The following is a 57,671-nucleotide window of genomic DNA, read 5'->3' as shown; positions in this document are numbered from 1 at the left end:
CATGCTGACCTATGTGTACCATTACCGCAACGAGATCTTGCTGATAGACACGAACCTGAACCTGGTGAAGAAAATAAAGACCATAGACCCGATTGATTCGGCCCGCTTTAAGGTAGACCAGCTGCGTGCTGAAAAGTCTTTCACTTTTGCCTCGCCAACCTTGATGGTGAATGCAAACTGTTCAAACCAGGGCAAATATTTGTTTGTGCAATCTAAACTGATGGGTAAGGACGAGGATCTGACCTTGTTCAGGAAAAGTGCGGCAATTGATGCGTATGATCTGGAGAAACAGGTTTACTGTTATTCCTTTTACCTGCCCAAATATAAGGATGTACCCATAAGCAGTTTTAAGGTATTGGGAAACAGCTTGTATGCAGTGGCAGGGCAATACCTGACCAGGTATGCGCTGGAATTGCCGGAGTAATTATTATGGTCGATTTCCCGGAAGGGGCTGTGGGATAGTTCTTTGATTTACGATTTGGTGCAAAATTTTGAATATTGCATCAGTATTATGTGATAATAAATTAATTAAATTTCTTTTTGATTAATCAATCTCTTTTGTTTAGCTTTGCTTTAGCAGGGTGCAGATAATAGGATTTTTAAACTTAAATAACGAAATTTGATGAAATACCAATTGATTATGCCATCGTCTATAGATCATTTAAGGAATGCTATAATTGATAAGCTCATGGCTATCTCTGATAAAGACTATTTAACTGCATTAAATAAGCTTATAGAAACTGCAGCGGCAAAAAATTCGGCTGATAATTCAGACAAAGAAGAACTGCCAAAACATGTAGTTGAGGGGATTAAAAGAGGACAGGTTCAGCTAAAAAAAGGACTTGGCAAAACTTCGGAGGAAGTATTTAAAAAATACAGAAGTCGGTAATGCAGGTAATTTGGGCTCCTGAAGCAGAGGAGACGTTTGATGCAATTTATATGCATATCTTAAACAATTGGGGTACTCAATCTGCTGCCAGTTTTATAAGAAAAACTAAAAAATTATTAAGGTCTGTTTCCTTAATGCCCCATATGTTTCCTGAAACAAAATTTCCGAATATAAGAAAGGCTGTAATTGTGCCACAATCAAGCTTGTTTTATGAAGTACATCAGGAGCACATAGGGCTGTTGTTTTTCTGGGATAACAGACAGGAACCTCTGTTGTGAGTTGCTTTTGTAATCTGCAAAAGCGAAGGTGCCGGATTGATCGGGCCTTCAATTGAAATTAACGTTTAAACATAATGGGCAATAATGAATTGTTGCTTAGCATTTACAAGATGAAAGACCGGCAGGCTTGCCTGGTTTTTAAAAGTACGGGCAAACCCTGTAAGCTCTTTAACTTAATAGAAGTACTGCACTTTGCAGGCGAAATGAAACTGTTGAGCGCAGCCATGGATACCGGAGCCGCACAAAACTATGCTTATACTTTACGGAGTGCCGATGGCCTGGAACGCAGGTTAATCTGTTGTTTTGTACAGGAGGTGGTAAAACTGGAGCTCTGGTTTAAAGCGCAGCTGAAGTTTAGCTGGCAGGGCACGGCAAAGGAGTTCCGGGCAGCAGTAGATAGGATGCTAGCGAAACTGCCGCACTTCTTTTAAAAAAACTGGCACGATGCCGGGCTGATGATATCGTTGCTAACCACAGCTAAAAAAGGTTGCAAACGTCAATGAACCCATTAAAAAATAGAAATTATGGGAATTCAAATTTGGGGAGCCTTTGGTGGTTTCCAGAAAAAAACCGGTGCGCTGGTAGGGCATTATGTCAATGGGCAGAACGTGATTACAGCTATCCCCCACCCTTCACAAAATCCGCCTACAATTCCGCAGCTGAATGCAAGGGCCAAGTTTAAAACGGTAATCGACTTTCAGCGGCGGTTGACCCCGCTGATCAGGATCGGTTACCAGAATGCGCATAAGGAGAAGCAGACTGCGTTTAATGCAGCTTTTGTGGACAATTATGCTAAAGCAGTAACGGGTGTAGCACCAAACTATACCATAGACTATGAAAAGTTTGCCTACAGCAAAGGGCAGCTGAGTAAGGCTTACGATGCAGAGATCCTTACTGCTGTTGCCGCCACCATTCAGTACAGCTGGCTGGCTACTTTGGCTACCGGAATTGGAGGGCCAACGGACATGGCTACACTGGTGGTATACAATCCATCGAAAGACCAGTTTGTGGTATTGACCAATGCAGCGGCCCGGTCGGCACTGACCTACAGTTTGCTGGTACCAGGGGATTTTAGCGGTGATGATGTGCACTGCTGGATATCGTTTGTAGCAGCCAATGGTAAAATGGCAAGTGATTCCTTTTATGTAGGGGAGTTTACGGTTGTGTAATTTTTGAGGGTGCCTGCGGGCACCCTTTTTAAAAAAAACGTTATGGGAATAATCAGACAAGGAATATTTGGTGGTTTTGAAGGCAGAACCGGGCCATTGGTTGGCCGTAAAGTGAAAGGCAAAAGTATAATAGCTGCATTTCCGCGTAAGCATACAAAACCAAGAACAGCAGCGCAAATAGATCAGCGGCTGAAGTTTGACCTGGTGATTGGGTTTTTGAAATGGTTAAAGTGCTTAATAGCTATAGGTTTTAAAGACCCTGATGGTAAAAAGAACAGCTTTAATACAGCAGTGAAGTACAATTTTAAACGCATTATTACGGGGACTTCGCCAAATTATAGTATAGATTACAGTAAGCTGGTTTTTAGTAGAGGTAGCCTGGCCGGGCCAAATAGCCCTTCGGTTAGTTTGGAAACCAATACTTTGATCATTAACTGGCAGCCTGATGTGCAGCAACGGTTTAACCAGCATACGGACAGGGCCAGCTTTTTGGTGTATTGCCCTGGAAAAATTGAGATTATAATACATACAGGCAGTACTGAAAGATCGGCTTTGGGCTACAGAATAGCCATACCGCAGAATTTTGAAGGTAATGAAATGTATGTGTTTATGAGTTTTAGCAGTGCAAATGGAAAAGTAGTAAGTGACAGTAAATTTTTAGGAACAATTTAAAAATAACAGCATGGCAATTTTAAAAAATGGAATAGCAGGTAATTACAGTGGTAAAATAGGAAACCTTGTATTTTACGAAATTAATGGCAAACAGGTGGTACGTACTCTTGGTAAAACTGCCAAGCCAGCAACTGAGGCACAATTGAATTGCAGACAGCAAATTGCTGTAATAAATGGCTTTTTAAAGCGGATTACGGAATTTGTGAATATTGGTTTTAAAATAAAAGCCCAAGGGACAAACAAAGGGGCTTATAATATGGCGGTTTCTTATAACAAGAAACAGGCATTAAAGGGGCTTTACCCCAATATCGAAATGGATTATCCATCGGTATTGCTTACTCAGGGTAGTCTTACAGGTGTCATAAGCCCAGCGGTTGAACAGCTACCGGAAGGCTTGAAATTTACCTGGATCTGCCCTACTGAATTTGCCTGGCCCTTTGAAAATGACCAGGTGATGATGCTGGCCTATTTCCCCAATTTAAAAGAGGCCGTATTTAATTTATATGGTGCAAAAAGATCAGCCTGTGAAGATGTGCTGCAGCTACGGCCTGGTTTGCTTACCGAATATATGGAGGTTTATATCTCTTTTATAGCGGAAGACAGAAACAATATTGCGGATAGCACTTATCTGGGCAGTTTTAACCAGTAAAGGTTAGCAGTTAACCTGACAGCAAGAGAGATTTTGCACACATAGTTATTTTCCGGAGATCAGATCGTGGTTTATAAAAGCACCGGCTTTTGTTCCGGCAGCGACAGCGGATGCGACAGAGCGCATGCCTGTGGTATTGTCGCCTGCAGCATATATGCCCGGTACGGAGGTTCTTTGGAATTCATCTATTTGGATATATCCTTGTTCATTAATTTCACACCCGAGATGCTCAGGAATCAGGCAGTGTTGTTCGAATAGGAGTTTTGCATAGATAGCATCGAGCTGAAAGGTGCTTCCATCATTAAATCTCACGGACTGAATATAACCCTTGAGATGCTGGAACTTTCTGATCTTCTTTTCTACTATAAATATGTTCTTAAGTGCAAGCTGATCTGCCTGTGCTGCTGTAATGGTGGATGGGCCATTGGTGAAAATAGTTAGCTGGTCTGTCCAGTTGTGGAGCAGATGACTGAATTCAAAGGCGATGTCGCCATTGGCTAGTAAACCCGTTTTTTGCCCTTTATATTCGTACCCATGACAATATGGGCAATGTATAGCTGAGATTCCCCAGCAATCATCAAAGGATTCGATATTTGGCATCAGATCTTTTACTCCAGTTGCAAACAGCACTTTTTTTGCGGTAAGATCTTGATGGCCGGAGGTGGATACGAGAAACTGTTCTTTCTCTCTTTTTACTGCTGTAACCTGTGCATCCATGAACTGTGTTGTTGGGTATTGCAGGACTTGTTCCTTTCCAATTTCTGCAATAGCAGCGGGTGTTTTTCCATCTTGTGTAAGGAAATTGTGAGAATGAGGGGTATGGCGGTTGCAGGGCTTTCCACTGTCAATAACCAATACTTTTCTGATGGCTCTGCCGAGGGAGAGGGCCGCGGATAAACCGGCATAACTACCTCCGATGATGATGACGTCAAAGTTTTTAGTGATCATATGTATAAATTTTAATGTCTCATAAATGAGACATGATTGTGCAAATTTTTTTATATCCCGATTCCTTTGCTGAAGGAATACCAGGCAAATTTTTTGACGCTGTTTCGGGCAATTGAGCCTGCAGATTCTGCCTGAACTGCTGCATTGATCACGCTGCTAAAAAGGGTTAATATCCATTCTACAGTGAGATGTCTGCTGATCTGTCCGTTTTCCTGCAGCAGAAATATGATGTTTTTATAGTTCTCATACATGGCATCGTATTCGGCACAGGCTTCATTTTCAGTGTTATGGTGATGCTCGTGCCTGCTGTGGATTTTATTAAAAAAGGAATACTTTGCACCACAGTTTATTCCGGCATGCAGCATGTTTTCCAGCTGCACTAAAGGCACGGTGGAGCTGTTCATTGCCTCTGCCATCGATTTTCTGCATTTAAATTGCATATCTCTTTCGCAAAGCATGACCAGATCATTTCTGTCTTTAAAATAACGGTGTAATGTTCTTCGGGTGATCGCAGCTTTTTCCGCTACTTTTTCAAGAGGAGCAGAAAAGTCTTCGTTAAAGATCGCTATAGCTGCGTCTATGATTTTCTGTTGCGTATCTGTAGGATTCATTATGGCTGCAATATACGACATATTTCTCAAATGTGAGACATTCGATATTTCACACCGATTATGGTATCCAGCTGCCGTTCAACTTGACTTAACAAGCATTTAGCTTTCCCAGAGGTCGCCCATCGAATTTTCCGTTAAAAAATCAATAGTCGAAATATCTTTGGCAATACAAATTATTTAACTATTTATCTCATATTTTAAATTATTCTCAGATGAAACACAATGTTAATACTGTATTTTTTTACATGATAACAATGGCTGTTACCATACTTTACATATCCTGTACCCCTTCGGATGCAAATGGCATTAAACAGTCTGCTTCTTTTACAGGCAAATCATGGAAACTGCATAGTCTCTCTGTGGCACCAGCAATAGATTGGGATGTAGATGGAAAAAAGGAAACGGATATTTTGGCTAAGATGGAAGATTGTGAAAAAGACGATCTGCTGTTGTTGCGAAATGACAATACCATTGTGCGCAATGCCGGGAAACTGAAATGCGACCAGGACGATGAGCAGGAGAAGGAGACCGGGAGCTGGTCCTATGACAAAGCCAGTAAAAAACTAACAATAAAAGAAGATAACGATGCCCAGGTACTTAATGTTGTTGAATCCAGTGGCAACCGCTTCGTGGTAACGTATACCTGGAAAGCGACCAATGGCACCTCGCACCTAATGACCGCAGTATATAATTAAACAATAAAACTCTTAATAACAGGGAGGTAGCTCCTGCCTATATTAAATTCGAGCCCATTATCTAATACTAAGTAGGTTTTTCCAATATCCCGGTACAACTCCTGTACATAGTCTAAATTGATAATGACAGATCGGTGAATTCTTACAAATTTAGCCGGATCAAATTTTTGAGCAATCACACTTATTCCAAACGAACTTAAAAAAGACGTTTCTTCAGTATATATCCTGGTGTAATCGCCATCGGCTTTAAGGTACATGATATCATGAACAGAAATGTTTTTAAAGCGTTTTTGATGCTCTACCATGATCCGTTCAGGATAGCTATGCGGACTGGAAAATGTGCCCATGGCGAGTTGGGGAAGAGCGGCAGGTTTGCTCTTCAGGCGAGCCATGGTCTGATCAAAACGCTCCTTTGTATAGGGTTTCAGCAGGTAATCGATCACGTTGATTTCAAAAGCCCTGATCGCATATTTGTCAAATGCGGTAGTAAATATCACGTCGGGCACGTGGTCAATTCTTTGCAAAACTTCGAAGCCGTTGGCCCCGGGCATTTGGATGTCGAGAAATATCAGGTCCGGTTCCAGCATATTGATAAACTTAACCGCTTCGATACCATTAGAACATTCGCCGGCAACAAAAAAATCAGCATATGGTTCTAAATACTGTTTAACTAATACTCTGCCGTGATCTTCATCATCTATCACCAAAACAGATTTCCTTGACATCTACCTTTGTTTTATGGATTTAAAATTATTAAGGCTAAGATACAACAGAATGATATAAATTAATAATCACTAAAATTGTATAATGAAACATCATCAGCCAATACAACGTTCTGAACGTACCACTACACGAGAGATTGCGCTGTTCATCTTCGTTTTGCTGGTCATGAGCATTTTGTATGGAACACCCCGGTTGTTTTCACAAGGGTTTAGCGCTGCTTTTCTTTTGGAAACAGGTGTAGATTGCCTGATGATGACTATTGCATGTCTTCCGATTTGGTGGCTGCACTTTCGTAAGCTGGTCCATCTGCCAATGAAAACGAGGTTTGCCCTGCATATCCTTACAGCTTTTCTTTATTATGGCATTTGGGCTGGCCTGTATTACTTATATAATCCTATGGTCGGATTACCAACAATGAACCGAAACCAGTTTTTCCAGAATATCGGTCCTAATTTGCTTTTTTATATTCAGGTTTTCAGCTCCTTACATATTGATTTGTTTTTTCGTGAACGTGAGGCGCAGCAACTTCGTGAACAGGAACTCAGGGAGCTGGCATTCAAAGGAGAAATCAATGCGTTAAAAGCACAAATCCAGCCCCATTTTCTATTTAATACCCTCAATAGCATCAGCGCATCTCTGCCTGGCGAGCAGGAACATAGCCGGGTGCTCATTGCCCGGCTGGCAGATACCTTTCGTTATGCGCTCCAGTCCACACAGCAGGACCTGGTTCCCTTGTCACAGGAATTGGACTTTATGCATACCTATCTTTCCTTAGAGCAAGGTAGATTTGGAAAAAGGCTGGCTTTTTCGATCGAAGGCACCGAAGGAACAGCTGAGATTTTAATTCCTCCAATGCTACTTCAGCCTTTTGTTGAAAATGCGATTAAACATGGCATTGAGCCATCAATAGAAGGGGGAAGCGTAATCATCAGCTGCATTCGGGAAAGTAAGAAAGTCGGGATCTATATTGAAAACACCGGAAGCCCGTATGTGGGAAACCCGGAGGATCTGTTTCTGGGTAAGGGTGTGGGTGTAAAGAATACCGCCAAAAGGCTGGAAAATCAATTTGCGGAGAAACTACAGGTTTCCATAAACGATAAAGGCGGACTGAGGATTCACTTTTGCATTCCAGGTTAGCAGAATTGCCCTGTTGGTTGTTAAAAGAGATTAGACTGGCTTTTTACACTTTTTATCGCCTGTTATTGCATTTGACAGAAAAAAAAACTGCCCGATGTTTTGCTGATATACATTTGCCAGCATGAAAAAAACAATTTTATATGGCAATATGGTGTTGCTTTTGCTGGTAGTAGCTGCTTTTACCTCATGCAGCAAGAAAAAAGAACTGCCCATTGAAGAAGAAGAACTTAATTTTACCAATATTGGTAGTGTTAGCAATTTGCCGGGTTTTGGTAAGAGTGATGATATGCCAGAAGGCATTCCATTTGAACTACCAAAAGGATTAAGGTTTGTATCAAGACCTGATCATCCATTTGACCCTGATTTAAGTAAACTACATGGCAACATGAATACTTTTTATGTTGGTAATGCTTAATGTTGCACCTAGTAGGATTCAAAATGGGATGTTAATGGGTAGGGTAAGAATTAATGTGCCACCTAATGGAAGAGGACCTGGTGGTAAAAAGGACACTATAACTGTATATTTAGGTGTTGCATGCATGAATTCTTCTAAAGGTTTACCCTGGGAGGATAATCAAGAACCAGATACCCGTAATTATGTTATTGGAAAGGGTACTCATATCCCGTATGTAGTTACCAGCAATGCCGAAGTTTTAAAGTTTTTGTCATTATTAGAGGATAAACCCCACTTAAATCTTACAAGGCATCAAAATCCTTTGGATGTTTATGACCCTGATTATGTAGAACCCGAATGGATGAAACCCTACAACACCATACAAACCATGTTCTGGAAAATAACTGATGGTAACGGTCTGGAAGAAGCAGATATCAGGGAACTCCTAAAGGCTATTGAAAATAAAAAGACGTAACGCTCCGATAAACCTGGCCTCCGTTTTATAACTACGTAAACATCACTACCAGGGATGGCTCTTTCAGAATTGCCATATGACAGTCACAGATGCCTCCTTAGTTTAGAATTTCAATGGTATTATTCTTATTTTTGGCGATTATATAAGAATAAGGGGGATGATAAATGCCAGTTAAGATTCCGAATAATTTGCCAGCGATTGAGCTTTTAAAGAAGGAAAATATATTTGTTATGAGTGATCTGAGAGCAGATACTCAGGATATTCGCCCAATGCGTGTGCTTATCCTTAACCTGATGCCTCTTAAAATATCTGCTGAAACAGATTTTGTACGTTTATTATCCAACAATCCTTTACAGGTTGAAGTTGAATTTTTAAGACTCGATTCCCACACTTCTAAAAATATATCTGAAGAACATCTGGAAATGTTTTATAAAGGTTTTGGCGAAATAAAGGGAAACTTTTATGATGGTTTGATCATTACCGGCGCTCCTGTAGAAATGCTGGAGTTTGAGGAAGTAAGCTATTGGAATGAGATCACTCAAATCTTTGACTGGGCCAGAAAACACGTTACCTCAACGCTCTATATTTGCTGGGCGGCTCAGGCTGCGCTCTATCATTTTTATGGGGTAGAAAAAAAGCCATTAAAGGAAAAATTATCCGGGGTTTTCAAGCATACTGCCAATGAAAAGGGGCATTCCCTGTTAAGAGGCTTTGACGACGAGTTCTTTATTCCTCATAGCAGACATACCACAATATTGAAATCGGATTTGACTGATAAGGAAGATCTTCGTATCCTGTCAGAATCTTCGGATGCAGGGGTAGCCATTGTATTTTCCCGGGGCGGGCGTGAATTTTATCTTACTGGTCACTCAGAATACGCTCCCCTAACCCTTCATGAGGAATATGTAAGAGACCGGAATAAAGGTCTTGATGTACCTGTACCGAAAAACTATTACCGGGATAATGATCCAGAGAATGCGCCATTGGTATGTTGGACAAGCCATGCGAATTTACTCTTCAATAATTGGCTCAACTACTTTGTTTACCAGGAAACACCTTATAATCTGGAGGACGTGGGTAAATTGGGAGAGATTGTTCAAAATAGTTAGCTATCTTATCAAACACTTGATGATTTCTATGGCTAAATAATATCTGGTCTTTGATCTCTGACATGCAGGAACGACCACCACAAATAATTTTACTTAATTATTTAACAGACTTATTTATATTTATTTAAGATTAAGGAAAGCAAGATAGTTTCCTTTTCTCCAAACACCTGTATTCATCTTAAGTCTCTTTATATGAACAATATCTTAAGCACGCCTAAAAAAGAGACCGAATATCAAAGTTATATGGTTTATGCTTTGACCCTCGTCTGGTTTTTGACAACGGCAATAGTCACTATTATAGAGCTGTTTTATTTTCCAGACCTGTGGTACCGTTGGCTACTGTTGATAGGAGTTATGTTTTTTATTGCTGCTTTTAATCTTAGCCTAAACTATTTCCGGCGTAGCCGAGAGGCCAGCTGGTCGTTTACCATCATGTTGTGGCTGTACATTACCATTCACTGTTACACGGCAGGTGGGATTTTTGCACCCGGTATTCTATCGCAAACAAGTGTTATACTCACTGCCGGATTTTTACTGGGTCGCAGGGGCGGGTTGGCCATCGGTTTATCGACCATCGTTGCAGACTTTGGGTTAGCTTATCTAGAAATAAAAGGCCTTTTACCAATTGCTGCAGTTGAACATGACCCTATCAGCCGCTGGTTTAGCGCTATTATCCCTTTTGGTACCATCCTGGTATTGCAATATTATGCGGTCAATCACATGCGCAACAGTTTAATAAGCTTACAAAAGGAAATTATAAGGCGTAAAGATGCGGAAATTATTAAAGACAAAACGGTCTATGACCTTGGTGGGCGGGAAAAGGAACTCAAAGATTATAAGTATGCGTTAGATATTTCTTCCATTGTAAGTATTACAGATGTGGATGGCCACTTTACCTTTGTAAACGAGAATTTCTGTAAGATCAGTAAATACGGCGCCGCTGAATTATTGGGCCAGTCTCATAGCCTGCTATGGTCGGGTGAGCATCCTGCAGAGTATTTCGAAGGGCTCGTATCTGCTATGCAGGAAGGAAAGTCTTATAGAGGCGAATTTTGCAATAAGGCCAAGGACGGCTCTTTCTATTGGGTGGATACTACTATTGTTCCGTTTTTGAATGAAGAAGGAAAAGTCTATCAGTATATGTCCATCAACCGTGACATTACACGAAAGAAGAATGCTCTGGAGCAAATACGGGCCAGCGAGGAACGCTATAAGGCTATAATTGCCGTTTCAAATACTGGCGCGTGGGAATATAATGTTGATACCAACCAAGTATGGTACAGCGCACAATATTTCGCTATGCTCGGAATAGAGAAGCCTGACGGTGTTTGGGAAGACACTGAAGGCAAGTCATGGGTTGACCGCCTCCACCCTGATGACCGCGAACGTGCAGTTGAAATTTTCGATAAATTTTTATTGGAGGGAACCACAGAATTATATGAGAGCTTTTTCCGGATGCGGCATAAAAATGGAGATTGGGTTTGGATCTGGTCGCGAGCCAGGAGGCTGCATGATAAGGATGGCAACATCACCAATATTAGCCTGGGTACCCACACTGATATTTCAGAGCGTGTAAAAGCAGAGGAAAAGATAATGGAAAGTGAACGACTGATTAAAAAAATCACCAGCCAGGTTCCTGGGAATACCTATATGTTTGAAATAGAAGAAAGCGGCAAACCAAATATACTTTTCGTTAACCGCGGTAATGAGGATTTTAATTACACCACCAGTCTGGAAGATATTTCGCGCGATGGGAACAAAGTACTGGAAGTTTGGCATGAAAGCGACCGGGCCCTTCTTCATGAAAAGATGAAAGAGGCTTACCAGTCGGAAGCCCCAATAAGCTTTCAATACCGGATTGTCGTCAATGATAGAATACGGTGGCGCTGGCTGCAGGCCGTTCCCGAAAAAAACGAGCAGGGTAAGGTCGTCTGGTACGGCGCAACCCGAGACATTACAACCCTGGTCGACTACATCGCTTCGTCTGAACAGATCCTGTTCGATATCTCTCATGTCTTGCGTAGACCGATTTCCTCCATGTTGGGCATTACTTCAATCATCAACGAAGGCGATCTTGATCATGAGGAATTATTGTATTTCGCCCGTCAATTGCATCCAGTCGCTAAAGAACTGGATAAGTTTATGATAGAATTAAACCGGGTGTACGAACAGAAACGACAAATTAATTCGCTGAATATTGATTTTTCTTCGCTGGTTGATAAGCGTAATTCATTATTTAAGCAGGTGGAATAGTGTGTTTATCTTCTGACTGTGTATTTCAAATAAAGTAACCTCTTTATTTCGCTCCAAATTGGCCGCGTAATGGATGGGTGCGTTTAGAACACCTTTCATTTATAGGACATTCGAGCATAGCCTGCTGACCCTCAAAGACAAAGGATTGCTCTTTCGGGAGCAATCCTTTCGATATTCGGAGATAAATCCGATTAGTACCCAGCGCCGGAGTCGAACCGGCACGGTTTCCCACAGGTGTTTGAGACCAGCGCGTCTACCAATTCCGCCAGCTGGGCATTTGCTTGATTAGCGGGTTGCAAATGTATAAATTGAATAACTAATTACCAAGATTTATTTGAATTATCTTCTTTAAGCTTTTTATCTACCCAGAAAGGAGCAAAAGGAAGTAGTGAAGCTACACCAATTAGCGCCGATTTCTTAAAACTCCATTTGTATTCCATCCAGGCCATAATTAACAGTACCACATACATCATAAACAGCACACCATGCGCCCAGCCTGTATATTTAACTGCCAGGGGCATTTCTGCCCAATATTTTAAAGGCATGGCAATAAATACCAGCAATACATAAGAAATTCCTTCGGCTACGGCAACTTTTCTAAAAATAGATAATGTATTCATACAATTGATTTGATGCCGAAAATACCTCAAATAAACATTGTAAAAAAGGCCAAAGGCGCTTTTTTACAATGTTTTAACAAGTTTAAACCTGGAAAAACCATGGTTAACTGCCGGAATTTACCAGCCTAAATTTGGAACAAGACTAGGGTTCCTGTCCCTTTCAACTCCAGGAATTGGCCACAAATAATGTTTATCCTCAAATTTGGCAGTATAAAGCTTATTGCCTAAGGCATCCTTTACATCCTTATTCATTAAACCTTTTGCCAGTTTCCACCTGATGAGGTCGTAATACCTTAAACCCTCTGCAGGAAACTCTACTGCACGTTCCTGCATGATCCGCTTAAATACAGCATCGTGGTCTCTTGCTTCAAGCCAGGCCGGTCCGCTGTTGATACCAGGCATATTGGTAGATGGTCTTTTACGTACCATATTGATGTATTTTACTGCATCATTTATATTTCCGGCCTCATTGTAACATTCGGCCAGCATCAGCAATACATCGGCATATCTGATGATCGGAAAATTAATAGGCACATGGTCCCTATTGTTCGGTGGTAATTTGCCGCCCATATCTCCTTCAGGTACAAATTTTCTGAACAGGTACAGATAATTGCTTTTATACCTGTTGATGACGATAAAGCCGTTTACAGTAGCCACGTTTGGATTGTAAACAAACTCCGTCATCTTATTGGCATTACCTATAAAGCCAAGGTAATTGGTATAAGGCAAAATAATGGTCTGCTTCATCCTCGGGTCCCTGTCTTCGTACATGGCCAGCAATTTGGCCTTGTTTTTAGGATAAGCTGCTACGGTCTTAAAATCAGCAGATAAGGTAGCCTTCAATGTTTCTTCCCTAACGGTATTGCTGCCATTATAACCTGGAATATAATTGTCCCAGTTAAAAGGATGGCCATCTTTGGTCTCATAGCTGTCCACCAGCTCAACAGAAGGCATCACATTATTCCAGCTGGTGCCTAAAGTTGCATTGGAGCCCATATAATGGGCATAAGGCATACCGGCAAGAAAGCCCACTTCAGAATAGGTTTGGATGGCAAAGATCATTTCACTGCTCTCATCTCCCCCTGGTAGAAACAAGCCTGCATAGTCTGGATACAACTGGTATCCATAACCTTTACCACTCGGATCAAGCACAATTTCTTCAAAATCCTTAGCGGCCAGATCGTATTGTTTATTGTATAAATAAACCTTTCCCCTGAGTGCATAAGCTGCACCTTTAGTGGCCCTGCCATTCTCGGCCGGGGCCTGTTTGGCAGGAAGTACATTAATAGCATCTGTTAAATCCTTTAAAATAAAGTTCCTGGTTTCCTGAGCAGTTGCTCTTGGCTTTTTAAGCTCCATGTAATCTTTGTCGTAATCGGTAGTTTCGTCATACAAAGGGACGCCGTCAAAATGGGTGAGCAGGAAATTATAAAATAAAGCGCGCAGAAACTTTGCCTCTGCCGTGATCTGCGATTTCAATGCATCATCGAGTGAAGATGCAGCAATGCTTCTGATTGCTTTGTTGGCTCTGGCAACGCCCTCGTAACTGTTAGACCACCTGTCTGTTACATAGCCGGTACGGGAAGACCAGGAGCCGTTACTGATTTCTCCATACCCGGCATCATCATAGCCAATGCCAATATCGGAAAGGCAATCCATACCAAAAAACTTATTGTAAGTCTGACTTAAATTCAGGGCTGCATAAACTGCTGCAATCCCCTGACGAGCCTGTGCAGGGGTTTTCCAGAACAGATCGGTATTCAATTTATCCTGAGGAGCCACATCCAGCTTATAACAGCCAGGCAATACTGCTGTCAGGCCAAGTAAAATTGCCAGTAGATATATATTCTTTTTCATCTGTTTTATTATTAAAAAGTTAAATTCATTCCAAAAACAGCTTGTTTTACGTTCGGATAAGCCATGCCGGAAACTTCCGGATCTAAACCTTTATACTTGGTAAAGGTGAAATAATTTTCAAGTGTGGCATAAAAACGGATCTTTGAAGCTTTGAGTTTTGACAATACATTAGATTGTAATGAATAGCCCAATTGAATATTCCTGATCTTCAGGAAAGACATATCCTGTACCCAAAAGTCGCTGGAGCGGGTATTTCTGTTGTCGTTTAGCAGCAACCTTGGATAGGTAGCCGTTGTAGTGCGCCCAGGATACCATCTTCCATCTGCTATTTCCTGATTTATGATGCGGGACCACCTCAGCACGGGGTTGTAATAATCATTTTGAAAATAGGTTTTTATTCCGCCTACTCCATCAATCATTGCTGAAAAATCGAAGCCTTTATAATTGGCCCCTAAAGTGAAGCTATAGAAAAACTGCGGATTAGACCCTTTCCCTACATTGGCCCTGTCGTTATCATCTACAATTCCATCGCCGTTTACATCTTTAAACAGGAAATCTCCAAGTTCGGGTTTTCCATACGGAAAAGCATTGAGCCTTCTCTTCTTGGTTGGATCTGTTTCAGGATCATTCGGATCAAAGGGGGCATTGGCAATTCTGTCTGCTACCCATTGTACATCCTCTGGCGTCTGTATGATTCTATCTACCAGTAAAACGTACTGGGTATTGATAGGTAATCCTTCCTTAATCATTGAAGTTCCCGAAAGCGAATATTCACTTCCTTTAAATTTGAGTACCTTATTTGCATTAAAGGTGAAATTAGTACCTACAAAATAACCTACTTCGCCAATTTTATCTTTCCAGTTTAAGCCCAGCTCTATTCCCCTGTTTTGTACTTCGGCACTGTTTTGCGGCGGTATAGAAATGGTACCATTAACCAATGGGGCAGGCAAGCTGATCAATATGTTTTTGGTGAGTTTATTGTAGGCATCCAGATTACCCGACAAACGGTTGCTAAAAAGACTAAAATCAAGTCCCAAATTGGTTACATAGGTAGATTCCCAGGATAAACCGAGGTTAGGGAACCTGGTTTGATAAAAACCATTTACCGGCGCATTGTTAAAAGAATACAGGACAGACGACAACACAGAAATAGACTCGTAATCGCCCACTGCATTGTTACCTAAAGCACCATATGAGGCCCTGAATTTTAAATCATTTAACCAGGTTGATTTCAGCGATTTCATAAATTCCTCTTCGGAAATTCTCCATCCTATAGAAGCTGAAGGAAAATTTCCCCAGCGGTTGGCCTGCGTAAACCTGGAAGATCCATCTCTTCTGATGTTCAGTTCCAATAGGTATTTGGAATCCCAGGCCATATTCAACCTTGCAAAATAGGAATGCATGGCCCAGTCTCCATCCAATGTACCGGTTGCTGTGGCCACGCCGGTAGCCCCGTTAAGTTGCGTAAGGTTCTCATCGATAAGCCCTTGTTTGGTTACCGCAAGGTTTTCAGCAAGATACCTTTCCTGACTTCCGCCAACCATTAATTTCATGTTCAGCTTATCCAACGTTTTTTCATAGGATGCATCAAAATCCATAAAGTTCCTGACATTGTTGATGTCCTGTTTCTGAACATATAAAGCTACCGCACCAGGTACCAGAATGGTATTGGTCTGGAAATTCCAGCGGTCGTTTTGCGTAGGAATTGTAGTAATTTTATTGTCAAACAAGTTATAGTTATAAGAAGCATTGACGTTAAGCCCCTCCATAGGATTTACGTTTACATAAAACCGGCTGACAAGGGTATTCGTTTTATTAGTCCCTTTAACCTGGTTCACATAAAAAATAGGCGACAGTGCAACAGAGTTTTCTTCCGAATTATTGGTTCCGCCATACCTGCCATCCGGATGTCTTGGAACTACGGTTGGTACGGCAAGAATGGAGTTGATGAACATACCTTCCAATTGCTGACTTCCCCTATCCTTTGTAGAATAAGTTCCGTTTAAATTCATACCTACTTTTAACCAGCTTGTAGCCTGTAACTGGGTATTAGACCGGAGGCTGTACCGTTGAAAGCCGGTATTTTCTATCATTCCAGGATTATTGGCATAATTGAATGACATAAATGAAGTGAGCTTATCTGTACCTCCCGATACCGAAACATTATGGTTTACGGCTGTTACGTCTCTGAAAAGGCCATCTGCCCAATTGGTATTTGGCCAAAGCAGTGGATCGCCACCTGCATTGTCACGCCATTTCTGGATGTTTGCTTCGGTAAATACCGGTGCTACAGCCGAATTTTTTGCAGCTTCATTCAGCAGTTCCATATACCGTACACTGTTGTCTACCAATGGCATCAGGTGTCCTACTGACTGCATGGTGGCATAACCATCATAACTGATGGAAAATTTACCTTTTACACCTTGCTTGGTGGTAATCAACAATACACCATTAGCTGCCCGGGAGCCATAAATTGCAGCTGAAGAAGCATCTTTCAATACCGAAACAGAAGAAATGTCCTGAGGTGAGACTCTCGAAATGTCGCCTTCCACTCCATCAATGATCACCAAAGGGGCAGAATTGTTCAGTGTTCCCTGGCCTCTGATGAGTAGTGAGGCATTGCCACCCGGATCTGCATTTCCTGATTTCACGTACAAGCCTGGTGCAAGTCCGGTAAGTAAAGAAGAAACATTGGTAATTGGCCTGGAATCGGCAACTTTAGCAATGTCAATGGAAGCTACTGCACCGGTCAGGTTTACTTTTTTCTGCGTGCCGTAACCTACCACCACCACCTCGCTCAAATCAGCAGATTCTGCTTTAAGCTCCACATTAACAACATTGCGGCTGGCAACAGCTACTTCCTGGGTAGCCATGCCCATATAGCTAAACACAAGCACCGCATTGTCTTTATCAATGCTGATGGAATACTTCCCGTCGCTGTTGGTTACTGCCCGTTTGCCGGTACCTTTTACTTCGATATTTACACCAGGTATGGAAGTTCCCTTTTCATCTGTTACGATACCTGTAATGGTACGCTGCTGGATATTGACCAGGACAGGACTGTTGTTCTCTTTTTTTACGATCACCGTATTGCCATTTAGTACATAGCTCAGGCCCTGCCCTTCAAAACAGAGTGCCAAAATTTCTTTCAGTCCTTTTTGCTTTACGCTAATACTAACAGGATGGGCATTTTTTAGCTGGCTTTCTGTAAAAAGAAAATCGACATCTGTTTGCTCTTTGAGTAGCCTAAACACTTCTTTAAGCGATTTTTGCGTTACATTGAGACTGGCCCTTTGGGCCAATGCGTGATTGGCATTTGCAGAAAAAGCAAATACCAAACTCATTAATAACATTAGCTTTAACATCATAAGCTGTTTTAAATAGCGCTGCCAGAAAGCTGGGGCGCTTACCCTAAAATTTTCATACATTTGTATATGGTTTAAAAAAATGAATAACGACGTTTATTAAGCCTAAAAATGTTCTCAGAACATTTTCAGAAGCCTGATGTGCAGCAACACAAAAGGCTTTTGTTTTTTAAGTAAGCTTCTAATACATAATGGTAACGCTCCTTTCTTTTCTTACAATTTTCACATTAACCAATTGTTCTATATAGGCCAATAACTCATCTATGCTTTTCTCCCTTGAAAAGGTACCCCCCAATTTATCCTGATTCTTAGGCTTTCCGATGATCTTATAATCAATGTCGTACCAACGGGAAATTTCATTCATCACTTCTTCCAGGCTCAGGTAGTCGAAAGAAAAATATCCTTTTTTCCAGGAAATAGCGTTATTTACATCTACCTTAAGTTTCTTCATCTCGGTTTCCGATTTTCGGTAAGCCTGTTCTCCGGGAACCAGGTTCATATACCTGTTGCCCTGGTGACTGACCTCTACACTACCTTCAATTAAAGTTGTTGCAGTTTCTGCAGCTTTATAGGCAGAAATATTAAACTCCGTACCGGTAACGCGAATATCCATACCCTCACTTTCTACCACAAAGGGCAGGTTCACATTTTTTGCAACATCAAAATAAGCTTCACCAACAATCCTCACCCTTCTTTCCTTACCTGTAAACCGGTTAGGATAAAACAGTTTGGTTTCTGAATTTAACCAAACATTGGTCCCATCTGAAAGTGTAATCTGGTACTGTCCGCCCCTTGGAATAGAAAGTGTATTTTCTACTATTTTAGCAGTAGAGAGGTTATTCCCAGCATTATACTGAATGAGTCCGCCCGCTATTTTACTGATTTTTACATCGCCTGAATGCCCCAGTATACCTGCTGCCTGATCGTCCAGATCAATCACTTCTCCGCTTCCCAGTTGCAGAGTAGCTGCCTTTGTACCTGGTTTTACAGCCTTAACAGAAGTCTGCAGCACTTTATTTTCTTTGTGCCCCGGCAAAAACCACCAGCCAATTGCCAAAGTAAGGAGCAACGCAGCCGCAGCAGTTAGCTGGTAAACCGGCATCAGCCATTTCTGCTTAAGGGGTTTGGCAGCACCGATCTTATCCTCTATCTTATCAAAGATCTCTTTCCGGACTTCTTTTTTATGTACTTCATCCTTCCAGTTCCAGCCACTTTGCCTGGAACGTTCATCCAGCCACTGTTCAACCCAGGCAGTCTCTTCCCGACTGCTTGTGCCATTCAAATATTTCTCTATGAGTGCATTTATGCTCTCCTTATTCATATTGATCTTCTTTAATGAGACAATCTTTCCATTTCTTGTCTAACGGAACGTAATTTCATTAAAGAGTCTTTTTATGGAGTTTGGGGGTATACCTTTTTTAAAAAAAATATTTTTACTGAAATAAAAAGCAAAAGATAAACAATACATGGAATTTGGAAAGCCCGAGGCGCAAGTGCCTTAAAGAATAATTGATCTGTTTTTTAACGGTCTGGTCGCTCACCTCCATCAAAGCAGCAATTTCGCGGTTAGACAAACCTTCCTCCCTACTTTTTTTATAGGTTTCCCGCATTCTTTCAGGCATTTTATCAATTTCCTGATTTACAAATACTGCCAGCTCATTTTTGATGAGCTGATCTAATGCATTCGGTTCATGATCTTTTAGAAAAGTTATAAAACCATCTATCAGTTCGGTTTTGTGTGCGTGGTTACGAATATGACGGAGTGCTTTACGGCCAGCAATGGTTAAAGCATAAGCTTTAAAGGAATGGACGTGCCCCAGCTTCCCTTTCAGGTTCCAGATGGTTAAAAAAGTATCCTGAATAATGTCTTTTGCTTCGCTTTCATTATGGATAATCCGCTGAACATAAAGGAAAAGTGTTTCCCAGTATTTTTCATACAGGACTGTAAAGGCCTGGTAGTTTCCGGCGTTCAATTCCTCAAGTATTTTTTTTTCGTCAAGGCTGGTCATATCATTCCATTTGATAGCATGGGTACGTTACCGAATCGTAAGAATAAATATAACATTAAGTTTATAACTTAACCAAAATTTAAACAAAAAAACATATTGACATTCAAACTTAATGATCTGCTGCTGCTTTCGCGATGCTTTCCCTGATACGGATTAAATATTTATTCCGGTAATACAGGTCTTTGATTAGGACAAGTACCCGCTCCTGTTCCTCAGCATCCAGTGTTTCAAAAGCGACGGTCTGCTTTAAAATGTCGTCAGCAATGGCCTTTTCAACCAGGTCGACTTCTTTGGTTAAGGAAGCCAGCTTAAGGGGGTCGGGATCAAACTGCAGGTCCATAAGCGTTTCATTGACCTCCATCATTTCTATTAAAAAACTTTGCGGCAGGATATAGTTCTCGCCCTCCTTTAAAAGCCCTTTTAACTCCAGTATATACTGCAGGCGTTTTTGCGGATCGCTCAATACCTGATAAGCTTTATTGTTGATGGTACTCAGTTCCAATACCTCTGCCTGCTTTTCTTCACTTTCATTGATGTAAAAATCCGGATGGTATTTTTTGCTCAACGCATAGAATTGCTGTTTTACAACAGTTACATCCGGATTAAAGCTCAGTGGCAGGCCATAAAAGCTAAAATAGTCTGTCATGCACTAATGCTTAAAGAAAGCTTTAAAGATATCATTCCCGAGCACAAATACCATCAGCGACAGCAGCATTACAAAACCTACAATCTGTGCACGCTCCATAAATTTATCGCCCAGGGGTTTTCCTTTGATCATTTCGATGATCAGGAATACCACATGACCCCCATCTAAAGCCGGGATAGGCAATAAATTCATAAATGCCAGTGCAATAGATATAAAGCCTGTAGAAGCCCAGAACCTAGCCCATATCCACTCGCCACCATAAACTTTACGTGCAATCTCTACCGGGCCTGAAAAAGCCTTATTGGGTTTGATTTTCCCTGTAATTACCTTCCATATCCCTTTTGCATTGTCGCTAAAAGTTTTCCATGCCTGATCAATACCTACGGGTAAAGCCGCAAAAAAACCATATTTGAGCGTTTCTTCTTTGATCTCATCGGCATTAAAGAAAAGGCCCATTTTTCCTGCAGTATCCAACGCTACATTCACATCCAGCAATTGCCCGCTTCTGTTTATTTTAAAATCTACTGTCTTGCCTTTATATTTTGTGAGCTCTTCCTTAACATCTTCATCATATTTTACAGGTTTGCTGTGTACAGATACGATCCTGTCGCCAGCTTTTAAGCCGGCCTTATCAGCTGGCAAGCCCGGGGGCACACTGTCGATAGTTGCAGTAAGCAACGGTTTACGGCTGATAAATGCCTCAATACCTAAGTCAGAAACTTTGTTCAATATGTTGTCGGGCACTTTAATATCAATGGTTTTATTGCCACGCACTACCGTAAGGTTGGTATTGCCCAGTAAAACTTTTGAACTGATCAGCTCTTCAAAACGAATTACTTTATTGCCATTTACAGCAATTACCCGATCTCCTTTTTGCAGACCGATCTCTTTACCTATACTGCCAGGGTTTATCCCGCTCACAACAGAACTATTGGCAATATAAGTTTCGCCATATTTAAAGGTCAGCATCCAGAAAATAAAAATACCAACCACTATATTTACAAATACACCACCAAGCATTACAATGAGGCGCTGCCAGGCAGGTTTTGATCTAAACTCCCAGGGTTGTGCCGGCTGTTGCATCTGCTCGGTATCCATAGATTCGTCTATCATCCCTGCGATCTTCACATAGCCACCCAATGGCAGCCAGCCAATGCCATATTCACAATCGCCCTTTTTAAAGCTAAACAGCTTAACACCCCATGCATCAAAGAACAGGTAGAATTTCTCTACTTTAATCCCAAAGGCACGTGCCGCCAAAAAATGTCCCAACTCATGTAAAATTACCAATATTGATAATCCCAGAAGTAACTGGGCCGCCATAATCAATCCACTCATATTTTTATTTTAATGTTCTGTTTAGATGCTAAAATTCTATTTTGTTACTAATTGGTCTGCTAATATACGGGTATACTGATCTGTTTCTAAATAATTATTCAGGCTGGGGCTCTCAATAAAACCAATATTATCCATACAGACCTCAATTACATCACTCATTTGTAAAAACCCTATCCTGTCCTGTAAAAATGCACCCACTACCACTTCATTGGCCGCATTAATAATGCAGGGCATATTGCCCCCCTTCCGCAGCGCAGTATAAGCCAGGTCCAGGTTTCTGAATGTCTTTGAGTCTGCCTGGTAAAAGTTCAGTTCAGGATAATCAATAAAGTTAAAACGCTTAAAATTGCTGCTTATTCTGTCGGGATAAGCAAGCGCATAATGGATTGGCAGTTTCATATCAGGTAAACCCATCTGTGCCTTCATCGATCCATCGTTAAACTGTACCAGTGAATGCACAATAGATTGGGGGTGTACAATCACATCAATCTGATCTGCTTCCAGTCCAAACAGCCATTTGGCTTCTATCACTTCCAGTCCCTTGTTCATCAGCGAAGCTGAATCAATTGTAATCTTTGCACCCATTACCCAGTTGGGATGTTTTAGTGCTTCGGCCTTGGTAACCCCCATTAAAAAAGAATGATCTTTCCCTCTGAATGGCCCCCCGGAAGCGGTAAGATATATTTTTTCGACCGTATGGTTATTTTCGCCAACCAGGCATTGGAAGATAGCGGAATGCTCCGAATCTACGGGCACAATCTTCACTCCTTTTTCTTTTGCCAGACGTGTAATCAGGTCGCCCGCCACTACCAAAGTCTCTTTGTTGGCTAATGCGATATCCTTTCCTGCATTGATGGCTTCAATTGTAGGTCTTAAACCTACTGATCCTACGAGAGCGGTAAGCACCAGGTGTACCTCATCTAATGCTGCAGCTTCGCAAAGTGCTTCCTCACCAGCCAGCACTTTAATACCTGTACCAGAAAGTGCAGCTTTTACTTTTGCATATTTGCTTTCATCAGTAATTACCACCAGTACCGGATTAAACTTTAAGCCCTGCTCAATCAATAAATCAGTGTTGGACTGGGCAGTAAGTGCCAAAACTTTGTACAGGTCAGGATTACTCCCGATTACTTCTAAAGCCTGTGTACCTACAGAACCCGTAGCACCTAAAATGGATATATTTTTCAATTAATTCTCCTCTGTTCTTCGTCTTCAGGACGAGTTATAAAACTACTTAAGTCATCCGCAATCTTCCTGTCATTGGCCAGGCGCGGAACTTTATTTTGTCCACCTAGCTTTCCCTGCGCCTTCATATAGCGCACAAAAGCATCTTTTTGCAAAGACCGGATGATCAAAGGTTGCAATATTTTCCCTTCAATCAGGTCAAAATAATAAATATTCTTTTTCTGAAGGGCTTCGTCTACCTTTTTACTAAAAGCGGCCATGTCTTCAGGGAAGCTGGCAAACTCTACAAACCACTCATGATAAGGAAGTTCTCCTTTAGGGGTATTTACCTGGGGGGCAACTGTAAATTCGGTAATGCCTACTCCCTCTTCATTGGCAACTGAAAGTAAGGCATGCTCTACTTCCTCACCAATCACATGCTCACCAAAAGCCGAGATAAAATGTTTGATCCTGCCTGTTACCACAATTTTATAAGGATCTTTTGATACAAATTTCACAGTATCGCCAATCACATAGCCCCAAAGACCGGCATTTGTATTCAAGATCAGTACATAATTTACACCTATTTCTACCCCGGCAAGGCTTAAACGGCTGGGATGGTCATTATAAAACTCATCTGCAGGGATAAATTCGTAGAACATGCCTGCATCTGCCAGCAGCAGCAGGCCTTTATCGTCCTGCTTGTCCTGATAAGCAATAAAACCTTCCGATGCCGGATAAGTTTCAATAGCATCAATTTTACGTCCGATGCTTGCTTCAATTTTGGCACGATAAGGCTCAAAATTTACCCCACCATAAACAAACAGTTCAAAATTCGGAAAAATGTCTTTGATCTTTTTACCACCGGAGCGCGCAGCCAGCCGGTCAAAATACATCTGTACCCATGGCGGAATTCCGGAGATCAGGGTCATATCCTGATGGATCGTTTCCCCCACTATGGCATCCACCTTTTCCTCCCAGTCCTCGATGCAATTGGTCTGATAAGAAGGAAGGCGGTTTTTCTGCAAATAAGCAGGAACAAGATTGGCCACAATACCCGACAAGCGGCCTACATTTATACCATTCTTTTTGGTCATTACAGGGCTACCCTGTAAAAAGATCATCTTGCCATCAATAAACCGCACATTTCCGGTTTCATGCACATAGGTCAACAACGCATTTCGCGCTGCTTTAATGTGTTCCGGCATAGATTCTTTTGAAATGGGGATGTATTTTATACCCGATGTTGTTCCGGATGTTTTGGCAAAATACTGTGGTTTGCCCTTCCACATCACATCCTTTTCTCCGGCAACTACCCTGTCTATATAAGGCCTCAGTTCTTCATAATCCCTTATGGGAACCTGCTTTTTAAAATCTGCATAATCCTTTATCCCAGCAAATTTATGGTCTTTGCCAAAAGCAGTGTTTTTTGCAGCACCAACAATTTTAAGAAGGGTATCCTCTTGTGCTTTTATAGCGTTTTTTTTCCATCTGTTGATGCCTTTAATTACAAAGGCAGCAAATGGCTTGCTCAATGCAGCTTTTAATCCCATAATATATTAAACTATATTATGAATAATGTCAGGCTCGCCTTCTCCTTTATATTCACTCATCATTTTCCTGTAAGCAATAGTTAAGGCCACACTGGATAACGGAACAATGATAAAAGAACTCAAAACATTAATAAAGAAAGCTATAACCGGCCATTTCAGGTAACTAAAAAACAAGTACAACACATGAAAGCCACCCAATACCAGCAACAGCAACAAGATCTTGGTAAAATTTCCTTTAGTGGTTGCCAGACTAAATTTAATGGATAAAAATGGGGGGAGGTTTTTATCAATGATAAAAAAAGGAAAAAAGGAAATTCTGATCCAGGTAATGAATATAGCGATAATCCCTACAGAAATTGCAATGTTTGTGATGATCTCCATTCTGATGCCTGTATAAATAAAAGGAAACGCGATCAGGATCACAATTGAATAAACCCCTATAATACACAGCATAAAATATAACATGGCCACCAAAAAACGGATGATCTGTCTCCTGGTAGGAATGGTATTTACAATGCTCACATTAAATTCATCATCCAGCAGGTGGAAAATGTATTTAAAAAGAGAAAGGTTGATGGTAAAATAGAACATGACAAAAAAGAAGGCCATCAACACACTTAGCCCCTTATTCACATCCTTCAGAAAAAATGCCATTAAACCCGATGCATTGGAAGTAATGAACATCAAAAAGCAAAGCGTTGCGATAGAAAAGTAATTTCTTTTGGTTACTGCCCATGCCTTGCCAATTGTTTCATTTACAGCAAATGTACTTTCCTTTAAAAACTCAATCATTGTTGTCTAAATACTACTCTTTTAATAAAATCCTGCATAAAACCTAAGCCATAAGCTGTTAGTTGTATAAACGCAGCAATAATACTCAAAAATGCAACCTTTAACGATTTATTAACCTGCCAGGAGTGAAAAAATATCAACATCAGGTAGATTAACAATATAAAGTTACATAAATACGCTAAAGGCCAATAAAATATATTCATCAATAGGGTAAATATTACGCCACAGGTAAAAACAGCGGGAAAAAAATGGACCAGCTTCAGCTCTGCCGGAAAATGTTTATAAATATTTATCCTTGCCCTGCCAAAAAAATGGAGTTGCTTATAGAACTGTACAAAGCTGGTGCGTCTTTTATGATACACCCTGGCCCCCGGTATCAATCCTATTTTAAAACCATTTTCATGGATCCTGATACTGTATTCGATATCCTCACCCAAGCGGGTCAGTATAAATCCGCCTACCTTTTCCCATACCTCTCGTGATACGCCCATGTTAAAACTACGGGGGTGGAACTGACCGATATGTTTTTTATTGCCACGGATCCCTCCAGTTGTGAAAGGTGAAGTCATGGCATAACTGATAGCCTTTTGTACAGGTGTAAAGCTATCATGCGCCGCATCGGGCCCGCCATAAGCATCCAGCTGATGTTCATATAAATAGTCCCGCACCACTTCCAGGTAATTTTCCGGAATAAGGCAATCTGAATCAAAAACAACAAAAAAATCGCCTTTAGCTCTTTCGAAACCATAATTTCGGGTGAAGCCCTGCCCTTCGTTGGGCTTAAAGAAATATCTTAGGTCCAGTTTATTGGCATATTTCGCGACAACAGCCCTGGCATCATTTACAGAACCATCTTCTATTACCAAAACCTCAAACTGGGTATAGGTTTGATGGACCAGGGTGTTTAACAGTTCATCTATTTCCTGGGGACGGTTATAAAGAGGTATAATGATCGAAAAAAACATGGGTTAGCCGATCTCCTTTTCAACCAGGTAATGGTTTCGCTCAGGGGCACTTCTGGAAACCAGTTCTGCCACAAAACCTGTTAAAAACAATTGGGAACCCAATATTATTGCAACCAGTGCGATATAAAACAAGGGCTGGTCTGTGACATCCCGTTTTAGCGGGATCCCATTTGAAATGTGGTATAATTTCACGCCAATCAACCAGATGGCGAGAAATGTGCCGATCAAAAAGCTCAGCACCCCCATTGTGCCAAAAAAATGCATTGGGCGTTTTCCAAATTTACCTACAAAAAATATCGACAAAAGGTCCAGCAGCCCATTGATAAACCGGCTCATGCCAAATTTGGTTACCCCATATTTGCGTGATCTGTGCTCTACAACCTGCTCTCCGATTTTGGTAAAACCGGCCCATTTTGCAATAACAGGTATATAGCGGTGCATCTCACCATATACTTCTATATTTTTTACAACTTCCTTCCGGTAAGCTTTTAATCCGCAGTTAAAATCGTGCAGGTTGTGAATGCCCGACATTCCCCGGGTTGCCGCATTGTATATTTTAGTAGGAATGGTTTTACTCAGCGGATCGTACCGTTTTTTCTTCCAGCCGGATACCAGGTCAAATTTTTCTTCCTTTATCCTGCGATACAATTCCGGAATCTCATCCGGACTGTCCTGCAGGTCCGCATCCATAGTGATCACTACATCACCCCGGGCAGCTTCAAAAGCCACATTAAGGCCGGCAGACTTACCGTAGTTCCTTCTAAATTTAATGGCTCTTACCGCATCGTATTCCTTTTTCAGTGCTTCAATAACGGCCCATGATGAATCTGTACTTCCATCATCCACAAAAAGAATTTCATAAGAAAAGTTATTTTCCTGCATTACCTTGGCTATCCACGCGGTTAACTCGGGCAAAGACTCCTCTTCATTGTATAGGGGGATGGTAACAGAAATATCCATGTGTGCTTGTAAACGCTAAAAACCAAATGCAAACTTAGAGAAATTGTTCAAGCATTCTATTTTTTTGATGAAAAATGTCAACGGTCACGTTTGGTACAAGTAGCAAATACCATCACCATATTCAGCAATCTTAATGATTTCTTCCAGTATTATCAACGCCTGCTATCCTAACCGGCTTTTATACCTTATTTGCCATACCAGCTTATTTTTCCTATTTTTACAGCCCAAATGAAGCCGAATTACACCAGACTCCTGGCCAGGAAGATCATCCTGACATTCCTCACCATAGTGATTGTTCTTGCTATAGCTGCTCTTTTTGTACGCAACAACATTACGAGGCAACTGGCTGAAACTGCTGAGCTGGCTGCAAACATTAACCTGCAACTGAATCCGGAAGAAACATTACAGTTGCTCCATCAGGCAGAAGACGATTTTCAGCAATCCCTTGCCCACATTAATGGGCCAAAAACTTCCGATTATAAGTTTAAACTAGGCCTTGTATTTAATAAAATTGATACTTTATTAAAAATACATGCAGATACCAGTCAGCTAAGTGATGTACAAGCCATTCAGGTTAGACAATGGTACCAAAAAAAAATACAGTTATCTGACCGGCTGGTGGGCCTTAAACGTAATTTCGATTCTCTGTTAACTGCGTATGCGGAGTTCAATACCCGTGCCGACGAAAAAAATGCACCCGTTATTACCAATAGGATAAAAACCAGCGAGAAAAAGGTTAAAGCCAATACAGATACCGTTAGCAAAGTGGTGCCGGTAGAACGAAAAGGATTGTTTGGCCGGCTAAAAGATGCCATTTCCAATAAAAACAATGATGGAAAAATATTGGAGATTAGTCACAACAACAGCACCAACACTATAGAAAACACCTTAAAAGAAATTATAGCTGTACAAAAAACGGAAAATGTTAAAAAACTGAAGCAACTGCAGGCCCATTACCTTAAGCTGCTGAGCATGCAGCGTGAACTGATCACCTTAAATGCGCACATCAGTAATGAACTGGAACGTATTGTGACTGATCTGAAGGAAATTAATTACAATATGGCCAGCGACCTCAAAACCATGGCCCTTAAAAATTATCAGCAGACCAGCACTTTGCTCAATAAATTTTACTTAGCCGCGCTATGCCTGATCATTCTGTTTGCCATACTCCTTATTTTATTTATCACTCAGCTCAACAGGGCTGAACTGCTACTACGTGGCGAAAATGAAAGGGCCGTAAAAATTGCCCAGCAAAAAATGGACCTGCTACTCAATATGAGCCATGAAATCCGTAACCCACTTACAGCTATAAAAGGTTTTCTATACATCTTTGGCAAAACCAACCTGTCCGAACGGCAGACAGAAATGCTCGAATCCATCAAAAGTTCTTCTGATATGCTCCTGCGCACATTGAACGACACCCTGGATGCAGGTAAAATGGAAAACAGCGACCTGAAGATAGAATGCGATCCTTTCAATCCGGATTATATCATCAACCAGGTGATGGAAAGCATGAGCTATAGTGCTGCAAAAAAGCAACTTGGCTTTCAGTATCATTTTAAAGGTAACAAAGAAGCTCTGGTACTTGGCGATAGTTTCCGACTTAAACAAATACTGGTCAACCTGCTCAGCAATGCCATAAAATATACGAACAAAGGTGGAATTACCCTAAACGCTGAACTCCTTACCGGAGAAACCACTATGCTGCAGGTTGATGTAACAGATACTGGTGAAGGTATCAGTGCAGAACAGCAGGTAAACCTGTTTTCCAAATATTATCAGACCAGTTCTTCTAAAGGACAAATAGGAACCGGCCTAGGTTTATTTATCTGTAAACAGCTGGTAGAAATGCAGGGTGGCAAAATCAGCGTAAAAAGCATTTCAGGCACGGGAACCACATTTAGTTTTTTTATTCCATACAAGAAAAATGAAATCGCTGCAGACCGGCAGGTGCAAGATCCGATATCCCTGCTTAACGGGCTTAATATCCTTGCCGTTGATGACAATGAGCTGAACCTAATGTTCCTTAAAGTAATGATGGCCAAATGGAATGTTAAATTTCAACAGGCTTCGAATGGCAGAGCAGCATTGGAAATCATTAACAAACACCCCGTCGACCTGGTACTTACAGATCTTCAGATGCCAGAATTGGATGGCAAACAGCTTTTATCGGCCATCCGTGCATTAGCTAAACCATTAAACCAGCTGCCGGTCATTGTGATTAGCGGAACTTCTGAACCTGCTGATGAGCAGTTACTTTTAAAACAGGGGTTTTCAGGGCTGGTGGGTAAACCTTTCATCGAAACGGAATTAATTGCCCAACTGGTTAAGGCCTTAAAAACATAAAAAAGCCCCCTTTCGAAACAGAAAGAAGGCTTCCATAATAATTTGCATTATTTATCGTACCGGTACCTCATTTTTAATAATGACAGCACCGATGAGGCTGGTTATCAAACCCATTATGGTATAGGTAATGGCTGCACCAAAACCAATAAAAAATACCATATACGACTTCATCATCTCTACTCCTCTTAATTTTTCTGTATCCCCACCTGCAGCTGTCCGGGCACTTTCTATCAAACGCTCATAAGCAGCAGGATCAAGAACTTTATAATAAAACATCAGTACTACAGCAATAAATAAACCGGCATAAGCAGCAACTTTAAAACCAGCAGAAAATGCAGTTTTAAAGGAAATATAATTTCCTAATTCCTTTTTATAATTGGTTTGCACATATATAATGGCCAGAATAAACGGAAGATAAGAAGCTACAGAGTAAACGAGTTTATTTGCGACAGAACTGTCCGGATTGTTCTGGTCAATTCCAGCCGCTTTAAATATATAGATCAGTATCAGAAAGTAAATTGCATAAGCCAGTGCACTTTTAAAAGCCAGCGCATTGGGCGTTTTTGCCGTTTCAACATTTTTTTCTTGCATTTCGGTAAGTATTTAATTCACATTAAATGCTGCAATCAGCGTATACACAGCTACATCAAATTCCTTGTTTGCACTGTACGTTTCCAGATCCTTGATAATCCTGTCATTCGCCCTTGGCTGATGAAAGAAAACCATAAAAGGTACAAACAGTTCTTCCATCTCTTCAGCCAGCTCTATCATACCGGCATGACTGCATATATCTTCCACACTGCTCTCTACCAGCTGCTGATTGCTGATCAGGTCTTCATAAATATGGAATTCGTCCTGAAACTCATCTTCTTCCACCAATAAAAATTCTTTCAGAAAATCATCCAGCTCCGGCGTAATTTTTTCATCGTGGCACTCATTGATATACAGCAGCAGGTTGAGCAATTCTGTGCCCCTGTCTATCGTTTCCTCTTCTATATCTGCCCACTCTTCTGAATCCAGGTAATCTTCTTCCAGTTTCTTTACATCGCTGGCAAAGAAATTGATCATCAGCAGATCAAAGAATACCTCTCTAAGTTCTTCAAATGCAGGATGCTCATCAAAGGCTCCATCAAACTCTTCTACCTTTTGCAAAAAGCCAAGGTCTTTACTGAACACCTCTATCAGGCGTTCTTCCAGCTGTATCGGATCTTTTCCGGCAGCAGCACCAAACTTATCCAACGACGCGATCAGCGCTGTTTTTACATGATTATCCATACACTTGTAATTGTTTGTTATTGTATACCAGTTTTACTTTACCGGTTAATTTCTTATTCATCAGTGGTGAATTTGCCGATTTGGAAAAATTACTATCAGCATTGTACAGCCATTCTTCAGCAGGATTGTACAAAGTAAAATTGGCGGCTGCACCTTCCTCAATCACGGGCACAGCAAGCCCAAGTAGTTTACGGGGGTTTACTGCTAATTTAGCCGCTATCTGCACGGCATCCAGTCCGGCTTTCAATAACAGTGGCAGTACTGTTTGCAAAGCGATGATACCATAAGCAGCAATCTCAAATTCCACATTTTTAAATTCAATTTCATACGGACGGTGTTGCGAGCTTACCGCATCAATAGTACCATCCTTTAAGCCCGCAAGCAAAGCCTTTACATCCGCTTTTCCGCGCAAAGGCGGTTTCACCTTATAATTGCTGTCAAAATCGCCCAGCAGCTCCTCGGTAAATACCAATTGGTGCGCAGCTACGTCACAGGTTATTTTCAGCCCCTCTTTTTTAGCCTTTCTGACCAACAGTACCGATCCGGCAGTAGATATGTTACTGATGTGTACCGGAGCATCATGGTAGCCTGCCAAAAATATATCCCTGCTGATGTGCATTTCTTCGGCCAACGCTGGTAAGCCTTTCATCCCCAGCAATACGCTGTTCCTGCTCTCATTGATCTGCGATTTACCAGCTATCGACTTGTTTTCAGGATATACCATCAGCAGGCCATCAAAGCCCTTGGCATACTGCAAGGCGCGGCTCATAAAGCCATCGTCCGTTATTGGCCTGCTCCCATCAGAAAATGCAACAGCTCCTGCCAGCTTCATATCATACAGTTCGGCCAGTTCCTTTCCTTCAAGGTCATGGCTTACAGCTCCTATCGGAAATATATCTACCAGGTTATTTTTCGCTTTGTTCACAATATAAGCTACTTCGGCTTTCGAGTGTATCACGGGTTTAGTTTGCGGTAAAACAGCCAGCCCCGTAAAGCCTCCTGCCTTTGCTGTTTCGGTTCCTGTGGCAATATCCTCTCTGGTTTCAAATCCCGGATCGCCTATCGCACAATTCAGGTCAAAAAAGCCCGGGGAAAGGATACACCCTTTTCCATCAATTACCTCTTCACCTTTTACGGTCAGTTTACTGCCAATTGCAGTAATCCTGCCTTGTTCTAAACGCACATCAGCTATCTGCTGATTAAACTTACTGTTGGGATCGACAATGGTTACGCCTGAGATGAGAAGATTCATGTTGTTTGTGTATTTTTTATAGGATTAAAAAATCTGATCAATAATATTTCAGTAGCTAGGAAAACAACAGCCAAAATTAGGCAAAGTTTCCATAACTCAGTAGGGTTATTTTTTAAAGCGATGTGCATAGATAGCGTATCTTTTTTTGAATTGTAAAAGGCAATATCCTGTTTGCTAAATAAAGCTTTCAATTCATTTTCAGTGGCATAATGCATATCCGATTCCGATCTGTTGTCGTTAAAAGCCACAACAGACAAAACAGTATCTGCCTGTTGTAAATTATAAAATCCAGATTTTTTTATCTGGTCGGCCACAAACAACAATGTTTTTCCAGGTGTCTGCCTGATCTCGGGGATCACCTCAGACTGAGCTGAAACCAATTTGAGCGACTGGTTGGCAGCCAGGTTTATTTTGTCATTCTGCAGCACTTCACTTTTCCCTACGGTATAATAAAAGGGCTGCTCCCTGCTACCTGAAAAGGCTATCTTAAACATCAAAGGCACAAATACCGGGTGTCTGGCCAGATTACCATCTTTACTGCTTAAAGAACTGGCAGCTAAAAACACTTTGCCTGCTCCTACATTATACTTTGCTATCAGAAATTTATTCAATGGCAGCTTCAATATATGCTCTTTATTGCTGGAACTCTGGTCTGCAAAACTAAAATAACGATTTACCTGGGGAAGGTCTATGTTTGCCGGAATATCATCAAATACATCTTTAAACAGTGAATTTTCCGACTCAATAGTACTTGCAATTGCAGGGCCCGTATTTAGTTGCTGAATTGCGGGTAAAGATAAACCAGTAAGGAAAGGATTATATACAGCAGCACTGGCTTCGAGATCAGGAAATATGAGCAATGAGCCTCCATTCTGGACATAGAGCTTTAGCTGCTGTGCCAAACCTGATGAGGGCTCTTTTAAACCATTCAGTACAATCAGGCTATACTCCGGAAAAGCAGAGTACCTGATGTTAGACTCTGGCATCTCTGTAAGTTTGAAATAAGCATCGGTAGCAAAAACCGACTTAATAGCCCTTTCAGCCAGGTCACCGTTAATACTCAGTATCTTCAGCTCAGCTGTTACCTTAAACGTAAAATTCAGCTCGTCATCAAAGGTTAGCGGAAAATCTTTAATACTCAGCACCCCTTTTTGCCATCCTGGCCCTATTCCACTAAATGAGAGTGTATCTTTTAAAGTCTTGCCAGCTGCTATTTTAACACTGCTGATGGCCTTTTGCTGGTTATTGATGCGCAGTTTTACAGGTATATCTGCTGCATCCTCATCTCCATAATTGTGCAGCTGCACAACGAACTGTTCGGCCTGATTGGGCAAATGAACAGGCGACAGGCTCCATACACTATCTACGGAAATATTGGGCAGGCTATTGGCATTTAATTTTATGAAAGAAAAACTCAGTGCAGGATTGGTTTGTATACGCTGTATGCCTACAAAGCCCTTTTGAAAATCTGACAACAAATAAGCCACTTCATTTCTGTTGGCCAAAACATCTGTTTGTAACCTGTTGATCATCTGCTGCAGCGATCTTCCGGTTGCGGATATTTTGATATCGTCCAGCATACTTATCAATTCTTCCCGGTTTACAGGCCGCTGGTGCCGTCCCTCAAAATCATTGGTCAGCAGCTTAAACTGGTCCGTCATCCCATAAGCTCCCGCTAGCTCTTTTGCTTTACGTTTTGCTTCTTCCAGCAGGTTACCTTCTTTATTCAGGGTTTCCATGCTGTAAGAATTGTCGATATAAATGCTGACCAGATTAGGGCCTGCAATTTGAGTTTTTTCGCCCGGGGAAGGTATAAAAGGTCTGGCAAAGGCCAATACCAGGAAAACAACCGCCAACACCCTGCTGCATAAAACCAACAGGTGTTTCAGTTTCTCTTTTGAGGAATTTTGTTCCTGCACTGCCCTCAGGAACTGTACATTACTAAAATAGAGCTTTTTAAATTTCCTGAAATTGAACAAGTGAATGACAATAGGAACAGCTATTGCCAGCAGGGCAAAAAGAAAACCTGGATATAGGAAATTCATTAAAAAACAAAGTTAGCAATTTACATGAATTTCTTCATAGCTGCATACAAAGTTTCATCCAGACCATAAACATCAGGTCTGAATTGTATGGTCCCGTTTTGCGACCAGGCCGTAATGTAATTGATGATCAACGGTACAGGTTTTTTCGTGCCAAACCATTTGGGCTTTAACTGAAAAATATTTAGAGTATCTGCTTTTTTAGCCAGTTTTTTCCGATATAATTCCATTTTTGTTGTATCAACAGGTGGCAGGTTCACTTCCATCCTCAACTGATCGTACTGATACTTATCCTTAACCAGCATTTCGGCAAATTCCAATGGTTTTTCTACCCTCACACAGCCATGGCTAATGGCCCTGTTGTTACGCGCAAAGGCACTTTTATTATTGGTATCGTGCAGGTAAATACTAGATCCATTATCAAATATGAATTTAAACTTACCCAGGGCATTGCCTTCGCCAGAACCTTGCTTAAACTGGAAAGGTAATTTTTCCCTTGGATATTTGTTCCACTGTATCGTATCCGGATCGGTAACCAGTTGTCCCTTATAATAAACCTTAATGTTGTTATTGGATAAATAATAAGGATCTCTGATGGCCTGCCAGTAAATTTCACTTCTGGCAATGCTCACAGGGATATTCCATATCGGGTTTACCTGAATGGAATTAAGTTTACTGTATAAAATTGGTGTTTCATGATTTTTAGGCTTATCATCAAGATTTCCTGATTTCAGGTACAACTTTATTTTTTCTGCGTAATCTTTTTCACGGGCTCCACCAACACAAACCTTCATATGGCTCAGTGTATCCTGTCCGCTAAACCAGGTTAAGGTAAAATCAGGAATGTTCACTTCAACATGTTCTTCGCCAAGATCGGGCAATTTCCACCTCAATCTTTCCATATTTACCATTACTGTTTTAAAGGCCTGTGTATCCTTTTCTCCTTTTTGAGCATAACTGAGCATGGCGTGCTGAAGCACCTTGTACTGCTCAGAAGCTGGCTGAATGTCACGCAATAGTTTTTCCAGGTTGCCGGTTGCCAGTACTGCAGTCATACTTGCACTGTCGGGTCTTTTAACAGGCACATAATACCTTGACAACAATTTACGGGGGTTTAATGCCCCATAATAAATGATATTGTTATATCTGATCAGGCTTTCGGCAGCGTTCAGCTCAAGATCGGCCACCACAGGATAAACTTCTGAAATGGATTTAAATTTATTGGCCGAAAGTTGCTCCAGTAGTGCCTTAAGTTTCTTATACCCGAACACTTCCGGATTAAAACCATGCTGTTCACTTCTGCTGATATAATTCTTAAGTGTATCCAACGCACCGTTAACAAAATATTTAGTTACCAGTCCGGGTTCGCTGTGGATACTCTTGTAATAGGCTCTAATCAACTTTGGATTGGAGAAATTACTTCCCAGTGAATCAAGATGTCTGTTAAAGATGACATTGTACTCAACTGTATCAAATTGCTTATAGAGCTTATTGTCGAAATGTTCTGCAAGTTTAAGCCCTATCTCAGGGGTATCTTTAAACCAGCTGCAGGCATGCAACATTAAACAAACAGGAATAATCAGGAATAGGGATTTCTTCAAAATAGCAGTATGGTACAATTAGCTTAATTTAATTTATGATAGAAGAGGCTGAACAAAAGAAGTGCCAATAAAAATGACTGTTCTTTCCTCTTAACAACATTACTCCGGTTTTGGGCAAACTATTTTTCATTTCATGTGTTTAGCTAAAAAATAAAAAACAAACAATGGGATTATTTAAAACAGCATTAATTGGTGCCGCAGTATACGGCATCATTAAATATGTAACCAAAAAGGACATTAATGGACGTTCTATAGCCGATGACATCCGTGATAAGGCACCTGAATGGATGGAAAAAGCTAAAAATCTAAAAGACGAGCTTAAAGTTGAGCTGGAAAAGCAGCGATATTAGGGCCATAAAATTGTATTTCATATTTCCAGGCTTCTTCTTAAATTGCAAGGCAAAGAATTAAAATGAATATGGCCATAAGAAAGGCAAAAGTGGAAGATGCGGTAATGATCAAAAATCTACTGGAACAGCTGGACTATCCTACTGCAGGTACTTTTGTAGCCGATAAGCTAGCTAAAATGCTTAGCCATACAGATCATGAGTTGCTGGTATATGAATTAAACAATAAAGTTGTAGCTTTTATATCCATCCATTTTATACCACAGATAGCCTTGGCTGGTGATTTTGCCATGATCAGTTATTTTGCTGTTGATGCAACTGTAAGAAGTAAGGGAATAGGAAAAACAATGGAAGCGTATGCTGAAGTATTGGCAAGGTCTAGAAATTGTGACCGCATGCAGTTGCACAGTAGTGCCAGAAGGGTTGCTGCGCATAAATTTTATGAGCGTCAGGGTTACCAGGAATCACCAAAGTACTTTAGTAAAAAATTATATTACAACTGAAAATTATGACAGAATCAATTAAAATAAACACCAGGGTTTGGAGATTTATAAAGGATAAGGACTCTTTTATTACCGAAGAATTTATGCGGGCTATGGGGATGAAAGAAAAAGAAGCCCTGGATATTTTACAACATTTACATGACCAAGGTTACATTACTTTAAAATGGATTGAAAAAAAAGCAAAACTTTGTTTTGTGAAGACCCTGCCGTATAATGGTGATGTAAATTAAAAATATTGGGAAATTTATACCATTTTACAGATTCTATTTATATCTTTGCAACCTCATCAAGATGCTAGCCATTATTGATAAAAGGACTTTAATAAGATTATGAACTTAATTTTGAACCATCACTTACATTTGCACCATCGCCAATTGGCGATGTATATGTAATGTTTTGTACTTCAAAACTTGTTTCCGACCTTATTTTCTTGTTCAATCAATAATTCTAAAAGCAAATTGAAAACTCTAAAAATAGCTATCCAGAAATCGGGTAGATTAAACGAAAAATCAGTAGAAATTCTTAAAAATTGTGGTTTATCATTCGAAAACTACAAAAGCTCCCTTATATCAACAGTTACTAATTTCCCTTTGGAAATTCTTTTTCTGAGAGATGATGATATTCCTGAATATGTACAGGATGGCATTGCCGACCTTGGTATTGTTGGTGAAAACGTAATTGTTGAAGCCGGTGCCGAAGTAACTTACCTGCAAAAATTGGGCTTTGGTAAATGTACCCTAAAAATTGCCATCCCTAACGAAAGCAACATTACAGGGATTGCCCAGTTAAGTGGCAAAGCCATCGCTACCTCCTACCCAGTGATCCTGGAAAAATACCTGAAAGACAATAACGTTGATGCGGAAGTCCGCACCATTTCTGGTTCCGTTGAAATTGGTCCTGGTCTGGGCCTGAGCGATGCCATCTGTGATATTGTTTCAACTGGCGGAACATTGAAAAGCAATGGGCTGAAACCTTTCTCGGAGGTGATGAAATCTGAAGCCGTTCTGATCGGTAAAGCAGGGTCGGACCTGCTGCCCGAAGTGCAGGAGCTGCTGCAAAGGATCCGTTCGGTACTGCGCGCTAAAGAGACCAAATATGTGGTACTTAACGTAGCCAGGTCTAACCTCAAAAAAGTAGTGGACCTGCTGCCAGGTGTTAAGAGCCCGACTGTTGTTCCACTGTTTGATGAAGACTGGGTAGCCGTACACTCGGTAATTGCAGAATATGATTTCTGGGAAAAGATCAATAGTCTGAAAGCTGCCGGGGCCGAAGGAATTGTAGTGATGCCAATTGAAAAAATCATCGCCTAGGCCATAGTTTTAACAAAAAAATGTCTGTTTTACCATTAACTATTAGTTAATACTAAATCATAAAACATTGAAACCCAAATTTATTTGAGCTTCATCAAAACTAAAGATATAAGAACGCGATGAAAATCTACAGTTATAAAGATTTAACTAAACAAGAAGTTGAAGAAATCTGTTTGCGACAACTGGAAGACGATGTAAACATACAGGAAAGGGTAAAATCCATCGTGGAAAGGGTAAAGATGGAGGGCGATAAGGCCTTGTTTGATTATGCACTTTCTTTTGACCAGATCCGGCTTGAAGAGCTTTTTATTGATCAGCAGGAGATCATGACCATTGCGGCTACTATTCCTGCTGAGGCTAAAGCTGCCATTGATACCGCTTACCAAAACATCAAAACCTTCCACGCTTCACAACTGCTGCAGGAAGATAAAGTAGAAACCATGCCCGGCGTAACCTGCTGGCGCGAAACCAGGGCTATTGAACGGGTTGGCCTGTATATCCCTGGTGGAACTGCAGTTTTACCAAGTACTTTCCTGATGCTGGGTATCCCGGCAGTACTGGCAGGCTGTAAAGAAATCGTGGTTTGTTCTCCACCTCAGAAAGATGGCAAAACCAATTGTTACCTGGCCTATGTAGCCACGTTACTGGGTATAGAAAGGATTTACCTGGTGGGTGGGGCGCAGGCTGTAGCGGCAATGGCTTACGGAACAGCAAGCGTGCCCAAGGTAGACAAGGTATTTGGACCCGGCAACAGGTATGTGACCCAGGCCAAGCAACTGATACAGGGAAATACCATGATTGCAATAGACATGCCTGCAGGCCCATCGGAGGTTTTGGTGCTTGCTGATGAGACTGCCATTCCGTCATACATTGCTTCTGATCTTTTAGCTCAGGCAGAACACGGCATTGATTCTCAGACTATTTTGGTTGCCACCTCAAGTAAAATCATAGATGAAACAATGGAGCAACTGGCGCTGCAACTGCAAGTACTTCCCAGGGCAGCGTTTGCGACAAAAGCCATCGAAAACTCCTATGCCGTGCTGGTGAATGACCTGGAAGAGGGCATGAAATTCAGTAATGTATATGCACCGGAACACCTTATCCTTGCTACCGATAACTGTGAGCGGCTGATCCCGCTGATCAGCAATGCCGGATCAGTATTTTTAGGAAATTTAACGCCTGAAAGTGCCGGGGATTACGCTTCGGGAACCAACCATACCCTGCCTACCAGTGGTTATGCCAGGGCCTATTCGGGGGTATCGATGGATTCATTTATGAAGAAGATCACTTTCCAGCACATTACGCCGCAGGGTTTGCGGCATATAGGAAATACCGTTGAAGTACTTGCTGCTGCTGAGGGGCTGGATGCCCACAAAAATGCAGTGAGCATTCGTTTAAAATCATTAGATTAATATTAATTGACATGGATATTAATAAATTACAAAGAGAAAACATCAGAAACCTTCGCCCCTACTCTACCGCCAGGGACGAATATAAAGGGCAGGCCAGCATATTTCTGGATGCCAATGAGAACAGTTATGGCTCTCCACGCTCTCCACGTTCTCCGGAAACAGCCTTAACGAAAGACTATAACCGCTATCCTGATCCGCTGCAGCTGGACCTGAAAGAGGCCATCAGCAAGATTAAAGGGGTGCCTATTGAAAACACTTTTTTAGGTAATGGTAGTGATGAAGCTATAGACCTCTTGTTCAGGGCTTTTTGCGAACCTGGACAGGACAATGTGGTCATCCTTCCGCCAACCTATGGCATGTATGAGGTTTCGGCAGGTATCAACAATGTGGCGATACGCAAAGTGAACCTGTTACCCAGCTTTCAGCTGGACCTGGATGGCATTGCCGAGGCCATTGATGAACATACCAAGCTGATTTTCATTTGTTCGCCAAATAACCCTACCGGAAATTCGATCGTCCGTACCGATATTGAAACCGTACTGGCCAATTTTAATGGACTGGTTGTGATTGATGAGGCCTATATCAATTATGCCAAACAGCGCACTTTTATCAAAGAGCTGACCGAATACCCTAACCTGGTGGTGCTGCAAACTTTCTCTAAAGCATGGGGACTGGCTGCACTGCGTTTAGGAATGGCCTTTGCTTCCCGCCCGGTGATTGATGTGTTGAACAAAGTGAAACCGCCATATAACATCAACCAGGCCACGCAAGACATTGCCCTGGATGCACTGAAAAACATTGAGCAGGTAAACGAATGGATAAAGGTAACCGTTGCAGAAAGGGAAAGTCTGGGGAATGCCTTGGCCGCACTGCCCATGGTCAAAAAAGTATATCCTTCGGACGCAAATTTCATACTAATTGAAGTAGATGACGCGTTGAATACCTACAATTCATTGGTAGAACATGGAATCATCATCAGGGATCGCTCTAAGGTTACGCTCTGTGAAGGTTGCCTTCGGATTACGATCGGAACTGTAGAAGAAAATAAAATATTGTTAGAAACGCTTAAAACGCTTTAACCAGTCCTTTCCAAATATGAAGAAAGTATTATTTATAGACAGGGACGGCACCCTGATCACCGAACCGGAAGATGAACAGATCGACTCTTTTGCCAAACTGGAGTTTTATCCCAGATCGCTCTATTATTTATCGAAGATAGCAAAAGAGCTGGATTACGACCTGGTGATGGTAACCAACCAGGATGGATTGGGCACAGCTTCGCATCCTGAAGAAAACTTCTGGCCGGTGCACAACTTCATTATGAAAACCTTTGAAAATGAAGGTGTCATTTTTAACGAGGTGATCATCGACAAAACCTTTGCCCATGAAAATGCGCCTACACGCAAGCCAAATACAGGTTTACTGCAACATTTTTTAGCAGAGGGCTATGATCTGGCGAATTCATTTGTGATAGGCGACCGCATCAATGATGTGATTCTGGCTAAAAACCTGGGTGCAAAGGCCATCTGGCTGCGCAACAACGACCTGCTTGGTGCCAATGAAGTATTGGAAAAAGCGGACACGCTGGAGAACATCATCGCTCTGCAAACACAGGACTGGGTAGATATTTACACCTTTTTAAGGGCAGGCAGCCGGACCGTACATCATGAGCGCAATACCAATGAAACGAAGATCAGCATTGACATTGACCTGGATGGTACCGGAAAGGCAGAGATCCGTACCGGACTGAATTTTTTTGACCACATGCTGGACCAGATTGCCCGTCACGGCAGCATTGACCTACGCATTAAAACCGATGGCGACCTGCATATTGACGAGCACCATACCATTGAGGATACGGGCATTGCCTTAGGGGAGGCTTTCGCAAAAGCCATTGGCAACAAACTTGGGCTGGAACGCTATGGCTTTTGTTTGCCCATGGATGATTGCCTGGCACAGGCAGCCATTGATTTTGGTGGCCGTGCCTGGATAGTATGGGATGCAGAATTTAAGCGGGAAAAGGTAGGCGATATGCCTACAGAAATGTTTTATCATTTCTTTAAATCCTTTAGCGATGCGGCCAGATGCAACCTGAACATCAAAGCAGAAGGAGATAATGAACATCATAAAATTGAAGCTATATTTAAAGCCTTTGCCAAGGCGATTAAAGTCGCAATTAAACGCGACCCGGATAAATTAGTCTTACCAAGTACCAAAGGGTTATTGTAATGATTGGAATTGTAAATTATGGCGCCGGTAACATCTTTTCGTTAACTTCAGCATTAGACCGGCTGGCCCTGCCCTATGGTATGGTAAACACCGAGGCCGATCTGGATAAATATACCCATATCATTATCCCTGGGGTCGGGCACGCGGGTACTGCCATGAAAAAACTGGAGCAAACTGGACTGGTTGCACCTATAAAGGCTTTAAAAAAGCCTGTACTGGGTATTTGCGTGGGTATGCAATTGTTAACCGAGCATTCTGAAGAAGGTGATGCTGTTTTAATGGACATTGTGCCGGTAAAAACGAGGTTATTTGATAAGAATCAAGGGATTAAGATTCCGCATATGGGCTGGAACAACATCAGTCCGAAAAACAATTTGCTCTTTGAAGGTGTTGAAGAAGGGACACAATTTTACTTTGTGCATTCGTACTTTATTGAATATAACGCTACTTTTGACATCGCGACTGCAAATTACGGAATACCCTTTTCTGCAGCTGTGCAAAAAGATAATTTCTATGGCGTGCAATTTCATCCGGAGAAATCTGGTGCCGCCGGGGAGCGTTTATTAAAGAATTTTTCAAACTTAAAACAGTAAAATGTACATTATTCCTGCAATTGATATTTTAGATGGAAAGGTAGTCCGCTTAACAGAAGGCGATTATAACCAGAAAACAGTATACGATGTTTCCATCGCTGAAATGATAGAGACCTACCGGTCTAATGGTACAGAGTTTATACATATCATTGATTTAAATGGTGCTAAAGGAGATTTCAGCAACCAGAAAGCCTTATTTGAAGTGATCAAAAAAACCGATATGCGGGTACAGTATGGCGGTGGAATCCGAACCATTAAACAGGTAACGGATTTGCTGGATGCCGGTATCCACCGTGTAATTGTTGGCACACAGGCGATCACCAATCCTGATTTTTTACAGGAGCTGAGCAAGGAAGTAGGCAAAAAATACGACTATGCCAATCGCATTGTAATCGCCATTGATGTATTGGACGAGGTCATCAAATACTCGGGATGGATGGAAAGCTCGCCAATTAAACTGATGGACTATGTTGACAAATGCCTGCAATTGGGCTTTTTCAGGTTCCTGTGTACCGATATCAACAAAGATGGCAAACTTGGCGGAGCAGCGGTAGAACTCTATAAAAAACTATTGGAACACTCTCCTTTCATTAAACTGATTGCTTCCGGTGGTGTAAGCTCTATGAAGGATATTGAAGAACTCGACAAATATGACATCCGTTCGGTAGTGGTTGGAAAGGCTATTTACGAGAACAGAATTACCATAGACCAGATCAAGGAGTGGAATTTAAAACAAATGACTTCCCTGTAAGCTGATGTTAAGTAAACGTATCATTCCATGCCTGGATGTAAAAGACGGACGGACGGTTAAGGGGGTAAATTTTGTAGACTTAAAAGATGCCGGTGATCCGGTTGAACTGGCCTGGCAATATGCCCAACAGGGTGCCGATGAACTTGTTTTTTTAGACATTACAGCTACCCATGAACGCCGGGGCACCACAATAGAGATGGTAAAATCAGTTGCGCGTCAGCTAAACATTCCCTTTACCATTGGCGGAGGCATTACAACTGTAGCCGATGCAGAAGCTTTACTAAATGCAGGGGCCGATAAGATCAGCATCAACTCTGCAGCAGTACGAAACCCTTTGTTAATTGAAGAACTGGCAAAAGCTTTTGGGGTACAGTTTGTAGTGGTTGCCGTAGATACCAAACTTATAGAAGGCCGCAATATGGTGCATTTAAACGGTGGCAGGCTGCTCACCGAACTGGAAACGGAAAACTGGATATTGAGGGCTGAAGGTTTGGGTGCGGGCGAGATCTTACTGACCTCGATGGACCATGATGGTACAAAGAATGGCTTTGATTGTTTATTGCTGGATAAGGTGGCCCGTTCTATCAACATACCCGTCATTGCCTCAGGTGGTGCAGGAAAAATGGAACATTTTACGGAAGTATTTTTAGAAACGGGTGTAGATGCGGCCCTGGCAGCTTCGGTTTTCCACTTTGGTGAAATCCCGATTCCGGATCTGAAAAAAGAATTAAAAAAACACAACATACCGGTAAGGTTATGAATATAGATTTCGAAAAAACACAGGGTTTAGTACCTGTAATAATACAGGATGTACAAACCCTGGAAGTGTTAATGCTGGGGTACATGAACCTGGAAGCCTGGGAAAAAACACTTGCAGAAGGCAAGGTAACCTTCTTTTCGCGTAGCAAAAACAGGCTTTGGACCAAAGGTGAAGAAAGCGGTAACTTCCTTTTTGTAAAGGAAACACATATCGACTGTGACAACGATACAATATTGATTAAAGCATCGCCTGTTGGCCCTACCTGTCACACCGGCTCCCGCAGCTGCTTTAAAACCAATTATAACCAGAACTTTATTTTTGAACTGGAGCAGATCATCAAAGACAGGTATGACCACCCTTCAGAGGAATCTTATGTGAATAAGCTGCGCAGCAAAGGCCTCAATAAAATTGCCCAGAAAGTTGGTGAAGAAGGGGTAGAAACTGTAATTGCTGCATTGAACGAAACAGATGCCGATTTTGTAAATGAAAGTTCCGACCTGGTATTTCACCTGCTGGTATTGCTGAAGGAAAAAGGCAACACCCTTGCCGATATTGGATTAAACCTGGAAGGCAGACATAAAAAGTAAGTGTATCAATGATCACCCACCTCCACACCCTTAGCGGGCATCAAAACCCTATCTATGCCTTGGCCAATGCGGCTGAGGAAAATGCATTTTATAGTGCAGGGAATGACAAAGGTGTGGTAGAATGGTCGCTGACCAGCATGGGTTTTGTAAAAGTACTGGCACCGGTACAAAGCTCGGTATATGCCCTGCACCGGCACAGCAACTTCCTGTTTATTGCACAAAGAAGTGGAGTGATCCTGGTATTTGATCTGCTGCTGGAAAAGACCATTGCAACGCTAAATCACCATCAAAAGGGTGTTTTTGACATCAAGACCATTAGCCATAAAAATGAGTTGCTCAGCACCGGAGAAGATGGAACAGTTGCCGTATGGTCGTTAAAAGACCTTTCTTTACTGTATCACTTCCAGGTGATACAAAACACTGTGCGGGTAATTGCCATCAGTAATGATGAAAAAGAAGTGGCCCTGGGCTGCAAGGATGGTATGATCAGGATTTACAATTCGGAAGATTACGGACTGATTACAGAACTGGAAGCACATACTTTACCTATAACTTCACTTCAGTACGATCCAACCTCGACTTACCTTATCTCGGGCAGCAGAGATGCACAGTTAAAGGTTTGGCACCTGCCCGACTACAGTCCCGGACCTGCGATCCCTGCCCACATGTTCGGGATTTACAGCATTGCTTTCCACCCTTCTGCACCCTTTTTCGCCACCTGTAGTCAGGATAAAAGCATCAAGCTTTGGGACAGCAAAAACTTTAAGCTTTACAAAATATTAAGCCTTGAAAAGAATACACCCGGGCATTTCCACTCCATTAACAAGCTGATCTGGAGCAATGATGGCCGCTACCTGATCTCTACCGGCGATGACCGGCAGGTGATGGTTTGGGAATTTAATCCTTAAATCCTACTTCACAATAATCCGTTTCATACCTTCCCTTCCATAAAATACCGGGAAATACATCATTTCTGCCTTAGCGGGGTTTAAATTATAATTGCCCGAATACCTGGGCATCAGTTGTACTGCAAAACGATATTTCCCTTTTTTCAGCTTGGTACAGAAAACGGATGTTTTGTGCTTAAAGTATTCCCGATGCGTTTCAACATCCCAAAAACTTTGCATTTTTTGCTCATAAGAACAGCCTGCCGGGATTGGGATCTCTATCATTACATAATCTGCATCGGCACGTACCTCAACTTCAACCTGCAATGTAGCCAGCGTTCCTGCTTTTAGTTTGCCAACTTCAGCTCCCTGCTGCTCAAACCATGACTTCACACCAAAATCTTTACTTACCTTTTTGGGTTGCGGATTGTTGAACTGCTGATATGCCGTGAAATAAACTGGTGCATCACCCTTTTTCCCCAGAGTTAAAGCCTCGGGTGCCACTAACCTGCTGAATGGAAAACTGGTAATGGTTTCTGTTTGGTTAAAGACAATGGAAGCAGGTTCCGGCTTTTTACCGGGGCTTCTCATCAGTTCCGGCAATATGGTTTCCAGGATTAAAGAAGACTCATAAGTATTGCGCCATTGCCCGTCCCTTCTCTGCTCCAGAAAGTAACGCTGAATACGGTCCAGTTCGTCCCTATATCCACCATTGGCTTTCAGGATCTGGTAAGCCAGCAGGGTATTCTGAATGCTGTTGTCCCAAAAGTGGTTCCCCTCTTCTCCCCAGTAACTGTTGCCAAACATGGTCTCATTTTTTAAACCCAACAGCCATTTTATATCTACCGCCATACCAGCCAGTTGTTTCAATTGCATCAGTTGCAGCTTTTCATTTAAGGATTGTTTACCCAAAGGCGGAATATCTGAATTGGCCTTTCTTTCTTTTGAATGCTTTGCTTCTAATGCAGCCCTTTCTTTTTCAATAGTTGTTATCCAGTCCTTCAAATCATGTTTTTCATTTAAAAGATGGAGCAGTTTTACCCCATAAACCTGATCAAAATGAATACCGACCGCCATTTTATTAAGCAGGTAACGATAAAGCTTGTTTTTATCCAGCACAACGGCATAGCCCTGTTTTTGTGCTTCAAGCAAACTTTCTACAACATGCAAGCTAATCCAGAGTTCTTCACCGCTGTTTTGCCACCAACCCCAGGTACCTTCCGGACTTTTGTTGTCCTGCAGCTTTTTAATCAGGTATTTGATGTTCTTTTCTTCTTTAAAATCTTCGCCAAGATATTTTCTTACTGACTTTTCAAGCAACAGGGCTTTCAGTTTAGAGGCCATCTGTTCATTGCACAGGTATTCGTACCTGCGCAGCTTCTCCATCTCATCCAGCAGTGTCGGGAATAAGGAAGCCTCGGCCCTTAAAGTAACTTTACCCAAGGTAGCATCAAATTTATAAGTAATGGAAGTATCGCGGGTCAGTGCATTAAAGAAACCTTTGGTTTCGGTAACGCCGGTCTGGAACAAAGGGATTTTACGGATCTCTCCATCAAAATAACCATTCTCCTGTTTCATTGTATACTCGAAAGTCAGGCTGTCGGCTACATTGATGTGGTCTGCCTGTACTTTTAAACCTACGCCTTTGGCTACAATAGCTACCGTATCAATCTTTGCATTTCTAAAGGTAAGCCTGCTGTTCAGCAGTTCTGCACCATTATAACTGAATTTGCGGGTCACATTTTCATCCGTATTGCTGTAATTCATCAGTTTACCAATCACATTGATGCTGTCGCCCGCAAGGGCAAATAATGGCGAAACAAAATTGGCACTTAAAACTTTAAAAGATTTGATAGCTGTTTCGGCAATGCCACCTTGTTTACGGCCGTTCATGGCAATCAGTTTGGTGGTCCAGTTCGTAATGTCGTCCGGGAATTTAACGGTAAAACTTGCTTTTCCCTCAGCATCTGTAAACAATTGAGGCTGCCAGATGGCATAATCGGAAAAATTGGTACGCATGGTTTGCTGCTGCTGCACTAGTTCGCCAGCCGCATTTGCAGCGGTAAGGCCACCTTTGGTTTTGATAATGATAACTCCATTTGCAGCCCGGGCACCATAAATGGCTGTCGCAGATGCATCCTTAAGTACATTCATGGCCTCAATTGTCGACGGATCAAGGCTGTTCACATCACCATCAAATGGTAAACCATCTATCAGGATCATTGGCTTTTTGTCGGCAGGCAATGAGCTTGTACCCCTGATCATAACCTGCTGCTCCGCACCCGGAACTGCAATACCAGCCACCCTACCCGAAAGTCTGCCGGCCAGGGCACCCGATAAAGCAACCTCCCTTAGTGTGCTGACTGCGCCCGTTAAATTCTGTTTTTTCTGTACCCCATAACCTACCACTACAACTTCTTCCAAAGCAGAAGTGGCTGCATCCAGTTTAATGTCGCCTACATCAGTATTCACAACATTGACCTCTCTTGTATCATAACCTATCATAGAGACCAGCACTTTTCCTTTTTTAGGGCTTTTAAGTACAAAGCGGCCTTCAACGTCTGTACGGGTCATATAATTTGCCCCTTTTATTTTCACTACCGCCCCCTGAACTGGTCGCTTATCACCGGCATCAATTACCCTGCCGCTCATTTTACCGGTCAGGATCGACTCATCAAAATATTGCCCATTGATATCTTCCAGTATTTTTTGCTGTACATTTTCGGGTCTTTTACTGTTCCGGCCAATGTTTACAGATTTTATGTGCTGGTCTATTTTTTTGCTCAGGTCATCCGCCTTAAGTATTTTCATGTCCTTCCACTCAAAATAATTGATACCGCCGGCATGGATGACCACCCCTTCTGCAACAAAATAACGGTTGTCCTTAAACAGATAAATGATGCGGTATTTACCGCTTTCCAGTGCATTAAAATAGCCTGTATTGCCAGGATAAATTTGTAAAAAATCGGGCTGATCAGATTTATAAATGATGATATTTTTTAAGTAAGGCATCGCTTTTGAAATACTGGTATCCAGTTTCATTACCAAACGGCCAAAATCTTTATTATTTCCATAACTGTAGCCGTTATTAAATAGTGGTATGGTACTGCTGCGCAGGTCAAGGTAAGCATTCCAGAGGCTGTCTATCTCACCTTTTTTTAAGGGATATTCCTTATAATCAGTGGTTCCTGTAGTTGTATTCATGGAGGTATTAAAACCATACGGGCTGGTGTACGATTTTTGTTTGAGCAATCCGGGTAAAAAGGTATAAGTATAACCTGGTTCCTTTAAAAAATTCTGATTAAGTCCGCCCGATTTAAACTCGAGCAGATTTTCGGCAAATGGGCCCACGAGTAAAGTATTCCCCTGATTTACCGGTGTCAGACCTTCCTGCCAGCGCTGCTGCATGCCTGCATTTGCAGAAACATCCGGAAGGTTCAGCAAATGTTCGGTATTACCTGCAGTAAGGATCGCTTTTTCACCACCAAAATTATTCTCAATACGCAGCATGTAATCGGTCAGAAATGCAGCTTCCTGACTGGTCATGGTATAAGGGGCCGTGCTTACCTTTGCCTTGGTATTTTGCAAATCGGCAGCCACACTTAAAATTGTCTTTTTACCTTTCGGCAATTCAAAATCGTCCAGACTAACCGTGTACCAGGCTGTACGCATACGGATATTATGCCTGCCCGGATTAACGCTGAAAGCATAACGCTGCAATTGACTGGCCTGACTAAAATATACCGGACGATCGTCAATGTACAGCACATGCACCGGCTCAATGTTCCCGTTTCTGACTACAAAGGGGGCCACAATAGCACTATCAGAGCCATCACCATTTTCCATTATGGCATACAGGTCTTTCGTCCGACTAAACTTATAATATTCAATCGTGTCTAGGTTCAGCTCCCGCCCCCATTTTTCCCAATCAAGAGGCAGCTGGCCCGATAAACTCAAGTCTTCAGCCGCAAATTTCTGGTTTAACTTACGGGCAAAAAAACTTTTTCCAAAGTAGGGCAGGTTCACCCTGTAGCCATTCTTAAACTTTGAGGTATAGGCGTAGGCCGTAACGTCTGTTGCCGCAATGGGTAGGTTGTTCTGGTCGGTAACTTTGACCTGCATGTTTACCGTTTGGCCTGGATACACCACTTCTGGGGCCAAAAGTTTAACATTTAAAATATGAGGTCTGTAAAAAGCGCTGGTTTCGGTACTTTGTTCTTCTTCATCCCAGATGTAATTCAATTTTACATGCGCTGCCTTTACCGAACTGTGTTTGATCAGGGTATCCAAACGGGTGGTATAACCTTTTAACAATACCTTATTACCTGAAAAAATGCTGTACCAGAAAGGCACCTTATGTTCATTGCTTACAGATACAGCTAGAGAATCTTTGCTTTGCACAGCACTCACACTGATTGCGGGTTTCAAATGCTCCAGATAAATGGTCTGCCGGTATCCATCAGCCATTTTAACAGCATAGTCGCTGCCCCTGTAATTCATTTTTATAGTTGCCGGAAGCATTATTTTTATAGAATCGGTAGCCTCACCATAAGGATAATCCATAGAAATGACCGCCTCTTGCCTGACCGATTTGCCCTTAACCAGATAATCCAGACGCAAGCTGTCCTTTTGAAATTCAAATTTAATGCTGCGGTCTTTAACCAAATATTTTAATGATTTACTGGCCGTACGACGTTCATTGTTACTGTTTAAAAAGGTAAAATGGGCAGAAAAGCTAAGGTCCGCCTTTGGAAAAATACTGTCCGGCAACATCAACCTGGTTTCACCAACAGGGTCAAGCACCACATTGGTTTTCCACAAAGTATCCTTTACAAAGACCTTTCGGTCATAAAAAACTGAAGCATTATTGGTACTCACTACCACTTCTACCCGACCATCCGGAACGGCAAGCTCATTTTCATCCCTGGCTTTCATAAACAGGGTAACCGGACTTCCCGGACTATGTTCTTCTCTGTCGCTCCTCACCATAAAATTAACCGACTTCAGTTCATAATCTTCATAACGGAAATTGCCCTGGTAAACCATTTTCCATTCCTTTCCCTGCTGTTCTTTCAAAACGATACGGTAGTTTCTGTCCAGTTTAAGTTGCAAACTGTCAGTCAGTGCAAAACTGTATGTATATCCTCCATCGCGATAAGGCTTTAAAGTGGTCAGTAGTATTCCCTCTCCTTTAAAATCTTTATCAAGTATAACCCTTAAAGGTTTATTCTGAATGCTTTTGCCAGTGGCTGTAACCAGGTAGGTTTTAAACTTAACCGAATCCAAAGGTTTATACATAGGTTTGTTAAACACCATATAACCTGTATATTTTGGTTTTTCTACCTTACCATACCGGTTACGGCTATATCGTTTAGGGTTAAAGAGTTTTTTAAAGAAAGAAGGATTATTGTACGAACGGTATGGTCTTTCTTTTTCTTCTTCATCGTAAGTAAAATAATTGCTTACGCCATTATATTTAACAGTAATTACCGCAAGTTTTGCCACCGATCCGGTACTATACAAACCCGCCTGCTCATTAAATTTAATGCTCCTGCCCCTTCCTACCCTAACCGTAGCATCTTTAATCAGGTTGCCCTTCAAATTAGTAAGGCTAAACTGAAAATCTTTTCTGTTATTGATGAACTGGAGATTTACATTATTTTCCGGTCCAAGCCGGTAAAACAGTTCGTTTTTAACTGCCCTTACATAAAGGTAATTACCATAAGGAAGCTTCCGGGTGTAGGGTTTATTGTTCGCATTGTAAAAAGTATCAACAAGCGTATGAAAAAAGCTATCGTTTATAATGCTTTTCGTTTTAGAAGCTATATTAAAAGCTTCCTGATCTGTCAGTTTGTAAATAAAAGTATAGGGGCCAGAGTGGGAGCTGACAGTTAATCTTTTCTGTGCGAAGCTAAAGTTAAAGGCCAGCGCAACAATCAGAATTGAGCGTAAAAGATGCTTCATATCATTGTATTTATAATATGGATGCAACAAAGCAGCAATTCCATAAAAATAAATACAATTTAACCTATCTGATAATTATTTCCAAATAATTTAAATGACAACACTTAAATAAAGCGTTTAATGATTCTGAGCTTGTGGGTATACCTGCCCAGTTCGGCACTGTAAATCCCTTCACTATCCATGGCATCTATTTTAACTTTACCCGAGGCATGTATAATCTCATTTGCATTGAGCAGGATACCAACATGAATAATCCTGCCTTCCGTATTGTCAAAAAATGCAACGTCACCAGGCTGTACTTCCGGTAAAAAATCTACGGTTGAGCCTTGTTCGGCCTGCTGCCAGGCATCTCTTTTTAGTTTAATACCGTTTAATTTAAATACGGTCTGCACAAAACCGGAACAGTCTATCCCAAACAAGGTTCTTCCACCCCATTGATAAGGTACATTTTGAAAAAACAGGGCTGTAGCAGTTATACGCTCAGTTGAAGCCTGGGCATCCGGACCCTGGGGCAAAAAGGAAACATTAAATTTATCTTTTCCCAGATAACAACAACCATTTTCATAAGCAGGCAATACACTACCTGGTGAAAGGTAGTATTTACCCCCGTCTGCAGCAGTGATTACATTTAAAGGTTGTGCCGGAACTAATGTATCGTAGTAATGACGCGCAGCGTATTGCTCCGCACTTAAACTACCCAGCTGTTTAAAATCTACCCAGCCTTCATAACCATCATAAGCATTCCTTATAAAAAGCCATTTGTCTGTTTGTTCGAGTATTTCCACCTGATCGCCAAATAACAATTGTGAGGCTATCTCCGCCTTGTCAGATGGTTCGGCCCTTAAAGCTGCCACTGCTACCCTGCAAATCCCGTATTGTTGTTCCATATTTAAAAATCAATGCTATAAAATTAAACTTTTATAGGGTTAATTTGTTATTTTTATAGTAGATAATTTATTTTTCTGCTTTAGTTTAACCCTTAATTTAGCCATCATGAACCTCAAAAAGATTTTAATTGCTGTTGATAACAGTACATGCTCAGAAAAAGCCGCCAAAACAGGTTATGAAGTAGCAAAAACCTTTGGAGCAGAGGTTGCACTGGTCAACATTATAGAACCCATACCAGCTAATATTAATCCCGATCTGACACTTGCACCGGTTTTTTTAGAGGCTTACGACAACAGTGAAGAGAATAGCCACGTTTTGCTAAAAGAAATAGAAACGAAATTTGGGCAGGGTATCCCAACCACTTATCTGAGTGTAATCGACAGTGCTGCACATGGCATCATTAAACAGTCGGACGAATGGGGATCTGACCTTATTGTGATCGGTACCTATGGCCGTACTGGTATTTACCATTTCCTGATGGGTAGTGTGGCAGAACACGTAGCCAGGAAGTCAGCCTGCCCGGTATTAATTATACCAAATAAATATGAAGAAAAAGCCTGAGCTTTTGCAGCAGAAACAATATAATAAGAAAGGCGCCTTAAGGCGCCTTTCTTATTATTATCGTAAATCAGCTTATCCTTCCTGGTGTAACCAGGCTTTTTTAGCTAATAGTTCTTCTTCTGTTTCACGCACGTCTTCATCATCCACACAACAATCTACCGGACATACCGCTGCGCATTGGGGCTCATCATGAAAACCCTTGCATTCTGTACATTTATCGGAAACGATATAATAAACTTCATCAGATACTGCTTCCTGAGCAGACTCTGCATCCATTTCCTTACCTCCAAAATCAATAATACCGTTTAAATTGGTACCATCAGAAAATCTCCAGGCTGTGCCTGCATCATAAATTGCATTATTTGGGCATTCAGGCTCACATGCTCCGCAGTTAATGCATTCGTCTGTTATTTTAATAGCCATGTCTTCGTCTATATCTATTGCTAAGTTTAACTTTGCAACAGCAAATATAACACATAAAATTAAAAATTCCCGGAATATGCCAATCCTTAATAGCGAAAAACTAATTATTGCATTAAAAAAACTTAGCGACTTTATGATTGATCCCGATCAGGAGTTCAAAAATCTCATCCAATCGGCCGCAAACAGCAATGCATGGTTTACCACAGCCGAAGTAGAAAGGGCATTGAAAGCTTTACACAAAATGCTAAACCAGGAAGACCTTGAAGTATGGTTTAAGGACATTAAAGTAAATAACACACCTAAAAAAGTGGGATTAATATTGGCAGGAAATATCCCGCTGGTTGGTTTTCACGATGTGATTTCAGTACTGTCTACAGGAAACATTGCTTTAATTAAGCTTTCCTCTTCGGATGATAAGCTGTTACCTGCATTGTTGAAACATCTGGTTGCCATTGAACCCCTGCTTACTGAGCGTATTGTTTATGTAGAGCGACTGAAAGATTTTGATGCCGTAATTGCTACCGGCAGCAACAATACTTCAAGGTATTTTGATTTTTATTTTGGTAAAGGCCCCAACATCATCAGAAAAAACAGGAACAGTATCGCCATAATTGATGGAAAAGAAAGCCGCGAACAATTGGCGCAGCTGGGGCACGATATATTCGATTATTTTGGTTTAGGTTGCAGAAATGTATCAAAGCTCTATATCCCTGAAGGATATGACATTAAACACTTTTTCGAGCCTATCGAACCCTTCAAGGAAATCATCAATCATTTCAAATACAACAACAATTACGATTACAATAAATCTATTTACCTGGTCAACCTGAAAGCCCATTTCGACAACGGCTTTTTGTTGCTGACTGAAGGTGAAAGCCTCTCCTCGCCACTCGCCGTTTTATATTTTGAATATTATAACAACATCAGCGAACTGGAAAAAAAGTTAAGAAAAGAAACAGCACATATTCAGTGCATAGTAAGTAACCTGCCTTTAAAACTGGATATACCTGTATTAGGATTTGGACAAAGCCAAAACCCTAAATTATGGGATTATGCAGATAATGTGAATACCGTAGCTTTTTTAAACAAAATTTAATTAAATAGCCTTAACTTAAGTCTTTCATCAAAATAGTGAGCCATACAGCCAGACTTTTCTTTTGTTTATTACCAGCGTTAACATGGATCGTCAATAGCAGCATCGCACAGACCTGTGTGGGTTCTTTAGGTGATCCTGTTGTAAATAACGACTTTGGCCGGGGAGCTGCAAACTATGGCCCTGCTTTAATCAACAGTACCACTTATAATTTTGTAGGTACCGGTACTCCTAGTGATGGAAGTTACACCATTACAAAAACAACGGCAGGCATGCATGTAGGAAACTGGCACCAGATCCGCAACCATACACCTAATGATCCGGATGGCTATATGATGATTGTGAATGCAAATGATGTTCCGGGTGTATTTTATGAGGCTGAAGTACCGGTAGACCTTTGTCCGAACACAACATACGAATTTGCGGCATGGGTAATTAATCTGCTTACCTACAGTGGCAAAAAACCGAACCTTACATTTTCCATACTTAGCCTTAACAACCAGCCGCTGGCCACACCTTATAATACCGGCGACATCACAGAGGGCAGCGCTACAGACTGGAAACAATATGGATTTTTATTTAGTACTACAGGAAATGTGAACCGGGTAAAAATCAGGATTACCAATAACGGACCTGGCGGAAACGGGAACGATATTGCTTTAGATGACATCACCTTCAGGGCTTGCGGACCCAAATTAACCCCATCGGTCAATCTCACAAGTTTAACCACGCAGCATCTATGTGAAGGTGAAAGCAAAGATTACAGTTTTAAGGTTGAAGTAGAGGGCTCAACTACACTTCAGTACCAATGGCAGTTAAATACAGGGAACGGATGGAATGACATCCCCAATGAAACGGGTACAGCCCTCAGTGTTAAGTTTGTCCAGGCCCTAAAGGGAACCTATCAATATCGCCTCGCCGCAGCCGAACCGATCAACTTCAATACGGCCTCCTGCCGAACTTTGTCATTGCCCATCACAGTTCAGGTAAACCCACTACCTGTCCCTGTTTTACCCAACGTGGCCACTTTTTGTGTTGGCGATCAGATTGCATTGAATTTAACTGCTGTTCCAGGGGCTACTTATTTATGGACAGGGCCAAACAGTTATCATTCTACTGAGCCATCGCCGGTTATCAATGATGCCGCTCTACAAATGCAGGGCCTTTATAAGGTAACCATAACCTCTCCTGCCAATTGTACTGCAGAGGGTCAGACCTTAATACAAATCGTACCCCGCCCTGTTGCTGTTATTTTACCTGTTGCCCCTATATGCCTGGGTAATGCTGTACAACTGAATGCTTCCGGCGGAACCAGCTACAGCTGGTCGCCATCTACCGGCCTGTCCGATACAAACGCAGCCAATCCGATGGCCAGCCCTAAGCTCACTACAACTTATACCGTTACAGTTTCCAATGGGGCTTGTGAAGCCAGCGCAGCTGTTACCCTTATTGTAAATGAAAATGCAACTGCTTATGCCGGTGCCGACAAAAAAATCCTTGAGGGACAGCAGACTACTTTAGATGGAGTTGTGGGCGATAATTCAAATTTTTTCTGGTCGCCCGCCGAAGGCCTGGATGATCCTTATAAGCTCATCCCGATAGCCGCTCCAACCAGGGATATTACCTACACGCTCAATGCCATTTCCAAATTCGGCTGCAGCAGTGCTGCTGACCAGGTATTGGTAAAAGTATATAAAACGGTAATTGTACCCAATTCCTTTAGCCCCAACGGAGATGGTATCAACGACCTCTGGAACATTACTGCAATTGAAACCTATGCCAATTCAAATGTAAAAATAATGAACCGGTACGGTCGTCTCCTTTTCGAGAGTTCCGGCTATGAAAAACCCTGGAACGGGAAATACAAAAATGAAGACCTGCCATCAGGCGTTTATTATTATGTTATTCATTTAAATCCGGAACTTAAACCCCTTACCGGTTCATTAATGCTGATCAGATAAATAGGCCAGATACCTTAAATCTCATTTTGAAATACTATTTTTGAACGATGTATGTTATTAAAGTAAAAGGCATTGCCAAGATTCCGGATTATGTACAATTGAGGGATGATAAATTTACCTTATTGGCATACTTTAGGGTAGACAGGCCAGACAAATCCTTAGAAAAACTGGGGCTGGGCGACAAACTGCCTTATATTATGAATTTTGTAAATAATTTGCCTTTCGGACAAATTGCTAAATTAGATATCTGAACATGACAGGAAGCACAGTTATAAATTTAAAGAATGTAGATGTATTTCAGCAAAAACATCTCGTTTTGTCGAACGTTAATTTGAATATTGACAAAGGGGAGTTTGTTTTTTTAATCGGACAAACGGGTTCCGGAAAAAGCAGCTTGCTCAAGATCATTTACGGTGATCTGCATATTGGCAACGGTGAGGGACAGATTGCGGGCTTTGACCTGAAAAAACTAGGCAATAAAGAAGTACCCTTTTTACGTAGAAAACTAGGCATTGTGTTCCAGGACTTTCAATTACTGACGGACAGGACTGTTGAAAAGAATCTGGAGTTTGTGCTTAAAGCAACCGGCTGGACCGATAAAAACCTCATCACCGAACGGATCAAGGATGTACTGGAAAAGGTTGGCCTGCGCTCCAAGATCAAAAAAATGCCCCACGAACTTTCCGGTGGCGAACAGCAACGTGTAGTAATTGCCCGTGCCCTGCTCAACAATCCGGAGATCATCCTTGCCGATGAGCCTACAGGAAACCTGGATCCTGATACTTCAGAAGAAATTGTAATGCTGTTAAAGCAGATCAGTCAGAGCGGAACAGCCGTTTTAATGGCCACTCACGATTACCACATCATCCGTACATTCCCTTCCCGCATCATCAAATGCGAAAGTGGGATTGTCCATGAAGATGCACAGATTGTTTAGTCCCGTTTTCTGACAAAATTTTCTTAATCAGCCATTCCAGGCAGTCTTTTCATTTTAAAACTGACAGCATGACTGATAATTTCCTATTGGCAAAGCTTTTGAGTTTATAACCAAAATTCTACTATACTATGTTTAGCAAGAAGAAAAAACACGATAATCAAGATACAACTATGCAAAATCAGGACCCTGCAGCACCTAATGCTGAAGATCTGTTGATAAATGTTACAGAAGAAACGCAAAACGAAGGCGCTGAAACAGCTGCCCAAGCTACTGACGAAAATACAGTCGAAATTTCCGCAGAAGAAAAACTGCAACAGGAAAATGCTGCTTTGAATGATAAATATCTGCGTTTATTTGCAGAATTTGACAATTACAAACGCCGTACGCAAAAAGAACGCATAGAATTGCTGCAAACTGCAGGTAAGGATGTGATCATTTCTTTATTACCTGTACTGGATGATTTTGACCGTGCCAATAAAGCCATGGAAACTGCTACTGATGTAAATTCGGTAAAAGAAGGTGTTAATCTGGTACATAGCAAATTAAAAGGCATACTGGCCCAGAAAGGACTGAAAGAAATAGAAAGTATCGATACCGCTTTTGATACGGATAACCACGAAGCCATTACTAAAATACCTGCTCCAAATGAGGAAATGAAGGGGAAAGTAATAGATGAAT

General features: G+C 41.5%; 55 protein-coding genes and 1 tRNA gene (2 of these 56 cut by a window edge). 32 read left to right on the top strand and 24 right to left on the bottom strand.

Annotated features, from left to right (window positions below; genetic code table 11):
- The 7 genes from HDC92_RS15575 to HDC92_RS15545 form a co-directional block, all read left to right on the top strand.
- Positions 1 to 424: the final stretch of a hypothetical protein gene (locus HDC92_RS15575; RefSeq protein WP_183875822.1), read on the top strand. It extends 623 nt beyond the left edge of the window; only the last 424 of its 1,047 coding nucleotides appear in the window; the start codon falls outside the window, past its left edge; its stop codon occupies positions 422 to 424.
- 198 nt (positions 425 to 622) lie between these two features.
- Complete coding sequence (locus tag HDC92_RS15570; protein ID WP_183875820.1) at positions 623 to 889, top strand: hypothetical protein; 267 nt, start codon at positions 623 to 625, stop codon at positions 887 to 889.
- Complete coding sequence (locus HDC92_RS25380; protein WP_183875818.1) at positions 889 to 1,167, top strand: type II toxin-antitoxin system RelE/ParE family toxin; 279 nt, start codon at positions 889 to 891, stop codon at positions 1,165 to 1,167. The genes HDC92_RS15570 and HDC92_RS25380 overlap by 1 nt, the downstream gene beginning before the upstream one ends.
- Before the next feature lie 74 nt (positions 1,168 to 1,241).
- Entirely contained in the window at positions 1,242 to 1,598 is a 357-nt protein-coding gene (locus tag HDC92_RS15560) for a hypothetical protein (RefSeq protein ID WP_183875816.1), read from the top strand.
- Positions 1,599 to 1,691: 93 nt separating this feature from the next.
- Positions 1,692 to 2,336 carry a DUF6266 family protein gene (locus HDC92_RS15555; protein WP_183875814.1) on the top strand — a complete coding sequence of 215 codons (645 nt, stop codon included), beginning with the start codon at positions 1,692 to 1,694 and terminating at the stop codon, positions 2,334 to 2,336.
- A gap of 42 nt (positions 2,337 to 2,378) precedes the next feature.
- Positions 2,379 to 3,008: a DUF6266 family protein gene (locus HDC92_RS15550; protein WP_183875812.1), complete on the top strand. Its 630-nt coding sequence runs from the start codon at positions 2,379 to 2,381 to the stop codon at positions 3,006 to 3,008.
- A gap of 10 nt (positions 3,009 to 3,018) precedes the next feature.
- Positions 3,019 to 3,657 (top strand): DUF6266 family protein, encoded by a 639-nt coding sequence (locus tag HDC92_RS15545; protein ID WP_183875810.1) that lies wholly within the window; start codon positions 3,019 to 3,021, stop codon positions 3,655 to 3,657.
- A 45-nt stretch (positions 3,658 to 3,702) separates the two neighbouring features.
- Here the strand turns inward: HDC92_RS15545 and HDC92_RS15540 are convergent, their stop codons facing one another.
- Together HDC92_RS15540 and HDC92_RS15535 are read right to left on the bottom strand one after the other, a co-directional pair.
- Positions 3,703 to 4,605: an NAD(P)/FAD-dependent oxidoreductase gene (locus tag HDC92_RS15540; RefSeq protein ID WP_183875808.1), complete on the bottom strand. Its 903-nt coding sequence runs from the start codon at positions 4,603 to 4,605 to the stop codon at positions 3,703 to 3,705.
- A gap of 50 nt (positions 4,606 to 4,655) precedes the next feature.
- Positions 4,656 to 5,216 carry a TetR/AcrR family transcriptional regulator gene (locus HDC92_RS15535; protein WP_255484548.1) on the bottom strand — a complete coding sequence of 187 codons (561 nt, stop codon included), beginning with the start codon at positions 5,214 to 5,216 and terminating at the stop codon, positions 4,656 to 4,658.
- Between the two features lie 212 nt (positions 5,217 to 5,428).
- Between HDC92_RS15535 and HDC92_RS15530 the strand changes: the two genes are divergently transcribed.
- Positions 5,429 to 5,911 (top strand): lipocalin family protein, encoded by a 483-nt coding sequence (locus tag HDC92_RS15530; RefSeq protein WP_183875804.1) that lies wholly within the window; start codon positions 5,429 to 5,431, stop codon positions 5,909 to 5,911.
- Here HDC92_RS15530 and HDC92_RS15525 read toward each other — a convergent pair.
- The gene (locus HDC92_RS15525) at positions 5,908 to 6,636 is read right to left on the bottom strand and encodes a LytR/AlgR family response regulator transcription factor (protein ID WP_015808963.1); all 729 of its coding nucleotides are present in this window, start codon (positions 6,634 to 6,636) and stop codon (positions 5,908 to 5,910) included. The two genes, HDC92_RS15530 and HDC92_RS15525, sit on opposite strands and share 4 nt — an antisense overlap.
- A gap of 82 nt (positions 6,637 to 6,718) precedes the next feature.
- On the opposite strand from HDC92_RS15525, the gene HDC92_RS15520 reads away from it, so the two are divergent.
- From HDC92_RS15520 to HDC92_RS15500, 5 genes are all read left to right on the top strand, one after another.
- Entirely contained in the window at positions 6,719 to 7,771 is a 1,053-nt protein-coding gene (locus HDC92_RS15520; protein ID WP_183875802.1) for a sensor histidine kinase, read from the top strand.
- A 121-nt stretch (positions 7,772 to 7,892) separates the two neighbouring features.
- Positions 7,893 to 8,186 (top strand): hypothetical protein, encoded by a 294-nt coding sequence (locus tag HDC92_RS15515; protein ID WP_183875800.1) that lies wholly within the window; start codon positions 7,893 to 7,895, stop codon positions 8,184 to 8,186.
- A gap of 34 nt (positions 8,187 to 8,220) precedes the next feature.
- Positions 8,221 to 8,640: a hypothetical protein gene (locus HDC92_RS15510; RefSeq protein ID WP_183875798.1), complete on the top strand. Its 420-nt coding sequence runs from the start codon at positions 8,221 to 8,223 to the stop codon at positions 8,638 to 8,640.
- A gap of 164 nt (positions 8,641 to 8,804) precedes the next feature.
- Positions 8,805 to 9,749 carry a homoserine O-acetyltransferase MetA gene (gene metA, locus HDC92_RS15505; protein WP_183875796.1) on the top strand — a complete coding sequence of 315 codons (945 nt, stop codon included), beginning with the start codon at positions 8,805 to 8,807 and terminating at the stop codon, positions 9,747 to 9,749.
- A 342-nt stretch (positions 9,750 to 10,091) separates the two neighbouring features.
- Entirely contained in the window at positions 10,092 to 12,002 is a 1,911-nt protein-coding gene (locus tag HDC92_RS15500) for a PAS domain-containing protein (RefSeq protein ID WP_183875794.1), read from the top strand.
- A gap of 195 nt (positions 12,003 to 12,197) precedes the next feature.
- Here HDC92_RS15500 and HDC92_RS15495 read toward each other — a convergent pair.
- The 13 genes from HDC92_RS15495 to HDC92_RS15435 form a co-directional block, all read right to left on the bottom strand.
- Positions 12,198 to 12,277 (bottom strand) — tRNA-Leu (locus tag HDC92_RS15495).
- Between the two features lie 45 nt (positions 12,278 to 12,322).
- Positions 12,323 to 12,622, bottom strand: coding sequence for a DUF3817 domain-containing protein (locus tag HDC92_RS15490; RefSeq protein WP_015808974.1), 300 nt, complete (start codon positions 12,620 to 12,622; stop codon positions 12,323 to 12,325).
- Between the two features lie 117 nt (positions 12,623 to 12,739).
- Positions 12,740 to 14,479: a RagB/SusD family nutrient uptake outer membrane protein gene (locus tag HDC92_RS15485; protein WP_183875792.1), complete on the bottom strand. Its 1,740-nt coding sequence runs from the start codon at positions 14,477 to 14,479 to the stop codon at positions 12,740 to 12,742.
- Between the two features lie 11 nt (positions 14,480 to 14,490).
- Positions 14,491 to 17,823, bottom strand: coding sequence for a TonB-dependent receptor (locus tag HDC92_RS15480; protein ID WP_183875790.1), 3,333 nt, complete (start codon positions 17,821 to 17,823; stop codon positions 14,491 to 14,493).
- Positions 17,824 to 18,025: 202 nt separating this feature from the next.
- A complete protein-coding gene (locus HDC92_RS15475; protein ID WP_183875788.1) occupies positions 18,026 to 19,165 on the bottom strand; it encodes a FecR family protein in 1,140 nt (379 codons plus the stop codon).
- Between the two features lie 112 nt (positions 19,166 to 19,277).
- A complete protein-coding gene (locus HDC92_RS15470) occupies positions 19,278 to 19,853 on the bottom strand; it encodes an RNA polymerase sigma factor (protein WP_183875786.1) in 576 nt (191 codons plus the stop codon).
- Between the two features lie 109 nt (positions 19,854 to 19,962).
- Complete coding sequence (hscB, locus tag HDC92_RS15465) at positions 19,963 to 20,499, bottom strand: Fe-S protein assembly co-chaperone HscB (protein ID WP_183875784.1); 537 nt, start codon at positions 20,497 to 20,499, stop codon at positions 19,963 to 19,965.
- A 3-nt stretch (positions 20,500 to 20,502) separates the two neighbouring features.
- The gene (rseP, locus tag HDC92_RS15460) at positions 20,503 to 21,837 is read right to left on the bottom strand and encodes an RIP metalloprotease RseP (protein WP_183875782.1); all 1,335 of its coding nucleotides are present in this window, start codon (positions 21,835 to 21,837) and stop codon (positions 20,503 to 20,505) included.
- 36 nt (positions 21,838 to 21,873) lie between these two features.
- Positions 21,874 to 23,025, bottom strand: a complete 1,152-nt coding sequence (locus tag HDC92_RS15455; RefSeq protein ID WP_183875780.1) for a 1-deoxy-D-xylulose-5-phosphate reductoisomerase — start codon at positions 23,023 to 23,025, stop codon at positions 21,874 to 21,876.
- Positions 23,022 to 24,554 carry a GH3 auxin-responsive promoter family protein gene (locus HDC92_RS15450; RefSeq protein WP_183875778.1) on the bottom strand — a complete coding sequence of 511 codons (1,533 nt, stop codon included), beginning with the start codon at positions 24,552 to 24,554 and terminating at the stop codon, positions 23,022 to 23,024. The genes HDC92_RS15455 and HDC92_RS15450 overlap by 4 nt, the downstream gene beginning before the upstream one ends.
- A gap of 6 nt (positions 24,555 to 24,560) precedes the next feature.
- Positions 24,561 to 25,346, bottom strand: coding sequence for a hypothetical protein (locus HDC92_RS15445; RefSeq protein WP_015808983.1), 786 nt, complete (start codon positions 25,344 to 25,346; stop codon positions 24,561 to 24,563).
- On the bottom strand, positions 25,343 to 26,311 hold the full coding sequence (locus HDC92_RS15440; protein ID WP_015808984.1) for a glycosyltransferase: 969 nt from the start codon (positions 26,309 to 26,311) through the stop codon (positions 25,343 to 25,345). Before HDC92_RS15440 ends, HDC92_RS15445 begins: the two co-directional genes overlap by 4 nt.
- A 3-nt stretch (positions 26,312 to 26,314) precedes the next feature.
- The gene (locus HDC92_RS15435; RefSeq protein WP_183875776.1) at positions 26,315 to 27,271 is read right to left on the bottom strand and encodes a glycosyltransferase family 2 protein; all 957 of its coding nucleotides are present in this window, start codon (positions 27,269 to 27,271) and stop codon (positions 26,315 to 26,317) included.
- Positions 27,272 to 27,499: 228 nt separating this feature from the next.
- On the opposite strand from HDC92_RS15435, the gene HDC92_RS15430 reads away from it, so the two are divergent.
- Entirely contained in the window at positions 27,500 to 29,617 is a 2,118-nt protein-coding gene (locus HDC92_RS15430; RefSeq protein ID WP_183875774.1) for an ATP-binding protein, read from the top strand.
- Between the two features lie 51 nt (positions 29,618 to 29,668).
- Here HDC92_RS15430 and HDC92_RS15425 read toward each other — a convergent pair whose 3' ends face one another.
- From HDC92_RS15425 to HDC92_RS15405, 5 genes are read right to left on the bottom strand one after another with little or no spacing between them, the layout of a single operon-like run.
- Positions 29,669 to 30,208, bottom strand: a complete 540-nt coding sequence (locus HDC92_RS15425; protein WP_015808987.1) for a DUF4199 domain-containing protein — start codon at positions 30,206 to 30,208, stop codon at positions 29,669 to 29,671.
- A gap of 12 nt (positions 30,209 to 30,220) precedes the next feature.
- Positions 30,221 to 30,892 (bottom strand): hypothetical protein, encoded by a 672-nt coding sequence (locus tag HDC92_RS15420; RefSeq protein ID WP_015808988.1) that lies wholly within the window; start codon positions 30,890 to 30,892, stop codon positions 30,221 to 30,223.
- A complete protein-coding gene (locus tag HDC92_RS15415) occupies positions 30,885 to 32,144 on the bottom strand; it encodes a dihydroorotase (RefSeq protein ID WP_183875772.1) in 1,260 nt (419 codons plus the stop codon). The genes HDC92_RS15420 and HDC92_RS15415 overlap by 8 nt, the downstream gene beginning before the upstream one ends.
- The gene (locus HDC92_RS15410) at positions 32,141 to 34,189 is read right to left on the bottom strand and encodes a BatA domain-containing protein (protein WP_183875770.1); all 2,049 of its coding nucleotides are present in this window, start codon (positions 34,187 to 34,189) and stop codon (positions 32,141 to 32,143) included. Before HDC92_RS15410 ends, HDC92_RS15415 begins: the two co-directional genes overlap by 4 nt.
- 20 nt (positions 34,190 to 34,209) lie before the next feature.
- Positions 34,210 to 35,787: a L,D-transpeptidase family protein gene (locus HDC92_RS15405; protein WP_255484547.1), complete on the bottom strand. Its 1,578-nt coding sequence runs from the start codon at positions 35,785 to 35,787 to the stop codon at positions 34,210 to 34,212.
- Positions 35,788 to 35,951: 164 nt separating this feature from the next.
- Between HDC92_RS15405 and HDC92_RS15400 the strand changes: the two genes are divergently transcribed.
- The 12 genes from HDC92_RS15400 to HDC92_RS15345 all read left to right on the top strand — a co-directional run bounded on the left by HDC92_RS15400 (position 35,952) and on the right by HDC92_RS15345 (position 45,187).
- Positions 35,952 to 36,137: a hypothetical protein gene (locus HDC92_RS15400; RefSeq protein ID WP_015808992.1), complete on the top strand. Its 186-nt coding sequence runs from the start codon at positions 35,952 to 35,954 to the stop codon at positions 36,135 to 36,137.
- Between the two features lie 68 nt (positions 36,138 to 36,205).
- Positions 36,206 to 36,637 carry a GNAT family N-acetyltransferase gene (locus tag HDC92_RS15395; protein WP_255484546.1) on the top strand — a complete coding sequence of 144 codons (432 nt, stop codon included), beginning with the start codon at positions 36,206 to 36,208 and terminating at the stop codon, positions 36,635 to 36,637.
- A 5-nt stretch (positions 36,638 to 36,642) separates the two neighbouring features.
- Positions 36,643 to 36,867, top strand: a complete 225-nt coding sequence (locus HDC92_RS15390) for a hypothetical protein (RefSeq protein WP_015808994.1) — start codon at positions 36,643 to 36,645, stop codon at positions 36,865 to 36,867.
- A gap of 228 nt (positions 36,868 to 37,095) precedes the next feature.
- The gene (hisG, locus tag HDC92_RS15385; RefSeq protein ID WP_015808995.1) at positions 37,096 to 37,947 is read left to right on the top strand and encodes an ATP phosphoribosyltransferase; all 852 of its coding nucleotides are present in this window, start codon (positions 37,096 to 37,098) and stop codon (positions 37,945 to 37,947) included.
- Positions 37,948 to 38,066: 119 nt separating this feature from the next.
- Positions 38,067 to 39,359 (top strand): histidinol dehydrogenase, encoded by a 1,293-nt coding sequence (gene hisD, locus HDC92_RS15380; protein ID WP_183875767.1) that lies wholly within the window; start codon positions 38,067 to 38,069, stop codon positions 39,357 to 39,359.
- A gap of 11 nt (positions 39,360 to 39,370) precedes the next feature.
- A complete protein-coding gene (gene hisC / locus HDC92_RS15375; RefSeq protein ID WP_015808997.1) occupies positions 39,371 to 40,438 on the top strand; it encodes a histidinol-phosphate transaminase in 1,068 nt (355 codons plus the stop codon).
- A gap of 16 nt (positions 40,439 to 40,454) precedes the next feature.
- Positions 40,455 to 41,588: a bifunctional histidinol-phosphatase/imidazoleglycerol-phosphate dehydratase HisB gene (gene hisB, locus HDC92_RS15370; RefSeq protein WP_183875765.1), complete on the top strand. Its 1,134-nt coding sequence runs from the start codon at positions 40,455 to 40,457 to the stop codon at positions 41,586 to 41,588.
- On the top strand, positions 41,588 to 42,181 hold the full coding sequence (hisH, locus tag HDC92_RS15365; protein ID WP_183875763.1) for an imidazole glycerol phosphate synthase subunit HisH: 594 nt from the start codon (positions 41,588 to 41,590) through the stop codon (positions 42,179 to 42,181). The genes hisB and hisH overlap by 1 nt, the downstream gene beginning before the upstream one ends.
- A 1-nt stretch (position 42,182) precedes the next feature.
- Positions 42,183 to 42,932: a 1-(5-phosphoribosyl)-5-[(5-phosphoribosylamino)methylideneamino]imidazole-4-carboxamide isomerase gene (hisA, locus tag HDC92_RS15360; protein WP_015809000.1), complete on the top strand. Its 750-nt coding sequence runs from the start codon at positions 42,183 to 42,185 to the stop codon at positions 42,930 to 42,932.
- A gap of 4 nt (positions 42,933 to 42,936) precedes the next feature.
- Positions 42,937 to 43,692 carry an imidazole glycerol phosphate synthase subunit HisF gene (hisF, locus tag HDC92_RS15355; RefSeq protein ID WP_015809001.1) on the top strand — a complete coding sequence of 252 codons (756 nt, stop codon included), beginning with the start codon at positions 42,937 to 42,939 and terminating at the stop codon, positions 43,690 to 43,692.
- Positions 43,689 to 44,279 (top strand): bifunctional phosphoribosyl-AMP cyclohydrolase/phosphoribosyl-ATP diphosphatase HisIE, encoded by a 591-nt coding sequence (hisIE, locus tag HDC92_RS15350; RefSeq protein ID WP_183875760.1) that lies wholly within the window; start codon positions 43,689 to 43,691, stop codon positions 44,277 to 44,279. The genes hisF and hisIE overlap by 4 nt, the downstream gene beginning before the upstream one ends.
- An 8-nt stretch (positions 44,280 to 44,287) precedes the next feature.
- On the top strand, positions 44,288 to 45,187 hold the full coding sequence (locus HDC92_RS15345; protein ID WP_183875758.1) for a WD40 repeat domain-containing protein: 900 nt from the start codon (positions 44,288 to 44,290) through the stop codon (positions 45,185 to 45,187).
- A 3-nt stretch (positions 45,188 to 45,190) separates the two neighbouring features.
- Here the strand turns inward: HDC92_RS15345 and HDC92_RS15340 are convergent, their stop codons facing one another.
- Positions 45,191 to 51,130: a carboxypeptidase-like regulatory domain-containing protein gene (locus tag HDC92_RS15340; protein WP_183875756.1), complete on the bottom strand. Its 5,940-nt coding sequence runs from the start codon at positions 51,128 to 51,130 to the stop codon at positions 45,191 to 45,193.
- A 104-nt stretch (positions 51,131 to 51,234) separates the two neighbouring features.
- The gene (locus tag HDC92_RS15335) at positions 51,235 to 52,017 is read right to left on the bottom strand and encodes a C40 family peptidase (RefSeq protein ID WP_183875754.1); all 783 of its coding nucleotides are present in this window, start codon (positions 52,015 to 52,017) and stop codon (positions 51,235 to 51,237) included.
- Between the two features lie 106 nt (positions 52,018 to 52,123).
- Between HDC92_RS15335 and HDC92_RS15330 the strand changes: the two genes are divergently transcribed.
- On the top strand, positions 52,124 to 52,579 hold the full coding sequence (locus tag HDC92_RS15330) for a universal stress protein (RefSeq protein WP_015809006.1): 456 nt from the start codon (positions 52,124 to 52,126) through the stop codon (positions 52,577 to 52,579).
- A gap of 72 nt (positions 52,580 to 52,651) precedes the next feature.
- On the opposite strand, the gene HDC92_RS15325 is transcribed toward HDC92_RS15330, so the two are convergent.
- Positions 52,652 to 53,002: a 4Fe-4S dicluster domain-containing protein gene (locus HDC92_RS15325; RefSeq protein WP_015809007.1), complete on the bottom strand. Its 351-nt coding sequence runs from the start codon at positions 53,000 to 53,002 to the stop codon at positions 52,652 to 52,654.
- A 76-nt stretch (positions 53,003 to 53,078) separates the two neighbouring features.
- On the opposite strand from HDC92_RS15325, the gene HDC92_RS15320 reads away from it, so the two are divergent.
- The 5 genes from HDC92_RS15320 to HDC92_RS15300 all read left to right on the top strand — a co-directional run.
- Entirely contained in the window at positions 53,079 to 54,098 is a 1,020-nt protein-coding gene (locus HDC92_RS15320; RefSeq protein WP_183875752.1) for an acyl-CoA reductase, read from the top strand.
- Positions 54,099 to 54,133: 35 nt separating this feature from the next.
- Positions 54,134 to 56,056: a gliding motility-associated C-terminal domain-containing protein gene (locus tag HDC92_RS25345; protein ID WP_183875750.1), complete on the top strand. Its 1,923-nt coding sequence runs from the start codon at positions 54,134 to 54,136 to the stop codon at positions 56,054 to 56,056.
- Positions 56,057 to 56,103: 47 nt separating this feature from the next.
- Positions 56,104 to 56,307 (top strand): hypothetical protein, encoded by a 204-nt coding sequence (locus HDC92_RS15310; RefSeq protein ID WP_015809010.1) that lies wholly within the window; start codon positions 56,104 to 56,106, stop codon positions 56,305 to 56,307.
- Between the two features lie 2 nt (positions 56,308 to 56,309).
- Positions 56,310 to 56,993 carry a cell division ATP-binding protein FtsE gene (locus tag HDC92_RS15305; RefSeq protein WP_015809011.1) on the top strand — a complete coding sequence of 228 codons (684 nt, stop codon included), beginning with the start codon at positions 56,310 to 56,312 and terminating at the stop codon, positions 56,991 to 56,993.
- Between the two features lie 170 nt (positions 56,994 to 57,163).
- Positions 57,164 to 57,671: the 5' portion of a nucleotide exchange factor GrpE gene (locus HDC92_RS15300; protein WP_238326486.1), read on the top strand. It continues 65 nt past the right edge of the window; only the first 508 of its 573 coding nucleotides appear in the window; it begins with the start codon at positions 57,164 to 57,166; the stop codon falls past the right edge of the window.

The organism is Pedobacter sp. AK017 (assembly GCF_014200825.1).
GTDB lineage: Bacteria > Bacteroidota > Bacteroidia > Sphingobacteriales > Sphingobacteriaceae > Pedobacter > Pedobacter heparinus.
The sequence above is the reverse complement of the archived record's forward strand: the minus strand, read 5'-3'. Positions and strand labels throughout refer to the sequence as shown.

Excerpts from the sequence above, each read along its gene's own strand:
- HDC92_RS15570 (WP_183875820.1), top strand. The coding sequence starts at position 623 with ATGAAATACCAATTGATTATGCCATCGTCTATAGATCATTTAAGGAAT.
- HDC92_RS25380 (WP_183875818.1), top strand. The coding sequence starts at position 889 with ATGCAGGTAATTTGGGCTCCTGAAGCAGAGGAGACGTTTGATGCAATT.
- HDC92_RS15560 (WP_183875816.1), top strand. The coding sequence starts at position 1,242 with ATGGGCAATAATGAATTGTTGCTTAGCATTTACAAGATGAAAGACCGG.
- HDC92_RS15555 (WP_183875814.1), top strand. The coding sequence starts at position 1,692 with ATGGGAATTCAAATTTGGGGAGCCTTTGGTGGTTTCCAGAAAAAAACC.
- HDC92_RS15550 (WP_183875812.1), top strand. The coding sequence starts at position 2,379 with ATGGGAATAATCAGACAAGGAATATTTGGTGGTTTTGAAGGCAGAACC.
- HDC92_RS15545 (WP_183875810.1), top strand. The coding sequence starts at position 3,019 with ATGGCAATTTTAAAAAATGGAATAGCAGGTAATTACAGTGGTAAAATA.
- HDC92_RS15540 (WP_183875808.1), bottom strand. The coding sequence starts at position 4,605 with ATGATCACTAAAAACTTTGACGTCATCATCATCGGAGGTAGTTATGCC.
- HDC92_RS15535 (WP_255484548.1), bottom strand. The coding sequence starts at position 5,216 with ATGAATCCTACAGATACGCAACAGAAAATCATAGACGCAGCTATAGCG.
- HDC92_RS15530 (WP_183875804.1), top strand. The coding sequence starts at position 5,429 with ATGAAACACAATGTTAATACTGTATTTTTTTACATGATAACAATGGCT.
- HDC92_RS15525 (WP_015808963.1), bottom strand. The coding sequence starts at position 6,636 with ATGTCAAGGAAATCTGTTTTGGTGATAGATGATGAAGATCACGGCAGA.
- HDC92_RS15520 (WP_183875802.1), top strand. The coding sequence starts at position 6,719 with ATGAAACATCATCAGCCAATACAACGTTCTGAACGTACCACTACACGA.
- HDC92_RS15515 (WP_183875800.1), top strand. The coding sequence starts at position 7,893 with ATGAAAAAAACAATTTTATATGGCAATATGGTGTTGCTTTTGCTGGTA.
- HDC92_RS15510 (WP_183875798.1), top strand. The coding sequence starts at position 8,221 with ATGGGTAGGGTAAGAATTAATGTGCCACCTAATGGAAGAGGACCTGGT.
- metA (WP_183875796.1), top strand. The coding sequence starts at position 8,805 with ATGCCAGTTAAGATTCCGAATAATTTGCCAGCGATTGAGCTTTTAAAG.
- HDC92_RS15490 (WP_015808974.1), bottom strand. The coding sequence starts at position 12,622 with ATGAATACATTATCTATTTTTAGAAAAGTTGCCGTAGCCGAAGGAATT.
- HDC92_RS15485 (WP_183875792.1), bottom strand. The coding sequence starts at position 14,479 with ATGAAAAAGAATATATATCTACTGGCAATTTTACTTGGCCTGACAGCA.
- HDC92_RS15480 (WP_183875790.1), bottom strand. The coding sequence starts at position 17,823 with ATGAGTTTGGTATTTGCTTTTTCTGCAAATGCCAATCACGCATTGGCC.
- HDC92_RS15475 (WP_183875788.1), bottom strand. The coding sequence starts at position 19,165 with ATGAATAAGGAGAGCATAAATGCACTCATAGAGAAATATTTGAATGGC.
- HDC92_RS15470 (WP_183875786.1), bottom strand. The coding sequence starts at position 19,853 with ATGACCAGCCTTGACGAAAAAAAAATACTTGAGGAATTGAACGCCGGA.
- hscB (WP_183875784.1), bottom strand. The coding sequence starts at position 20,499 with ATGACAGACTATTTTAGCTTTTATGGCCTGCCACTGAGCTTTAATCCG.
- rseP (WP_183875782.1), bottom strand. The coding sequence starts at position 21,837 with ATGAGTGGATTGATTATGGCGGCCCAGTTACTTCTGGGATTATCAATA.
- HDC92_RS15450 (WP_183875778.1), bottom strand. The coding sequence starts at position 24,554 with ATGGGATTAAAAGCTGCATTGAGCAAGCCATTTGCTGCCTTTGTAATT.
- HDC92_RS15445 (WP_015808983.1), bottom strand. The coding sequence starts at position 25,346 with ATGATTGAGTTTTTAAAGGAAAGTACATTTGCTGTAAATGAAACAATT.
- HDC92_RS15440 (WP_015808984.1), bottom strand. The coding sequence starts at position 26,311 with ATGTTTTTTTCGATCATTATACCTCTTTATAACCGTCCCCAGGAAATA.
- HDC92_RS15435 (WP_183875776.1), bottom strand. The coding sequence starts at position 27,271 with ATGGATATTTCTGTTACCATCCCCCTATACAATGAAGAGGAGTCTTTG.
- HDC92_RS15430 (WP_183875774.1), top strand. The coding sequence starts at position 27,500 with ATGAAGCCGAATTACACCAGACTCCTGGCCAGGAAGATCATCCTGACA.
- HDC92_RS15425 (WP_015808987.1), bottom strand. The coding sequence starts at position 30,208 with ATGCAAGAAAAAAATGTTGAAACGGCAAAAACGCCCAATGCGCTGGCT.
- HDC92_RS15420 (WP_015808988.1), bottom strand. The coding sequence starts at position 30,892 with ATGGATAATCATGTAAAAACAGCGCTGATCGCGTCGTTGGATAAGTTT.
- HDC92_RS15415 (WP_183875772.1), bottom strand. The coding sequence starts at position 32,144 with ATGAATCTTCTCATCTCAGGCGTAACCATTGTCGATCCCAACAGTAAG.
- HDC92_RS15410 (WP_183875770.1), bottom strand. The coding sequence starts at position 34,189 with ATGAATTTCCTATATCCAGGTTTTCTTTTTGCCCTGCTGGCAATAGCT.
- HDC92_RS15400 (WP_015808992.1), top strand. The coding sequence starts at position 35,952 with ATGGGATTATTTAAAACAGCATTAATTGGTGCCGCAGTATACGGCATC.
- HDC92_RS15395 (WP_255484546.1), top strand. The coding sequence starts at position 36,206 with ATGGCCATAAGAAAGGCAAAAGTGGAAGATGCGGTAATGATCAAAAAT.
- HDC92_RS15390 (WP_015808994.1), top strand. The coding sequence starts at position 36,643 with ATGACAGAATCAATTAAAATAAACACCAGGGTTTGGAGATTTATAAAG.
- hisD (WP_183875767.1), top strand. The coding sequence starts at position 38,067 with ATGAAAATCTACAGTTATAAAGATTTAACTAAACAAGAAGTTGAAGAA.
- hisC (WP_015808997.1), top strand. The coding sequence starts at position 39,371 with ATGGATATTAATAAATTACAAAGAGAAAACATCAGAAACCTTCGCCCC.
- hisB (WP_183875765.1), top strand. The coding sequence starts at position 40,455 with ATGAAGAAAGTATTATTTATAGACAGGGACGGCACCCTGATCACCGAA.
- hisH (WP_183875763.1), top strand. The coding sequence starts at position 41,588 with ATGATTGGAATTGTAAATTATGGCGCCGGTAACATCTTTTCGTTAACT.
- hisA (WP_015809000.1), top strand. The coding sequence starts at position 42,183 with ATGTACATTATTCCTGCAATTGATATTTTAGATGGAAAGGTAGTCCGC.
- hisF (WP_015809001.1), top strand. The coding sequence starts at position 42,937 with ATGTTAAGTAAACGTATCATTCCATGCCTGGATGTAAAAGACGGACGG.
- hisIE (WP_183875760.1), top strand. The coding sequence starts at position 43,689 with ATGAATATAGATTTCGAAAAAACACAGGGTTTAGTACCTGTAATAATA.
- HDC92_RS15345 (WP_183875758.1), top strand. The coding sequence starts at position 44,288 with ATGATCACCCACCTCCACACCCTTAGCGGGCATCAAAACCCTATCTAT.
- HDC92_RS15340 (WP_183875756.1), bottom strand. The coding sequence starts at position 51,130 with ATGAAGCATCTTTTACGCTCAATTCTGATTGTTGCGCTGGCCTTTAAC.
- HDC92_RS15335 (WP_183875754.1), bottom strand. The coding sequence starts at position 52,017 with ATGGAACAACAATACGGGATTTGCAGGGTAGCAGTGGCAGCTTTAAGG.
- HDC92_RS15330 (WP_015809006.1), top strand. The coding sequence starts at position 52,124 with ATGAACCTCAAAAAGATTTTAATTGCTGTTGATAACAGTACATGCTCA.
- HDC92_RS15325 (WP_015809007.1), bottom strand. The coding sequence starts at position 53,002 with ATGGCTATTAAAATAACAGACGAATGCATTAACTGCGGAGCATGTGAG.
- HDC92_RS15320 (WP_183875752.1), top strand. The coding sequence starts at position 53,079 with ATGCCAATCCTTAATAGCGAAAAACTAATTATTGCATTAAAAAAACTT.
- HDC92_RS15310 (WP_015809010.1), top strand. The coding sequence starts at position 56,104 with ATGTATGTTATTAAAGTAAAAGGCATTGCCAAGATTCCGGATTATGTA.
- HDC92_RS15305 (WP_015809011.1), top strand. The coding sequence starts at position 56,310 with ATGACAGGAAGCACAGTTATAAATTTAAAGAATGTAGATGTATTTCAG.